This window comes from Bartonella sp. AC158YNML, from assembly GCF_042196725.1.
GTDB lineage: Bacteria > Pseudomonadota > Alphaproteobacteria > Rhizobiales > Rhizobiaceae > Bartonella.
In genome coordinates this window covers 1-57,671 of the sequence record NZ_JBHIQU010000003.1, presented here as the reverse complement: position 1 = coordinate 57,671, position 57,671 = coordinate 1, and the positions used below count along the sequence as shown (strand labels likewise).

The window sequence follows — 57,671 nt, the reverse complement described above, 5'->3', positions numbered from 1 at the left end:
CCCGTACCCCCCTTATTATTTCTGGTCCTCTAGAAGATCGGACTGACTTCTATAACCTTATTGATACATTTATTCCTGCCTTAACTCCAGAAGACTATGAAATAGACGAAAAACAAAAAACAACGACCTTTACCGAAGTTGGTACTGAAAAAATTGAAAAAATGCTCGAACAAGCTGGGCATCTTAAAGGTGAGAGTCTTTATGACATAGAAAATGTCGCTATCGTTCATCATGTCAATAATGCTCTAAAAGCTCATAAACTGTTTGCTCGCGATAAAGATTATATTGTTCGCAATGATGAGATCGTTATTATTGACGAATTTACAGGGCGAATGATGCCTGGGCGGCGTTATTCTGAAGGACTTCATCAAGCTTTAGAAGCTAAAGAGCATGTTGCTATTCAACCAGAAAACCAGACACTTGCTTCCATCACTTTCCAAAATTACTTCCGTATGTATAGAAAATTATCTGGCATGACTGGAACTGCAACAACAGAAGCCGAAGAATTCAGAAATATTTATGGTCTTGACGTTGTCGAAGTTCCTACAAATTTGCCAATACAACGTATTGATGAAGATGATGAGATTTATCGAACAGCAGAAGAGAAATATCGGGCAATTGTGCGTGATATCCGTCAAGCACACGAAAAAGAACAGCCTATTCTTGTTGGAACAACCTCTATTGAAAAATCAGAACAATTGGCAGAACGTTTGCGAAAAGAAGGCATTACCGATTTTAGAGTCTTAAATGCTCGCTATCACGAACAAGAAGCATATATCATTGCGCAAGCAGGAGTTCCTAGAGCTCTCACCATTGCAACCAACATGGCAGGACGCGGTACGGATATACAACTTGGTGGTAATGTTGAAATGCGCATTCGACAAGAGTTACAGGATATCCCCGAAGGTCCAGAGCGGACAGCTAAAATTGAAGAAATAAAAAAAGATGTCAAGCAACTTAAAGAAAAAGCTTTAGCGGCTGGAGGGCTTTACGTTATCGCTACTGAACGTCATGAAAGCCGTCGTATTGATAACCAGCTTCGTGGACGTTCTGGTCGCCAAGGCGATCCTGGTCGCTCAAAATTCTTTCTCTCTCTTCAAGATGATCTTATGCGTATCTTTGGCTCCAACCGTATGGATGGTATGCTACAAAAACTTGGATTGAAAGAAAATGAAGCTATTATCCATCCATGGATTAATAAAGCCCTTGAAAAAGCACAAAAAAAGGTCGAAGCACGAAACTTTGAAATTCGTAAAAATCTACTAAAATATGATGATGTCATGAATGATCAACGCAAAGTTATTTTTGAACAGCGTATGGAGGTCATGAATGCAGATGATTTATCAGAAATGATCCTTGAAATGCGTAATGAAGTCGTAGAGGATCTCGTAGAGGCTTATATTCCATCAGGGACATATTCTGAAAAATGGGATGCAAAAACTCTCGAAGAAGAGCTTCAACAACTCTTTAATCTTGAGCTTCCAGTGGAAGAATGGGCAAAAGAAGATGGAATTGCCGAGGAGCAAATTCTAGAGCGTGTATCAGATGCTGTTACAAAACTTGAAAATGATCGTACTGAACGATATTCTCCAGAAGTTATGGCTTATTTTCACAAAGCAGTGTTGCTCGAAACTATTGACACGTTATGGCGTGAACATCTGGTAAGTTTAGACCATTTGCGTTCTGTTGTTGGGTTTCGTGGTTATGCGCAGCGGGATCCACTCAATGAATATAAGACAGAATCATTTGAACTCTTTCAAAATATGTTGAAAAATTTGCGCAGAATTGTCACTTCTAAACTTATGCGCTTTGAAATTATTCAACAACCCACAGAACCAACCATGCCTGAGCAAACGGATGCTGTTTCATCCGTCTTTAATGATCAAAGTCAAGAAAATGCTCCAACCTTATGGGCACGATCACAAGAAAATAGATTTGTTAATCCACAAGATCGTGACCCTAACGATATAACCACATGGGGAAAAGTTGGACGTAATGAGCGTTGTCCTTGCGGTTCAGAGAAAAAATACAAACACTGTCATGGAGCCTTTGTTTGAAAAGTAAACTATGCAAATGAATAAAAAGCGAAATTATGAGCAAGAATTGCGCACAGCTGGTTTAAGAGTAACACGTCAACGACGTGTTATTCTTGATATTTTGACGGATACAAATGATCATCCCAATGCATTTGAAATTTTTCAGCGTGCAAACAAAATAGATTCGAATATTTCACTCTCAACGGTTTATCGAACCATGAAAATATTAGAAGGAAATGGAACAATTCATCGCCATAGCTTTAGTGGTGGTCCATCTCGTTTTGAGCAAGCAGATGGGCAACATCATGATCATCTTATTGATATAGAAACAGGACAAGTTATCGAGTTTCATTCTGATGTTATTGAAAAGCTGCAAGAGGAAATTGCAAAATCCCTTGGCTATGATATTATTCATCATCGCCTTGAACTTTACGGAAAAAAAAACTCTTAAAAAAATGATTATATATCATTAGATAAAATACCTCAGGCAAATCAAATTTTATAAAAATTTACCTTTAAAATATAATAGTTTTCATTGGCAAAAAAAAAGAATTGCTTTATTACCTCTTTTTGTATGATGCTATACGGTAATTCATTGCCGATATTATCACAAAAAATCATTGCAAAAAAATATTATAAAAATTGTATTATGAAAAATTAGGCCAATATTATCATGGTTTCTTTGCCACAAGATCGTATGAAACAGCTTGAAAAGCGCTTTGAAATAATTGAAAGCCAAATGACAACAAATCCAAATGCTGAAACATATGTCAAATTAGCTTCTGAATATGCAGAACTACAACCCGTTATTACCTCTATACGCGCATTAAATGCTCTTTACGAAGAGATTACAGAATTAGAAGCGATTATCAACGATAAACAAACAGATATAGAGATGCGTAACCTTGCCCAGGAAGAGCTACCATCGTTATATAAAAAAGGAGAGCAATTTGAAAAAGAACTCCAGATTCTGCTTTTGCCTAAAGATGTTGCTGATGAAAAAAGCGCTATTATTGAAATTCGAGCAGGAACGGGTGGATCAGAAGCAGCACTTTTTTCCGGTGATCTTTTTCGCATGTATGAACGTTATGCCCATGCTCACCATTGGAAAGTAGAAGTTATTTCACTCAGTGAGGGGGAAGTTGGCGGATATAAAGAGATTATTGCTAGCATTTCAGGAAAAGGTGTCTTTTCTAAATTGAAATATGAATCAGGTGTCCATCGTGTGCAACGCATCCCTGAAACAGAGACAGGTGGACGTATTCATACATCTGCTGCTACCGTTGCTGTACTTCCAGAGGCTGAAGATATTGATATTGATATTCGTCCTGAAGATATTCGTATCGACACAATGCGTGCATCTGGAGCAGGAGGACAGCATGTTAATACAACGGATTCAGCTGTTCGTATCACGCATATTCCAACAGGAATTATGGTCGTACAAGCAGAAAAATCACAACATCAAAACCGAGCACGAGCCCTTCAAATTTTACGGGCACGCTTATTCGATATCGAACGACAAAAAGCGGAAAATGAACGTTCAGCTTCCCGTAAGAGCCAAGTTGGTTCTGGTGATCGTTCAGAACGTATTCGTACCTATAATTTTCCACAAGGACGCATCACGGATCACCGTATTAATCTGACCCTGTATAAGCTTGATCGCATATTGGAAGGAGATCTTGATGAGCTTATTCATGCACTCATCTCAGATCACCAAACAGCACTCCTGATGGAAATGGACGATAATTGAACAAATATTCTTTCAAAAATGTCATCCAACAAACTCAAAAAAAATTGCGCATGAAAGGAATTTCTGAAGCCAATCTCGATGCGAAAATACTCATTGAATGGATAACAGGAATAAATGCTGCTGAAAGAATTTCTCAACCAGATATACCTCTATCTTCTGAGCACATTACACAAATAAAACAGGCTGTCCAACGGCGGATTGCAGGCGAACCCGTCTACCGTATTATAGGAGAACGAGAATTTTATGGCATATCCTTCGCTTTGTCTCAAGAGACGTTAGAACCCCGTCCTGATACAGAAACGTTGATAGATCTTGTTCTCCCTTTCCTCAAAAAATATGTCGAAAATTCGAGAAAAATAACACTCCTTGATATGGGGACAGGAAGTGGCGCCATTGCCATTGCCATTCTTAAACACATTCCACAATCCTATGCAGTCGCTGTCGATATTTCTGAAGATGCCCTTAAAACAGCGACAAAAAATGCAAAAAATGCTGAAGTAATACATCGCTTCACACCTCTTCTTAGCGATTGGTTTAATTCTGTCACTGGTCGCTTTGATTTCATTGTTTCCAATCCACCTTATATCCCCGCAAAAGATATCAAAAAACTTGCAAAAGAAGTGCGCTTACATGATCCATTACGCGCTCTTATCGGTGGAAAAGATGGTCTTGATTTTTATCGTAAGCTCGCCCATGAAGCAGCCAACTACTTAAAAGAAAACGGCACTATCGCTGTTGAAATTGGTTACTCTCAAGAAAAAGAAGTTTGCAATTTGTTTGAAACAAATGGCTTTCAATGTTTAGAAATGCGCAAAGACCTCAGTGGAATACCCCGCGCACTTCTATTTGCATGCAAACATTAAAATTCCCAATCATCATCCGTGGTAGCAACCGCCTTGCCAATGACATAAGAAGAACCAGCCCCTGAAAAAAAGTCATGATTTTCGTCAGAGTTTGGTGATAAAGCTGCCAAAATAGCGGGATTAACACGACAAACCTCAGGGGGGAAAAGAGCTTCAAAACCTAAATTCATTAAAGCCTTGTTAGCATTATAATGAAGAAAAATTTTAACATCTTCCGTCAATCCAAGTGCATCATAAAGATCTTCAGTATATTTGCACTCGATGTTATAAAGGTCAAAGAGCAGGTTAAAAGCAAAATCTTTAATTTCTTGTCTTTTGGCTTCATCAAGCTTTGCAAAGCCCAATTGGAATTTATAACCTATATAATAACCGTGAACCGCTTCATCACGAATGATCAGTCGAATGAGATCTGCTGTATTGGTTAACTTAGCGCGACTGGCCCAATACATGGGCAAATAAAAACCAGAATAAAATAAAAAGCTTTCCAGTAAAGTAGAAGCAATTTTTTTCTTGAGTGGATCATTTGCTTCATAACGTTCAAGTACTAATCTAGCCTTTTTCTGCAAATGAATATTTTCTTCCGACCATCTAAATGCATCATCAACTTCTACGGTCGAGCAAAGGGTTGAAAAAATAGAGGAATAAGAACGTGCATGAACCGCTTCCATAAACGCAATATTCGTCAAAACCGCCTCCTCATGCTCTGTTATCGCATCAGCCAGAAGCGAAATGGCTCCTACAGTGTTTTGAATTGTATCTAAAAGCGTTAGTCCTGTAAAAACACGAATCGTTAATTTACGTTCTTCATCCGTTAAGCTTGACCATGAGGGAATGTCATTGGAAAGTGGAACCTTCTCAGGTAACCAAAAATTCCCAGTTAAGCGGTTCCATACTTCAAGATCTTTCTCATCATGTAATCTATTCCAATTAACAGCACACACAACAGGATTTTTGGTTGTAATCTTTGTCATATGATGATCTCCTATAAACTGCACGAAACACAGCCATCTACTTCTGTTCCACTTAATGCTACTTGCCGTAATCGTACATAATAAATACTCTTGATACCCTTTTTCCAAGCATAAATTTGTGCGCGGTTAATATCACGTGTGGTCGCTGTATCGGGAAAAAATAATGTTAATGAAAGACCTTGATCAACATGCTGTGTTGCAACAGCATAGGTATCTATAATTTTTTCAGGCCCAATCTCATAAGCATCTTGGTAAAAATTCAAATTCGTATTATCCATATAAGGAGCGGGATAATAAACGCGCCCAATTTTTCCCTCTTTGCGAATTTCAATTTTTGAAGCAATTGGATGAATAGAAGAAGTGGCATGATTAATATAGGAAATAGATCCCGTGGGTGGAACAGCCTGTAGATTGCGATTATACAACCCATACTCAACAACTAAATCTTTGAGTTCCTGCCAATCATTTTGACTTGGAATAACAATATTGTTCCGTGCAAAAAGCTCTTGTACAAGCGCAAATTGCGGTTTCCATTCTTTTTCAATATATTTTTCGAAAAAACGCCCATCTGCATAAGCTGATTTTTCAAACCCTGCAAATATTTCTTGACGTTCGCGCGCAATTAAATTGGAAGCACGTATGGCGTGATATGTCACAATATAAAAGTAGATATTGGTAAAATCAATCGCTTCTGGAGATCCATAATAAATCTGCTCACGCGCTAGAAACCCATGCAAATTCATTTGTCCCAAACCAATCGCATGACTTTCGGCATTGCCTTTCGCAATGGAAGGTACACAAGCAATATTGCTCATATCCGAAACAGCAGTCAGAGCACGAACAGCAGATTCTACGGTCTGTCCAAAATCAGGACTTTCCATTGCTTTGGCAATATTCATGGATCCAAGATTACAGGATATGTCACTTCCAATCGTGCGATACGTTAAATCTGTCTCCAGTTCACTCGCCTCACTCACCTGCAAAATTTCTGAACATAAATTGCTCATACTTATGCGCCCAGCTATCGGATTCGATCGATTAGCAGTATCCTCAAATAAAATATAGGGATAACCCGACTCGAATTGAATTTCCGCTAGTGTCTGGAAAAAAACGCGTGCACTTATTTTCTTTTTACGAATCTTTGCATTATCAACAAAGGATCGATAATGCTCCGTTAAAGAAATATCGCTAAAGGGTTTACCTGTAACACGCTCGATGTCATACGATGAGAAGAGATACATATCCTCATTATTCCGTGCAAGCTCAAAAGTAATATCAGGAATAACGACACCAAGCGAAAGCGTTTTGATTCTAACTTTTTCATCAGCATTTTCACGCTTTGTATCCAAAAACTTCATAATATCTAAATGATGAGCATGCAAATAAACAGCTCCAGCCCCCTGTCGTGCCCCAAGCTGATTGGCGTAAGAAAAAGAATCTTCCAAGAGTTTCATCACCGGTAAAACACCTGAGGACTGATTTTCTATTTGCTTAATTGGCGCTCCAGCTTCCCGCAAATTGGTCAAACAAAGCGCCACACCTCCACCACGTTTTGAAAGCTGCAAAGCCGAATTAACCGAACGACCTATCGATTCCATATTATCTTCAACACGTAGCAAAAAACACGAAACCAATTCACCACGTTGTTTTTTGCCAGCATTTAGAAATGTCGGCGTTGCTGGTTGAAAACGTCCTGTAATAATTTCATCCACAAAACTTTCCGCAAGAGCTTTATTCCCTTGTGCCAAATATAAAGCTACAAGACAGACGCGATCTTCATAACGTTCAAGATAACGTTTCCCATCAAAAGTCTTCAGTGTATAGCTGGTATAATACTTAAACGCGCCTAAAAAGGTAGGAAAACGAAATTTAAATGCATAAGCACGTTTAAAAAGCTTTTTAATAAAAGAAAAATCATAAAGCTCAAACAAAGCTTTTTCATAATAACCTTCTTCTATTAAGTAATCTATTTTTTCCTTCAGGTTATGAAAAAAAACTGTATTTTGATTAACATGCTGAAGAAAATATTGCCGCGCAGCAAGCCGATCCATATCAAATTGAATATGACCATTTTCATCATAAAGATTAAGCATTGCATTCAACGCATGATAATCAGTAACCTGATCCGATTTCTGCGATTGTCCTATACCAATTGTTTCCAAAATCTTTCCAATCCCTTTTTTACATAGATAACGTCTTCATCAGTTCCACGCAGCTCAAAACGATAAAGGCAAGGGACACAACATTTTTCAGCAATAATTTTACTTGCTAAATTATAATAGCGACCAAAATTACGATTCCCACCGCCAATAACACCACAAATTAATTTTCGGTTCTCAGATTCATTAAGAAACTGGACAACGGCCTTTGGCACGGCCCCTCTTCCTTCGCCATCTGCATATGTAGGAACAACCAATACATAAGGTTCACCAACCAATGCAGAAGGCTTTTTTTTATCAATTTTGAAGAGTCGTTGACCAAGCTGCGAGACAAAATGTTCTGTATTACCCGTTGCACTCGAATAATAAACAATAAGCCCCATTAAGCACAAAGACCACTAATCATATCTGGTCTAAAACCAGACCAATGATTTTCACCACAAACAACGACAGGAACCTGACGATACCCCAGAGATTGAACAAAACTATATGCTTGTTCATCACAGGAAATATCAACAACACGATAATGAATGCCTTTTGCATCAAAAGCGCGGCGTGTAGCATCACATTGGACACAAGATGGTTTACTATAAATAGTGATCGACATTTTCTTCAACTTTCACAATTCCAAATAATCAACCCTGAAAGGTCAATCTAATAATTTTATAGGTACTCAAGAATAACAAAAAACAGAAATTGTAAGCAAAACATGTGGTTATTTTCAAATAATACACAGCTTCTTAAACATAACAGAATTCCTCATCAAATAACTTCAAAAACTATGATGAGAATAAGCGATTATTCTACAACTTAAATGGCAAAGCCCCCTAGTTATAAAACAATCTTTTGCTTGCATTACAATTCCCTCCTGCTGTCTAAAAAACTAACGTTCTAAACCACCGTTTTTCAAGAGCTCTGTTTACTCTTTTACGGCAAAAATCAATTACAAAAACGAAAGGGAATCCTTCCAAAAGAGACTCTTCAGTAAAAATACTGCTATACCTTTGGCCAATAAACTCTTTACAATAATGGAAATAACTTAGATACCAAACGAAACACACTAACACCCTCTCTTGTGCTTATTTAGAATCACCAATCATTTTGATACTATATATAGTATATACTCTCTCTCTTTCGTCAAGGTGAATTCAATTATTATTTTTAATTTTCCACGATCTTCCCACTAAAATTTTCAGTACTCAAAACTATGTAATAATATAACATTTTGTTGACAAACGTTATATTATTACATAGTTTCCAAAATAATAAGCAACGATGGTAAAAAATATGGATCTGCACTTCAATAAGACAACATTAGGCTATAGGAATAGAATAGCAATAAAGAACTTTTCAGCAAAGTTAAAAGCTGGTTCATTGGTTGCAATAACAGGTGATAATGGCGCTGGAAAATCGACACTGCTAAAAGCCATCGCCGGATTGATTAAACCCCTTAAAGGAAAAATTACAAAACCAAAAAAAAGCCGCATTGCTTATCTTGCTCAGCAATGTCATGTAGATCAAACATTTCCAATTGATGTGAAAACGCTTATCAAAACAGGGTTATGGTCCTTTTGTGGATTATGGAAAAACCAACGCCCTTATGATTCTAAGATTCAGAATGCGCTTGAAATGGTTGGACTCTCAGCACTTGCCACCCGTTCTCTTGAAACATTATCAGGTGGGCAATTACAACGCGCTCTTTTTGCACGTATCATTGTACAAGATGCCAATATTATTTTGCTTGATGAACCTTTCAATGGTGTAGATCATAATACCCAAAAAGACCTTCTTGCACTGATCACATACTGGCAACAGCAAGGACGCACAATTCTCACAGCACTCCATAACCCTCTCATCGTGCAAGAATTTTTTCCCCAAATGATTCAAATTGATCAACAAAACGCCTTTTATGGAGAAACAACACAGTTTTTAAACAACACCCTTCATCACGTTATGCCACCTCTCACATCCAATTCTTTCCCTATTAGCGCACAACAAAAACAAAATCTTCTCATTAATGATCCTCTCTTTCTTAGGTTATAAGACGTGTATGCATTTTTTCTTGCCCCCTTTGTTGATTTCCAATTTATGCAAAACGCTCTTATCGGCTCTATTCTCCTCTCTATTAGTGCTTGTCCTGTTGGTGTGTTTTTGATGCTCCGTGGAATGAGTTTGACAGGAGATGCTATCTCTCATGCCATTCTTCCTGGTGTTGCAACTGCTTTTCTCATTTGCGGCTTCTCCCTTATATCTATGACACTTGGTGGTATTTTTGCTGGCATTATTGTTGCTTTAGCAACCATTTTGATTTCACGAAACAGCTTTCAGAAAGAAGATGCATCCATGACCGTCTTTTATCTTATTGCACTCGCGGCAGGTGTTATTATTATCTCACTGAAAGACTCAACTATTGAGCTGCTTCATCTCTTATTCGGATCGGTTCTTGCACTTGATGCACAAGCCCTTTGGTTAATCACTACTATAATGCTGATTACACTATGCAGCCTTTGTATTTTTTGGCGTGCACTCGTTTTAGAAAGCTTTGACCCCCTCTTTTTTAAATCACTCTCTCCATTGAGTAAATATATTCATATTTCATTGCTTGGACTTGTGGTGCTGAATCTAGTTGGAGGCTTTCAATCACTAGGAACATTACTTTCCGTTGGCATTATGATGATTCCAGCCATTACAGCCCGTTTTTGGTTTTCACGGCTAGGCCCTATTTGCGCGCTTTCCACTCTTTTTGGAATCATTTCTAGCGTAGGTGGTCTCCTGCTTTCTTTTCATCTTTCACTTCCATCCGGCCCTGCTATCATCATTACCGCAGGATTTATTTATCTTGTTTCCTGTTTGATAAGTCCACGTGGCTTTATTGTAGCATGGTTTCCCCACCTCTTTTATACCTCCTCACTTTAAGGAAAAAAACGTGCCTAAATTTGCTCAAAAATTTGTTCTTCTTGGAGCTTTATTGCTTGCCCTTTCTCCATTTTCTGCTTCTGCACACAATAAAATCAAAGTTGTTGCGAGCTTTTCCATTCTTGCAGATCTCATAAAAAATGTAGGAGACAACCATATCTCTATGACCACTTTTGTAGGTCCCAATGCGAATACCCACACTTATGAACCTACCCCTCATGATGCTCAAGCTCTTAGAAATGCTCAAATTATTTTCATCAACGGACTTCATTTAGAGGGGTTCATTGACCGCCTTATCACAGCAAGCGGTACAAAAGCACTTCTTGTCAAAGTTAGTGATAATATACCCCCTCTCGAAATGAAAAAACAAGAACATAATGCCCATCATCACAGCGTTATTGACCCACACGCTTGGCAAACAATTCCCAATGTTGAAATCTATGTGAAGAATATTGCTGCTGCTTTTTGTAAAATTGATCCACAATCCTGCACCAGCTACAAAAAAAATGCCGAAACCTACATCCAAAAACTTAAAATAGCACAAGATACCCTGAAAACAAAAATTGCTACCATTCCTAAAGATAAACGTATCATTATCACATCTCATGATGCCTTTGGCTATTTTGCCAAGGAATATGGTTTTACTATCCTTGCTCCTCAAAGTGCTTCAACAGAAACTGAAGCAACCGCAGCCGATGTAGCCAAGCTTATTAAACAAATTAAAGCGAATAAAGCAACGGCCCTATTCGTTGAAAATATCTCTAATCCTCGTCTCATAAAACAGATTGCAAAAGAAACAGGTCTAACAATTGGTGGAACACTTTATTCTGATGCATTGTCAAACAAAAATGGCCCTGCAGCAACTTATCTCGATATGATGGAACATAATGTGAATACCATCATTGATGCTATCACAAAACATTAAGATCTTCTATAAAAGAGATAAAAAAGAGTTCATAAAATCGTAAGTCTATGGTTATGTTACTAATGATGCCCCAACAGCTATAATTGATAACATTGATATGAAATAAAGTTACTTTTACAGAGAAATTTATACTCTATAGATTCTAAGATAGATAAAGTAAGTAGATTTATTGCCTCATGGTGCCCAAACTGTTAGCAGTAGCATTCTATTTTTCAATGCTTCTTTTACAATAACTCTCGACACTTGAAAGATTCATAAGAAGAATTTGGTGTCTCTTTCTTAAAGTATTTTTATCTATCCAACTTCATTTATAACATGTAAGTAGAATTGTGTATGAATAAAAACCACTTGAAGAAAAAATGCCTCTTATGAAGAGTCTCAACACAATAATTGTTGCAATGTTGGAGACTGAAAGAGAGTATGATGATGGCCAAAGCTTGTATTTTTATACGCATAAAGATGGCAATACACAATGGATTTATGTTATACTATTTATAAACGACTGCGTGAAAAAATAGTTTGAACAACCTAGCAAGATATTTTTTTAAAAAAGTGCGTAAATTGGCAACCCAACAGCCTTCTGTTTAGGTATTCTTTTTGTATGAGAGATGCAATTTTATTCAACGAACGTAAAAAAAATGTGTTCGGCAATGCTTAATCGCCATTATGTAAGAGACATTGGCTTAGATGTTTTTGAAAATCGCAATACTAAATTAAAAGATGAGGCTAAAGATAAAATCTATTTTTTATTTGATGCTTTCATATTCTGCCTAAATTAAGCTGTCTCCTCATTTTAGAAATTACACAAAGCAGATAAGCTTATTCTACTTTAGCATATAAAACTGAATACAGCACTGAACCGTCTTCATATTTGTCTCAAACATACTGCTGTATAAAGTTTAGGTTGATTTATAAGCAACAAAAAAGCACGCGCTTTATAAGAAAATAATATCATAAAACCATTAATAGACTGGCAATATATTGAAAAAATATACCAGCTTTTATAAAATGCTTTGCAAAACAATAATATAACTGCCTTTGTCCCTACTGATTCTTATAGGTGTTCGCACCAATCCCTTATGTTATATTCATAAAGATCTGTTTTAGGATGATCTATAGGCAATTTTTAACTCAAGAATATAGAAAGATCGATGAGATGTTACAGATGTGTTTCATCTGCTTTTATCGCTAAAAGTAATGAAAATTCTAAAATAAGCACACCTTCTATCTCTCAGTGATTTTTTGCAACTTATCAGATACCCTTGCTGAGAATTACATAGTGATTTACATGAGAAAAAATAAACTTGCAGCATGCGCGCATAGGTTTCTCTCTAATTTATGTGATTGGTAAAAAAACAAATGCTTCTTATAGGAGCTCTGAAACTATTTTAGATCATATGGCCAGCAGTAAAATAGAATGCGCCTATTCTCGTAGAGACTATTTAGAACAGCGTCGTATTTTATGGATCAAATGGACTTTTTATGTTAGGGATCAAAGCTCAGATATGGGGCGCATCCTCCCTTATCTATGACTCATTTTTTCTCTCTATTTCTCTCATTTACTTTTATAATACACATAAATTATTACATCAATAAACATATGATAATATGTTGTTTTTTATAACAAAGTTATAAATGAGTAAAAATTGGTTAATAAAGATTTATTCTATATTGATATTTTTTTATAATGAAAATGATGTTTGAAAATTATATTCTTCTTATAGACCATGAAAATGTAAAATTTCTTCATATAAATGTTTTGACATTCTCAGCGCCACGGAACAATGGATCATTACCAAAACTGTTAAAATTTTGTTTTTAATCCCATCGGTTACAACCTGAGTTTGTAAATGTAATTGAGCAAGTCAAAACACACCATTATCATGACGCAACATAAAAGAGAGTCGTATCACATCAATTAATGCTTACTTATTATTTGTGCGCTTTCCTGTGTTTTTATTAAAAGTATGAAAATTCTGATGAGCAACTGTGAAACTTAGTTTTTGACCATAGTCGTGTGTCAAGCGTTCTTTTATTTCAATCGTAAAGATGATACCATTCCAACGCGTTAAAACATGGCAACCTGTTCCAATAGGCTTGATAAGCTCAATTTTTGTGTGAAAGACAGGCCCTTTATCTGGATGTTCGCCCAATAAGATGATCTCAGGTCTGAAGGCTAAAAGATCAGTTTCTTCGCCATAAGAAAATGAATGCCCTAAATGTTGTTCTAAGACATGGCGATCAAAAAAATTCATAGGAGGAGAACCAATGAAATCAGCAACAAATGTTGTTGCTGGAGTATCGTAAATTTCCATTGGTGTTCCAATTTGCTCGATAGCTCCTTTATTCAAAACCACTATTCTATCAGCTAATGTCATAGCTTCTAGTTGATCATGGGTAACATAGAGGCTCGTTGTTCCTAATGAACGCTGTAGTGTTTTTATTTCAATACACATTTGCGCCCGTAATTTTGCATCAAGATTTGAAAGAGGTTCATCAAAGAGAAAAACACGGGGTTGACGTACAATCACACGCCCCATTGCAACACGCTGACGTTGTCCTCCTGATAATTGTCGTGGTTTACGATCAAGAAATGGTTCTATCTCCAAAAGCTTTGCAGCATGTGCGATACGTTTTTTAATTTCTTCTTTAGGAGTTTTACGATTTTTAAGACCATATTCTAAGTTTCCACGAACTGTCATATGGGGATAAAGGGCATAATTTTGAAAAACCATAGCAATATCACGATCAGCTGGTTCACGATCATTGATACGTTCGTTATCAATGCATAATTCACCTGAGGTGACTTGTTCAAGTCCTGCTATAATACGTAATAAGGTTGATTTTCCACACCCTGAAGGACCGACAAGAACAAGAAGCTCTTTATCTGCAATAGTTAAGTTTAAATCATCAATGACCAGAATGCCGTTGTCATACTGTTTTTTTATATTTGATAACTGGATTATGGCCACAATTACTTCTCCGTTTCAATAAGGCCTTTGATAAAAAGCCGCTGCATGAAGATAACAACAAGAACAGGGGGAACCATGGCAACAACCGATACTGCCATGAGTATATTCCATTGAGGATCATGTTGAAGTGATTCGACAATAAGCTGTTTTAAAATAATAAGGATCGTTTGATGATTTTGATCCGTTGTGATGATAAGAGGCCAGAGATATTGTATCCATCCATAAATGAACATAATGATAAATAAAGCAGCGATATTACTTTTACTAAGAGGAAGAAGAATATCCTTAAAAAATTTAACTGGACCTGCACCATCAACACGTGCCGCCTCTAAGAGTTCATCTGGAACAGTCAAAAAAAACTGGCGAAATAAAAATGTAGCGGTTGCAGATGCAATAAGTGGAATAATCATTCCACTATAGGTATTAACCATCCCCAATTTTGCAACAATCTCATAGGTTGGAAGAATACGAACTTCGACAGGGAGCATCAATGTAACAAAAATAAGAACAAAAGCAGTTTTTCGGAAGGGAAAGCGCATGTAAATAATTGCATAAGCAGACAAAAGTGAAATAATAATTTTTCCAATACTAATCCCAAGAGCCATAATGAATGAATTCATTAAAAGTGGCCAGAGGTTGGGCAAACCCAGCTGTGCAAGGCCATCACCAAAGATTGTTTTATAATTTTCCAGAGCATATTTCCCAGGCAAAAGAGGAAGTGTTCCTGAGGTAAATGCTGCTGAACTATGAGTTGATGCAATGATAGCAACATAAACTGGAAAGCAAATAATGATAATACCAACAATGAGCGTTATATGGGTTATAACTTTCAAAACAGGGCGATTTTCAACCATAATTTGTTTCCTAATATTGTACACGGCGCTCAATCCAGCGAAACTGGATAAACGTTAAGACAATAACCATCAACATCAATAGTGTTGATTGTGCTGCCGATGCACCGATTATTTGATTTCTAAAGCCATCATCATATACTTTATAGACGAGGATGCTCGTTGCACGCGCAGGACCTCCAGAAGTTGTATTATCAATAATACCAAAAGTATCAAACATAACATAATTGACATTGACAATAAGAAGGAAAAACGTCGTTGGTGAAATTTGTGGGAAGATCACAGTCCAAAATCGTTTAAAGGGACCAGCACCATCAATGGCGGCTGCTTCTATTTGAGAACGCGGAACAGACTGAAGACCTGTAAGAAAAAAGAGAAAATTGTAAGAAATCTGTTTCCAGCTAGCCGCAATGACAATAAGAAGCATCGCTTGAGTGCCATTAATACGATAATTCCATAAAACCCCTATTTTTTCGAGAAGAAAAGGGATAATCCCAATAGTGGGATGAAAGATAAACAACCATAATATACCGGCCAATACTGGAGCAACAGCATAGGGCCAGAGCAAAAGCATTGTATAAGCCTTTTTTGCACGGATGACACGATCAACACAGACAGCTAAGAGAAGTGATATTGTCATTGAAGCGACAGTAACTGAGATGGAAAATACTGCGGTTGTAAGAAGCGATTGCCGATAAGTAGGATCAGAAAGAACGGTTATATAATTTTCAAGACCAATAAAAGTTGTTGTAAAGCCAAAAGGATCTTCGCGTTCAAAGGATGATTTTATTGCCTGAGCAGCAGGCCAAAAGAAAAACAAAAAAGTCACAAGGAGCTGAGGAAAAAGCAACCCGTAAGAAAGGAGACTATTTTTAAAATATGCATGCTTTTCTTGCATTCGTAGGGCTCTTTAAATGTAGAGACTTTAAAAAGATAAACAAAAAGGACTCAACGATTTTTGTTAAGTCTTTAATGTTTAACAATAAAACGAAATTAATGATTGGATTTTTCAAATTCACGCAAGAGTTTATTTCCACGTTTAACGGTTTCATCTAAACCATCTTTCGGTGTTTTTGAACCACGAAGAACAGCTTCCAACTCTTGATCAAGAATAGTACGGATTTGTGGTAAATTACCAAATCTTATACCTTTCGAATTAACTGTTGGAGGATTAAGATTGATCTGTTTAATAGCTATATCAGCACCTGGCGTTTTTTCATAGAAATGTTGTTTTTTGCTTAATTCATAAGTCGCTTTTGTGGTTGGAAGATAACCTGTTTCTTGATGCCACCTTGCTTGATTTTCTGTTTTTGAAAGAAATTTAAGAAAAGCGGCTGCCCCTGCATATTCCTTTGGAGTATGTCCCTTAAACGCCCAAATAGAAGCTCCCCCAATAACTGAATTTTGCGGCGCTCCTTCTGCATCCTTATAGTATGGTAGCATACCAACCCCCACATTAAACTGAGCTTCAGAAACAATTCCAGCATATGATCCTGAAGATTGCATTAAAATTGCACAATTTTGTGCCATAAACATTGGTGTTGAATCTAATGCGCCAGCAGGACCACCATAGCGGAAAATACCTTGATCAGACCACTTTTTCAAGTCAGCCCACATACGCACTTGTAAAGGTCCATTAAATGTAAGTTCTGAATCAAATCCTTTAAAGCCATTTTCCTTCGTTCCAAAAGGAACATTATGCAACGCTGAAAAGTTTTCTATACCAATCCATTGAGCTGCATAAGTCATTGTAAAACCACACGTTGCCGCTTTAGTCTCAAGAATTTTTTTGGAAAAATCTTCTATATCTTGCCACGTTTTAGGAGGCTGTTCTGGATCAAGCCCTGCTTTTTTAAAGATATCTTTGTTATAATAAAGGATTGGTGTTGAAATATTGAATGGCATAGAAACCATACGCCCCTGTTCATCGGAGTAATAGCCACTAATAGCAGGAAAATAATCTGTAGGATCGAACTCTTGTTTTGTATCAGCCATAAGTTGATAAAATGGATAGATTGCGCCTTTTGCTGCCATCATAGTTCCAGTACCAACGTCATAAATTTGAGCGAGCACCGGCTGTTTCTTTCCACGAAATGCTGCAATGAGTGAAATCAAACCCTCTTCATACTCACCGCGATATGAAGGAATAACTTTATATTCAGATTGACTCGCATTAAAATCGTTAATGAGACTTTCAGTTTCCTTTCCTAGTTCACCACTCATAGAATGCCAAAAGCTAATTTTTGTCTGCGCGAAACCTTCTGTTATTCCCGCTGTTGTTATTATGATAGCAACCGTGGCTACTATGGAAAGATAAAAACGACTCATGATTCACCCTTTCTGAAGTGATGGAATACAAACTACCCCTAAATTTATAGTATCACACATGAACATGCCATGCCGATTTTATTATAAAAATATGCTGGCTCATTTAAACAGGAACCACCAAAAGGTCAAATGAATTTGTTTAGATTTATTCGTTTTCTTTTATAAGCTTTCTTATGTATTCATGAGTCATTCGATTGTAAATATTAAAAAAAATGAGAAGGTTTAAATAAACAAGGAAATAGGTAAAAAGATATAGATCGTAAATGTTATTCAATGACTATTGTAATATTTGAACTTACTTTTTAAAAAAAGAGTTGTTTATTATTTTGTTATTTGTCTTATAACTTTCGATTTATGCCTTAAAACGGTGTTGATACTACATTGAACAAAGAGATAAATAGACTTTTTCTTAAAATGAAGAAAATTATTTTAAAGTATTTAATGGCCTCCTTCCCTGATAATGGGGTCATGCCCTTCATGCAAAACAAAACGGCTTTGTCTTACAAAATTTTCATGCTGTTAAAAAATCTTTCAATACATCTATATCTCATGATAGCTTCTATAAAATGGAATATTAAAGTCCCTCCACTAAAGTGTATAAAACTTTTTGCACGCCATCATTCTTATGCTTCAAAAAGTGAAAAACAGCACCACTCTATGAACCCTCATGCTTCAACAAGTCTTGCATTTGAGAATGTTTAAATGAAAATTTTTATTCTTTTCTCACGAGATATTTATCCACACACCAAGCCTACTTGTAATGTGCAAGTGAATGATTTTGATTGATCCATTGTAAAAAGATTTGAAATGAAAAAACCTTATATGTTAAGAATTCTCATTCAACATGAAAAACTATTAATTATCATTATAAATTAATGTGTTATTGTTACGTGTAAAAAAATATTTCTTGTTTTCTTCCATTAAGCTCGCTTTATGAAGGTACAAGGATTTCTTTTATAAGGTATATATTTTTTACCTTTGTGCTCGCAATGTCAATGCAAGATCAGGTTGATCTGTCGTAATATAATGTACAGGCATATCAAGCCAATGTGATAACCGAGCTTTTCCATTAATTGTCCATACCCCTACAATAAAATCAGCCTCAAGAGCTGATTCAATAAAATCCTGTGTAACAATAGAGCCATTTAAACTTAGATCAGTATACCCCAATTGTTTCCATTCAGAAAAATGACGGTGCATATCACCTTCAAAATTATCAACACATGGACCAGATGGTATTCCTGCCTCAATAAAAGGACGAAGAACTAAAGGATCAAAACTAATTGCAGAAACCCGTTCTGTTAAATTGCGGCTTTTTATGAGCGCAAGCGCTTTTTGAGATAATATTGTTTCACGCTCCACTTCACCACATGTTTTGATTTCAATATGTAACGCAACATTCGTTGGTGCTAGAAGATCAAGCACCTCTTCTAATAAAGGAGGTGCTTCTCGGCTACCTTTCACGCAGAGTTGTTTGCGTGTTTCATTATCAATGTCGTGAATATATCCCTTTTTGCCAACCAATTGGTCTAGATGAAAATCGTGAAAGACAACCACCTCACCGCTTTTTAGCAAATGAACGTCGCATTCAACTTCATCAACACCTAACGCTATAGCATTATTAAATGCCGAAAGGGTATTTTCAGGATAAAGATGAGCTCCTCCACGGTGTGCAACAATTTTTTTCTCAGACATGCAAAATTTCATACTTCTCACTTTTCAATATATTGACGTACAGATTTTCAGATAAAGACTTATATCAACATGAAAATGCACAATAATTTTTAAATATTTTTTCTACATTTTTCTGAATATCAAACCCTCAGTCATATTTTATTCTGAAAAAGGCTTATCCTTCATTTCAATTATTCCCATTCAATGGTACCAGGAGGCTTTGAGGTTACATCATACACAACACGATTAATTCCTCTAACTTCATTAATAATACGTGCTGCTGTCTTACTTAAAAATGCCATATCATAGGGATAAAAATCAGCGGTCATTCCATCTACAGATGTGACAGCGCGAAGAGCACAAACAAATTCATAAGTGCGATCATCCCCCATAACACCAACAGTTTGAACTGGAAGAAGAACAGCAAAAGCTTGCCAAATTTCATCATAAAGTCCGGCCTTACGGATTTCCTCAAGATAAATAGCATCTGCTTCGCGTAAAATTTCTAATTTTTCACGTGTTACAGCACCTGGACACCGAATTGCAAGGCCGGGACCTGGAAAAGGATGGCGACCAATAAACTGCTCCGGTAGCCCTAACTCTCGCCCTAGCGAGCGAACTTCATCCTTAAAGAGCTCACGCAACGGTTCTACAAGTTTCATCTTCATCTGTTCTGGTAGTCCACCCACATTATGATGGCTTTTAATGGTTACCGTTTCACCAATAGCAGACACACTCTCAATGACATCTGGATAAAGTGTTCCTTGTGCTAAAAACTCTGCACCTCCTATTTTTTTCGTTTCTTCTTCAAAAACTTCAATAAAAAGGCGACCAATTGTTTTGCGTTTTTTTTCTGGATCTGTCTCACCTTTTAAAGCATTAAGAAACACATCAGCAGCATTAACGTGAATAAGCTCTATATTATAGTGATCACGAAAGAGCGTGAGAACTTCTTCAGCTTCATTCTTGCGCATCAGCCCATGGTCTACCAAAATACATGTCAGTTGATCTCCTATGGCTTCATGAAGGAGTACCGCTACAACAGATGAATCCACTCCCCCTGAAAGACCACAAATCACACGACTTTTCCCAACTGTTTGTCGTATTGTCGCAATTGCCTGCTCACGATAAGAAGCCATTGACCAATTACCTTTAATAGCAGAGATCTTATGAACAAAATTTTGCAAAAGTTTTGTACCATCTGGTGTATGGATAACTTCAGGATGAAACTGTACCGCATAAAAATGCCTTTTCTCATCAGCAATAGCCGCATAGGGAGCACCTTTTGAGGTTCCTATGACACGAAAACCTTCTGGTAAAGCTGCCACACGGTCACCATGGCTCATCCATACTTGATAACGAGAACCTTTTTCCCACACTCCACCAAAAAGGGCACTCTCTTCTTGAACTTCCAAAAAAGCGCGCCCAAATTCACGCTCATGTCCAGCTTCAACCTTTCCTCCAAGCTGAATACACATGACTTGTTCACCATAGCAAATACCCAGAATCGGAACACCCGCCTCAAAAATTTCCATTGGAGCACGCGGAGAGCCCTCATCAATAACGGAATAAGGACTCCCTGATAAAATAATAGCTTTAGGATTTATGCGGCGCACAGCTTCTAAAGCCAATTGAAAAGGAGTAATTTCACAATACACTCCCATTGCTCGTACCCTTCGTGCAATAAGTTGTGTAACTTGTGAACCAAAGTCAATAATAAGAACAGTGTCTGGATGTGATATGCTCATAGAAAACCAATCAACAATTGTAAAAGAAAACTCATGAGAGTTATGATTCAATCTTTCTCTTTTCACAAGCCTGTTTTCTTAAGAAAAAGATTATTCTCGTAAAGTTTATGATAAAAAGTGTAAAAATATGGATCAATGTTTTTTTTGCAACACAGATAAAAAGAACCCATCTGTTTGTGTTGTGGCCGGCGACAAAGTAAGTCCATAATTTGAAAAAACTGGTTGCACAGGAGAAAAACTAAAATGTTTCTGCCAAAGCGCTGGCATATCTATTGGAGAAAAATGAGAATGTTGTTGAAGGAAATGGGAAATTTGTTCCTCATTTTCATCTGTAAAAAGAGAACAGGTAATATAGATTAGGCGCCCATTTGGCTTAAGATAAGCTATCGCTTCATTCAAAATATCCCTCTGTTCTGTTTGGCGTTGTTTCACCTGTTCTAATGTTAAACGCCATTTCGCATCTGGACGACGACGCCATGTTCCTGTCCCACTACATGGTGCATCTAGTAGAACTCTATCCATCTGGCCTATTAATGGCTTCAATTCTTCTTTTTGTGCTCGTACTTGGACATTACGAACACCAGCGCGTCGAAGACGATCAAAAATAGGAGCTAGGCGTGCTTTATCAGAATCATAAGCATAAATTTGCCCACGATTGTTCATATCAGAAGCTAAAGCTAATGTCTTTCCACCAGCACCTGCACAATAATCTAATACCTGTATGCTCTCTTGCGCTTCTACAAGATGAGCAACAATTTGAGATCCTAAATCCTGTATTTCAAAGTATCCTTTTTGAAAAGCTGGTTCCACTTGAACATTGGGATGACGATTAAACTTTTCAATCGGTGCAATTCTTAAAGCTTGCCCAAACCATGGAAAAGATTTAAGTTTGGTTTTTGCTAATTCTTTCAGCACCTTTTCTGGTGTTGCCTTTAGGTTATTTACCCGTAGGTCTAAAGAAGGACGCGTTGCTAACGCAGCCGCTTCAGTGATCCAATTATCACCAAATAAAGGACGCAGATGCGCTTGACACCATTGCGGAATATCACCACGAATATAGTCTGGAGCATCCACTAATTGCTGACTTTGCCACGATTTACGCTGTTTAGCCCCTAATAACTGCGGTGCAAACCGATCTTCTGCCAACTCACCGTCAATTTGCTCCAGCGTCATTTTTCCAGAATCTAATAAGGCACCAAAAACGATATCTCGGATATCATCACTCTCCATACGCCATTGTAAAGAATAACGTCGTCTTAAAACATCATAAACGATTGTACCAATGGCTGCACGATCACCTGCTCCAGCAAAGCGATGAGAAAGACCCCAATCCTTTAAAGCTTCTCCTACTGGGCGATGCTTCATTTCTATCTCTTTGAGAATATCTATTGCTGCTTGCAAACGCCCACCTAATCGCATTCATTTCTCCCATTAAAATAATAAAATTTTAAATCATCTAAAAAAATAATATTATCTTCTTCTTGCCAATGAAACCTTCTCAAAGCCATAAAAATTTACATTCAATATTAAAATTATCTGATCAAACTTTTTATAAAACCCAATTTAGAGTATCTATATTTGTTCTTTCATCTTCTACCCATTCGCTTTATTATCTCCTTCTACCTCTTATACTAAAAGATACGTAGCCATCCATAAAGAACTTATTTCCGCCATGTATTATGCAAAAAACAACCTCTCTATCATTGTGTAAAATAAAATTTACGAAGATTATCTGAATAACAGAAAAAGCAAATATCTCCCATCTTTTGATGGCTATCCTTCTGAAAAAATAGAAAAAATATTTTCATAAAATTAAACAAGTTCATCTGACGCTCATCAAAAAATTAACTTTTTAGAAAATGCTTGGAACCACTATTTGGCATGACCGTTTTTACTCTACTGGCAACTGCCAGGAAATTTAAAAGGAGAAAATAATGACTTATAATAATGGAAAAACAACTTCATCTAAAAGTCGTCAGAACACAATGCCCTCAAACAATGGAAAGAAATCCGTTCAAAGTGATCAGACGAACACTCGCCAACGTGCGTCAAAGACAGGGCGGAAGACAACAAAAAGTTAATTCTAATTTTATATAACTTATTTCACATAGTCTAGAAGAAAGAATTAGAGTTTTAGTCTCTAATTCTTTCCTTTTAGGATTTTATTCCAAATCACAAACAGAAAGAAGAACAGCCTCTCTTTTTTATTCTCGGAAGATTTTATATTTATGCAATATGATGCTAGACTCTTATTTCTTCAAACAGGCCCACGATAGTTTGGACTCTCCCGAGTGATAGAAACATCATGCGTATGACTTTCATGGAGTCCCGCATTTGTAATACGAACAAACTTTGCTTTTTCACGAAACTCTACGAGATCTTTTGCACCCACATAGCCCATCGAAGCACGTAGTCCACCAGCAAGCTGGTGTAGAACTGATGCTATAGGACCTTTATAGGCCACTTGCCCCTCCACACCTTCAGGAACCAACTTAAGTTCATCATGAACGTCATCTTGAAAATAGCGATCTGCCGATCCTCGTGCCATAGCACCAACAGATCCCATACCGCGATAGGCTTTAAAAGATCGACCTTGATAAAGATAAACTTCACCAGGACTTTCTTCTGTACCCGCCAAAAGAGAACCAATCATCGCTGCACAAGCCCCACCCGCTAAAGCTTTAGCAAAATCACCCGATGCTTTGATCCCACCATCTGCAATTATGGGAATGCCTGCTTTTTCAGCAACTTCTGCAGCATTCATAATGGCTGCAAGTTGAGGTACACCAACACCAGCAACAATACGCGTTGTGCAAATAGAGCCAGGACCAATACCAACTTTTACCGCATCTGCACCACTGTCAATCAATGCCTGCGTTGCTTGAGCAGTTGCGACATTCCCAGCAATAATAGCTGGAGAGGAAGCCATCTTTTTAATTCGTTCAACAGTTTCTAGTACACGTTGAGAATGTCCATGCGCTGTATCAATGACCAAAACATCAACACCTGCGTCAATGAGACGTTCAGCACGCTCAATCCCATTATTTCCAACACTACTAGCCGCTGCAGCACGCAAGCGCCCTTGAGAATCTTTAGCAGCATTTGGATTTAATTTTGCTTTTTCAATATCCTTAACTGTTATCAGTCCGACACAACGATTCTGTTCATCCACAACTAATAATTTTTCAATACGATGATGATGTAAAAGATACTTCGCTTCATTGAGTTGAACATTTTCACGCACTGTGATTAAATTTTCATGCGTCATTAATTCATAAATTTTTTGTTTGGGATCCGATGCAAAACGTACATCTCTATTGGTTAAAATGCCAACAAGTCGCCCCGCTGTCTCACCTTTAACACTATTTTCAACAACCGGAATACCGGAAATACCATGAGAGCGCATTAAAGCTTTTGCTTCTTCAAGTGTTGCATCTGGTCCAATTGTAACTGGATTAACAACCATACCAGATTCAAACTTTTTTACTTGGCGGACTTCTTCTGCCTGCTCTGCAGGAGACATATTACGATGAATAACCCCAAGACCACCAGCTTGAGCCATAGCAATTGCCAAACGCGATTCCGTTACCGTATCCATTGCAGCGGAAAGCAATGGCAAATTGAGCTTAATATCAGCTGCAATGCGCGTACTGAGGTCCACTTGACTAGGCATAACAAGAGAATGACCGGGTTGTAAAAGTACATCATCAAAAGTCAGTGCTAATGCACCTGTCCCCGTTTCAACAATCTTTGCCATAGCAAAATTCCTTTTATAATAAAAATTATAATAAAACACCGCAAGGAGCTTTAAAATACAACTGCGGTTCTCATACATGGTAGATTGGCAAAAAATTATGCCATGCTACAAACAAAATGAAAAGAAAAATAAATATCTTTTCATGGTTTATAAAAATTTACAATTGTGATTCGATGGGTAGCCAACTTATTATTTTTGCAAATGCGCGACGCCAGAAATTGCTTTCTGGTTCATAATCAATGCTATACTGTTTTTTATTTTCAATAAAATCCCAATAAATACGATTATTATCACCAAGACGAAGATGATAACTCATTTCCCTCGTCGTTTCTTCAGAAAATAACAAATCTAACCTCGCTGTAATGGGCGCACATTCAAAAAGAATGCCCATTTCTGTATTTAACGCCGCTGATCTAGGATCAAAGTTTAAAGATCCAATAAAAGCTGTTTTATGATCAACTAAAAAAGCTTTGGCATGTAAACTTGCCTTACTGGATCGAAACAATCGTAATCCATGGGAAGTGCCTTCCGCTTTTAATTCATAAAGCTTAACACCACTTTTCAACAGTGCCTTACGATACGGGACATAACCACCATGCACTAATGCTACATCAGTCGCTGCTAAGGAATTTGTCAGAATTTTGACATCAACACCTTTTGAAACCAAATTACTAAAATTCTGCGTACCGACTTTGCCAGGAACAAAATAAGGTGACGTAATCTGAACCGTTTTTTGAGCATTTCCAATAACCTTTGAGAGTGCCTTCATAAGCCAATTACTTGCTTTTTTACGCAATGCTTTTTCTGGAGGATCAGAAAGAACAACAACTTTATCTGCTAAAAATAACCGCTTTCCTGTTTGGATAAAACAACTAAAGTTAATGTGTTCTTTGACATAATCTAAATAAACCTTTGCAACCTTGGAATCCCGAAATTTTCGTAATTTATCTCTCCAATAGCTAAGATCACTTGCGCTTTTAGGAACAACCAAAGTATGAATTGGTAAAACAACAGCACTATTCCAAAAATCATCAAAGATACTTTCCACCTTTTTAACAGAGGGACCAATTAACATCAAATCTAAATCTCGAAAATGAGATTCTTTACCAGCATCAAAATAAGAATCTGCAAGATTACGCCCTCCGACAAAAGCAACCCTACCATCAACGATAAAAGCTTTATTATGCATTCTACGTGTTACAGTAATTGCCCGTAATATAATTTCTAAACCACGCCGTAAACCACCTTTACGCGATCGCCCTGGATTAAACATTCTCACCTCAATATGAGGATGTTTATCTAGCGCAATATAAGCTGGATCACGTGCCTGAGCATTAATATCATCCAAAAGAAGCCGTACCCGAACACCCCGATCAGCGGCCTCAACTATTTCACTTAATAATAGGCGCCCCGTTAAATCATCGTCCCAAATATAATACATCAGATCAAGGCTACGCCCAGCTTCTGCAGCCCCTATTGCACGAACACAAAACGCATCCAAATTGCTGATGATGAGGGAAAGGGCATCTTTATCAACCCCCAATCCATTTTCTTCCTCACCTAATTGACTGACGATACGATCAAGCTTGGTTTCACCTCTCTTAATAGGCAACGCATACGAACATTGTCCCTTAGCACTTTTCACAAAACGCCCATATGTATAGATTGCCAACATAGACGCAACAAAAAAAAAGAGAATAAAACCAATAACAATCTGTAAAAGAGTCAAAGAGGATAAACTTTCTATTTTCAAGCTAGCGCATTACCAATGATACAAACAACAATCCTAATACTAATCATTTTATCTTAATCGTGTAGCAGATAAAATGCCACTTTTTGCTTAAGAGAGTATAAATTTAATATTCATGATGTAAAAATTTTAGCTTTAATCTCTCAACACTTAAAAAATGCCTCTCAGCTTTAATAAATGCAAACTTAACTAAAATTGTATAAATTGAAACAAAAGATAAAATGTCAAATAAAATTTATACTTGCTTTAAATCTATAAAACCATCCTCACTACATAAACTTTACAATAAATGATCATTTTCTTAAGTCTCCCTACGGACTTTATCAAAAGCCACTTCATCTTTTTTGAAAATCATGTTTATTATGAATTTCACTTCCGTTCTTGATTTCTTATTGCTCTCAATTCTTCCATTTTTCTATAAAGTGTAGAGCGACCAATATGAAGGCGGCGCGCTATTTCGCTCATATGTCCTTTATAGTGTTTAACCGCTTTCTCGATAATATCATGTTCCATTTCTGCAAAAGTACGCACATGGCCATCAGTATTCAAAAATTGGATCGATTCTTGTTCATTATCTTCATCTTCTTGTATATTACCTTCAATGATATTGGGAACATTCATTAACGAATTTCCCATTAATTGAGGAAAATCTCGAACCGTTAATAAAGGTCCTTCACTGAGTAAAATCGCACGAAATAAAAATTTTTCAAGTTCATTTCTATTACCAGGCCAATCATACTGCATAAGCAAGGAAAGAGCCGATCCTGCTAAACCATGAACATGTGATCGCCCTGTTTCTACGATAATACGATCAATCAAATGTTGTGTGATCTCTGGAAAATCATCCCTTAATTCTCGTAAAGCAGGAACGCTAATAGACAAATGAGAAAATTGTTCAAACAAACTATGCAAAAGAAAATTCTCTTTAACCAAGTCCTTTAAACGCGATGTTGAAATAGCAATGATCCGAAAAGGAAAAAGTTCTCCTTTTGTATTCTTTTCCCTTTCTTTAAGATAATGCGCAAACCGTTTTTGCTGTATGGGCTCAAGTCTATCAATATCACAAAGGCAAAGTGTCCCTTTTTCAAGCGAAGAAACCAACGGTAGGAATTCTTTAAACCATTGCTGATTTTCTTCCTCTGGATCAACAATGGCGGAACATTGAAAGCGAATAAAAACGCCTTCTGAGAATAAACCCTCATGATGAATAATCCGAGCTAATGTCTCACGTCCTGTTCCAACTTCACCCTCTATCAAAAGATTTTGCAAAGAATTCGCTGCTTTTCTCGATTGTTCTAAAACTATCTGCATAGCTTTACTTTTCATACAAAGGTCAGAAAATCGTAAATGATTCTCTTTTTTTCGTTGAATATCTCGAACCTCATGCTTCAAGGCAGAAATAAGAGCAAGAATATCCAACGTAACTCTTACGCGTAATAATGTTACTGGATGAATCCAATAATCAATCGCTCCAGCTGCTAGAGCTCTCTGGAGTAAATCCTGATTTTCTTGCTGTGCTATAACAATAATAGGAATAGAAACACCAGCAACTCTAATCATTTTAATCAAATCGCTCACACTCAAATCACTCATAACGACATCAAGGAGTGCAAGCACAATGTTTTTACGCCTGTGTAAAAGATCAATCGTACGGAGACCATTTTCTGCTTCAATGACACGGTAGCCAAAACCTCGGAGCATAGCAGAAAGCTCTATACGTCTTCCATAATCTTCACTCGCAACAAGAATGGGACCAACCATAATGTCAATAATCTCCTTTGAGACCACTCAGCAGCTTAATGTAAAAATTATTGTAAACCATAAGAAATATTTCACCTTTTGTGTTTCACTTACGAACTTCATTAAGCTGTTAATTAAATACAACATTAAGGCATTTTTTTCTATTTTTTTGCTTTTTCATTGATTTTCATCAAATTTTTCATATTGACTCATGGGATAATTTAATAATGTTATAGAAACTAGAGAGCAAAATAATCTAAATAGAGTGCAATAAATGAAACATACCTATCATATTTTATGTCTTACAATCACCACTTTCCTATTAAGTGCTTGTAGCTTTTCGCAGTATTATAACCCAAATATGCCAACAGGAATTGATGGAAAATGGGTTGACGAGAATGGTATTATTTCTTCTTTTCATAATGGTGTTTTTGAAACACATGCAGCAGATACAGAAGAAAAGCTATCAGAAGGAGCATATAATTATCTCAATGCTCAAAATATAGAAATTGAAATACGCTCTATTCTTCGTGGAACAATCTCTAGAGTCAATTGTACAATGTCATATGACTCCACACAACTTCTCTGCACCTCACATACAGGAGCACAATTTTTTCTTAAACGAAAATCTTAGACAAAATATAAAGTAAAGCTTTTCTTATAAGATAGACAAAATACATACATTAAGCAGGAGGTGTTCCTTTCTCCTCCTGACAGGAAATTTTCTCTCAAATACGTAAAGAAACTGATACAATCTCTATCCGTAGAATTTTCTAAACATTATGAAATGCGTAAAACACTCATTTTCTTCCACAAAACATCAGCAAAACCGTATCACAATAAAACTGTGACTTTGTATCATTCAATCTATTTTAAGCTAAAATAACATTTTATTTGGTAGGGAACTTTAATCTAAGCAGCACCAATACGCAAAAGATCATGAAAATGGACAATTCCTATCGGTTTTTTATCTTCAACCACGAAAAATGCACCAATCTGATGATCATTAATAAAAGCTGTTGCTGCACCAACAAGTGTATTTGGCTTTACAACTTTAGGAGCTTTGGTCATCACCTCGTCAACATTAAATTTTGATAAATTAAAATGAATGTTACGTGCAAGATCGCCATCAGTTACAATTCCGATTAGTTCACCTTCTTGATTCACAACACCAACACAACCAAAATGTTTTTCCACCAAAACATTCATCGCTTCAGTCATAGCTGTTCCCTGCATAACCAGAGGAATACTATCACCCTCATGCATAATATCACACACGTATTTAAGGCTTGCACCAAGAGAACCACCAGGATGATATATTTTGAAATCCGTTGCGGTAAAACCACGCATTTCTAAAAGAGAAACCGCTAATGCATCTCCCATTGCCAATTGCATAATTGTTGAAGTTGTAGGGGCTAAACCATGGGGGCAAGCCTCTTCTATCTTTGGTAATAATAGCACAATATCAGCTTGTCGTCCTAACACAGAATGCTCATTTGATGTCATTGCAATAAGAGGGATACGAAAACGTGCAGCATAGCTCATAATACCACTTAACTCTTGAGTTTCACCAGACCATGATAAAGCAAGAATAACATCATCAGATCCAATCATACCAAGATCACCATGATTGGCTTCTGCAGCGTGCACAAAAAAGGCAGGTGTTCCAGTTGAGGCTAAGGTTGCTGCAATTTTTGTGCCTATATGACCACTTTTTCCAAGACCAGTAATGACCACATGTCCACGCGCATTTCTAATAGTTTGAACAACCGCTTCAAAAGAAGAAGAAAGACTTTCCAGAAGAGCTTTTTCAAGAGCTTCAAGCCCCTGCTTTTCACTCGCAAGTGTTTTAAGCGCTGATGCTACTGCACCTTGCAAAGCCATATGAGGAGACGGTATTGTCATAATCAAATTCGATCAATAAAATTAAGTGAGAGATCTATATCACTTTTCAACATTAATGGTTTCTAGTAAATTTTTCAATGAAGCAGAAACGTGGCTGTGCATATCAGCGCGTGCTAAAGAAAATGCAACGTTGGCTTCAATAAAACCAGCTTTAGAACCGCAATCAAAAGTGCGCCCTTTTACTTGCAACCCCCAAAAATCTTGCTCATTTGAAAGCCGTATCATAGCATCTGTTAATTGAATTTCATTTCCTGCTCCTCGTTCTTGAGTGGAAAGAATATTAAAAATTTCTGGCTGCAAAATATAACGTCCATTGATGTACAAATTTGATGGTGCCGTTCCTTGTGCTGGTTTCTCTACCATTTTTGTGATTTCAAAACCATTTGCAATCTGTTTGCCTTTCCCAACAATACCATATTTATGTGTTTCTCTAGGATCGCATTCCTGAACGGCTATAATATTTCCCCCACCTGTTTTTTCATAAAGGCTCATCATTTCAGAAAGACAGCCCTTTTTCGCCTGTATCAACATATCGGGTAATAATAAAGCAAAAGGTTCCCCTGCAACTAATTCACGCGCACACCAAAGAGCATGCCCTAATCCCAAAGGTTGCTGTTGCCGAGTGAAAGAAGTTGACCCTGGTAATGGCTGTAAACGGTATAAGTTTGCAAGATCTTCTTTCTTTCCACATTCAGCAAGTGTCGTGTATAATTCAACTTGCGCATCAAAATAATCCTCAATGACTGCTTTGTTGCGTCCAGTCACAAAAATAAAATGCTCAATACCAGCTTCCCTCGCCTCATCCACAACATATTGAATAACAGGTTTATCAACAACTGTTAGCATTTCTTTAGGAATCGTTTTTGTCGCAGGAAGGAAACGCGTACCAAGACCTGCTACTGGGAATACTGCTTTCCGGATTTTACGCACACTCACCCTCCTCAATGAATTCATATAACTTTTTTGTTTTATTTATCATATGTTTTTACGAAATGGTAAAAAAGATATCTTATTGTTTTGATTATCATTATAATAGGCAATCAAAAATGTAAAAAGAATCTGAGAATTTATTGAAGGAATTAAAACGAATTATTTATTTCAGTTTTTTCCTATTCTTGATCATATTATCGATTAAACTAAATACAAAATAAAGTTATTGCACATCTAATGAATTGAATATTAATGGGGATTTCAAAATGCAAAAAACAGAATTGAAGAGTTTCTCTTTTTTTTTAGAGAAGTCAATAGCTTGGAGACCCCTTGTCACTGGCTCTGCCATTCTTTTGTCTGCTTTTTTAATGTTTTTTGCATCATTTTCACATGCGGATAGCGGATTTAAACACTGGATTAAAGAGTTTAAAAAAATAGCTATTGCTCACAATATTAGCCCTTCTACGTTTCATATGGCATTTAAAGACATTAATGCCATTGATCCAGAAGTTTTAAAAAGCGCCGCATACCAACCGGAATTTATTGCTCCTTCATGGAACTATTTCGATAATCGTGTCCATGATATTGCTATTATAGAAGGACGGCGCCAAGCAAAAAAATGGAATAAATGGCTTCTTCAAATTGAAGAACGTTTTGGTGTTGACCGTAATATTCTGCTTGCTATTTGGTCAATGGAAAGCAATTATGGGAAAATTTTAGCCAATAAAAGTGTCATGCATGATACCATTCGCTCGCTTGCAACCCTAGCCTATGCCGATAAAAAACGCGAAAAATACGCACATACACAACTTATTTCTGCTATGAAAATTCTACAAAGTGGTGAAATTAAACGCTCTCAACTCACTGGATCTTGGGCCGGAGCATTGGGACATACACAATTTATTCCAAGCAGTTATCTCGCCTATGCTGTTGATATAAATCAAGATGGACGGCGTGATATCTGGAACTTTGTTCCAGATGCTCTGGCTACTGCTGCTAATCTTCTTCACAAAAATGGCTGGCAACCTAATCTTATTTGGGGAGTAGAGGTAAAAGTGCCGCAGGGAAAAAAACTTCCTGAAGGCTGGTATTCCTTTGAACAATGGAAAAAATTAGGTGTAAAATACGCTAATGGGCATCCTCTTCCTACATTAGCTGAACAAGCAATGTTAAAATATCCAGATGGAGAAAAAGGACCTATATTTTTAGTCACAAAAAATTTCTTTGTTCTAAAACGTTATAATAATGCAGATCGTTATGCTCTTGCCGTTGCCCTTCTTGCTGATCGCATTGCTGGACGGCCTGGATTAGTGCATGATTGGCAAAGACCTTTTCAGCCTATTACCTTCCAAGAATGTAAAGAACTGCAATCTCGCTTAAGTGCATTGGGATATTATAAAGGAGATATTGATGGACAAATCGGAACAGCCTCTCGCAAAGCAATCAAAGCTTTTCAGCTGCATTACGGTCTAAAAGAAAATGGATATCCATCATCTCAAGTGCTTTTTCTCCTTCGCCAACAATAATGGAGAATAAGGTCTTGTCTCTTTTGCGTCTGATATACTTGATATTCTTACTGTTTTCATTTTCTATTGTGGGGATCATACAACCATCCCCAAGTAAAGCAACGAACTTCTTCAAATGGTTGTCACAACATAACAAACAGACGCAACAACCACCGCAAATTATAGAACAAAAAATAAACAAGCCGCAAAAAAAGATCGTAACACAAAAAAACATACAAAAGCTAAAAAATGAGAACGCAAAGCGCATTCTTGTCATAGGAGATTTTACAGCTTCTGCTGTTGCCGATGCACTTAAGAAGTTTTTTATAGATAATAGTGATATCGTTATTATGAACAACACAATGCCAGCTTCCGGATTAGTTCGAACTGATTATTATTCTTGGCAAAGCAATATTTCTAAACTCATTAATCAAAATAACCCCGATGTCATTATCATGATGATCGGGGCCAATGATAATCAACCCATCATAGACTCTCATCGCACGATTAACACAGATCAATCAGAATGGATGCACATCTACAAACAAAGAATTATCGAAATTGCTGAAAGTCTTCATGCCTCTGGAAAATCGTGGATATGGATAGGTCAACCTTCTTTTGGAAATAACCTTTTGACACAAAAAATGAAAATTTTTAATGCGCTCTACAAACAAGTAACAGAAACAGCAGGAGGATATTTTCTTGATATCTGGAGTGGCTTTAGTGATGAAGAAGGAAACTTTTCTTTTTCAGGCTATGATATTAATGGAAAAATGACCAAATTGCGCACCAATAATGGCATGCATTTCACTTCTGAAGGAAAGAAAAAACTTGCTGCTTATTTAGAAAAGCCATTGAAAAATATTTTAAATTTTCATGCCTTTTCTCATGAAAATTCTTACTCAACCGATCAAGTTATTAAAAAACTTATACAAGAATCAGAGAATCAAGAGCGGAGTAAAATTATGCGTCAGCCTCCAATGAGCCTTAATGATATGGTACAACAAAACACCCACCTCATAGGCAGAAAAAAATCAAGTTTTATAGAAAAATCATGGTTTCCACCAAATGGACATCAAAAAGATCGAGCTGATAATTTTTCTTTCCCATAATGTCTATTTAAAATACAAAATCTATTTTCCCCTATAAACAAAAAGCGAATAAGATAAAAACACTGTTTACATAGCTATAATGAAGAGAAAATTTGCATAAATTGCAACTACATCTTTGCGAAGAATATGAAAACGGCATGGTTAGCACCATGCCGTTATATCTTACAATCCACGTTTGTTAATCATTGCCTCTGGTAAAGGCATCCGTCCCCGAAAAGCTTTATAAAGCTCCTCTGGATCACGACTTCCCCCAGCAGAGTAAATAAAACGTTTCAACTTATTAGCAAGCTCTGAATTAAAAACATCTCCCGTTTCTTCAAAAGCCTGAAAAGCATCAGCATCAAGCACTTCTGACCACATATAAGAATAGTAACCAGCGGCATAACCATCCCCTGCAAATACATGCATAAAATGTGGAGGACGATGGCGCATAATAATTGTATCAGGCATTTGCAGCTTGTCTAATTCTTGGCGTTCAAACACTTTTGGATCAGTTACTGTTTCTCCTTGGTGAAAAGCCATATCCACGAGAGCTGATGAGATAAATTCAACCGCAGAAAATCCAGCATTAAATGTCTGTGCTGCTAAAACTTTATCTATCAACTCTTGTGGCATAGGAAGCCCTGTTTTTGCATGTATAGCATAAGATTTTAATATTTCTGGTACAGTTAACCAATGTTCATAAAGTTGAGAAGGCAGCTCAACAAAATCACGCGCAACCGATGTTCCCGATACAGATGGCCATACAACATCAGAAAGCAAACCATGCAATGCATGCCCAAACTCGTGAAAAAGCGTACGTGCATCATCAAGAGATAAAAGAGCAACCTCCCCTTTGGATGGTTTAGCAAAATTACAAACATTGTAGATAATGGGCTTTTGTCCGCCTTCCAATTTATGTTGTGATTGCAAACTACTCATCCACGCACCAGACCGTTTTGAAGAACGTGCAAAATAATCACCAATGAAAAGCCCAAGTAAGCTTCCATCAGATTTCTTTACTTCCCATAAACGTGCATCAGGATGCCAAAGTGCAACAGCATTTTTTTCTTCAAATGTAATGCCAAAGAGTTTTTCTGCTACTCCAAAAGCCGCTTTAATCATATGATCAAGTTGAAAATAATATTTAATTTCAGCGCCATCAAAAGAAAATTTTTCAGTGCGAAGTTTTTCAGCATAATAACGCCAATCCGAAGCTGTTAAAGATTCATTGCTTCCCTGATTATTGGCAAAATTTTGTAATCCAATTTGCTCAGTAGAAGCCTTCGCTTTTGCTCGCTCCCATACAGGCATAAGCAAATTCATAACAGAATCAACACTTTTAGCCATGGTATTATCGAGTTTTAAATCCGCAAAAGATTTATATCCCAATAATTTAGCTTGCTCATCTCGAAGCGCAACAACCTCTAAAATAATGGTTCGATTGTCATTCTTGTTATTATTTTCACCACGTTTAGCCCAAGCTTGGAATGCAACTTTACGCAAATCACGACGATCAGAGAATTTTAAAAAAGGTTCAACAATTGAGCGTGCTAGTGTTAATGCATAGGCTTCTTCACTGCCTCTTTCGTACGCAATTTCTTTCATTGAGGCAATAAGATCTTCCGGTAAACCAGATAAGTCTGTTTGTTTTAAAAATAGAATCCATTCAGCTTCATCGTTTAAGACATTTTGCCCAAAAGTAGCATTTAAAAAAGCGAGTCTTTCATTAATTTCTACAAGCCGTTTTTTCGCTTTTTCATCTAATTTTGCACCATGACAAACAAACTTTTTCCACCATAATTCAAGAACACGTGTTGTTTCACTCTCAAATGTCCCCTGTTGCGACTGTTTATAAAGCACATCTATTTTCGCAAATATCCGTGCATCCATCATCATTTTTGAAGAATAACGAGAAAGTTTTACAACGAACTCTTGTTCAAGCTGTTGAATCAACGCATTCGTATGAGCACTGGTACGCAAGAAAAATATTGAACAGATACGATTAAGCGCTTTGCCACAAAGCTCAAAAGGTTGCAAAAAGTTCTCAAGTGTTGGTGGTTCTTGCACCATCGCAATCGCTTCTAGTTCTTCTTCGGCTTCTTGAAGTGCCTGTTCAAAAGCGGGTTTAAAATCTTCATCATTTATAGAAAAAAAATCAGGAAGACCTGAAAATCCCTTCCAATTCAGCACGGCTTCTTTTGTCATAATACTTTATGTCTCCATTATAAATTTAGGCTGTAATCATTATCTTTACGACACAAATTGATAATATACTAAAACTATTTTGTGAGTTTCAAAACTACCTGTCAAAGCTCTATTGAAGTAAAAAACCTTAAGATCGTAAGATTCTCTCATTTCAGACCTGTTTATGTTGAATCAATCAAAATCACTTGCTTGTACATCACAAGCGGAGCTGGCGTGTGGGTAAAAGCCGTAATAAGAAAGGAATAAAAATAGCTCTTATGAACCGTCTTAAATGCTAAGAACACCTACAAGCTAGCAAAGTGTTGTGATGGTACTGGTTTGATCCTTCATAAGCATAAAGATGGAAGTGTTCAATGCATTTACCTTTATACCCTTCACAAGCGCCGTCGTGAAATGGGCTTGAATGCTCTTTGAGAGATATTTCTTAAAATAAGCGCGTGAAACTGCAATACAATGGCGTTCTGTTTTACGTGAAGGGACGGTTGCCCCATTACAAGAACGGAGGTTCCTACCAGTCTCTGGACTGTCAACAGTCCAGCTTATCTCGGCGGATTCTACCTGCTAACCACTCATGCAGTTTACTTCATAAGCGCAACAGATAAGCCCCTGCCCTGAATACGGATTGCGATATCTAAAAACACTTAATATGTAAAGCTTTTCATGCCTTATATCACCGCTCTAAACAACGGTGTTTGACGGCATAATAAGGTAAAAATGGGAACTGATTTTTACATTTACGCCTTCATATTATCCTCCAATCAAGCTGTATTCTCGTTTCAGCAATTCAGAAACTTGTTCATAACTGATAATTTATCCTTGACTTTAACTTAAAATATTAACAATTGAAAATATAGTCGGGGAGGTTTTTTTCAAATCTTCCATAAATTTTTGTTTTTATCTCATCTATTATTTAGATTTACAACTCCCCAACTCTTCAGGAGGTACTTTATCATGACTGAAATTAAAACGGCCTTCGACTTCAAAAATTTTTCTCCTGAAGCTCTCGCTGAAAAATTAAAAAATCAGCATTTTGCAGACTCTATTGATATCATCAATGATCTCGATATCATGGAACGAGTTACTATTCTTAGTCTTCTACCTCTTGATTATGTTATCGAACTTTTTGATAAACCAGAGCTTGAGCAACCTGCTGCTATTTTAGAACTTCTCCCTATAAATCGTGCGGTTGAAATTCTTGATGGCATGTCTGCAGATGCTGCTGCAGACGTCTTTCAAGAAATAAATAAAGAAACCCGTACACGGCTTTATGCCTTGCTTAAACCCTTAACACGTGCGGAACTTAAAAAACTTACCAGTTATCCTGATCATACAGCAGGGGCACTCATGACAACAGAGTTTATAGCAGTTCCTTCAAACTGGACCATACAAAAAACTTTGGATCATATTCGTGAGGTCGAGCGAACACGTGAAACAGTTTATACCAGCTATGTGATTGACCCTAAAACAGGGATTCTTCTCAAAGCTGTTTCACTGCGTAACCTTATTCTTGCCTCACCTGATGAACAAATCCTTAATGTCCCTACCCATGACTCACCCATTACAATATCGCCCTTCACACATCATGAGGATATCGCGCGCCTTTTCCAGCGCCATGATCTTCTGTCGGTGCCCGTCGTTGATGAAAATAACCATGTCATTGGCATTGTAACCGTGGACGATGTGCTTGATACTATGGTCGATGAAATGAATGAAGATGCCTATAAATTTGGGGGTATGGAAGCGCTTAATAAGCCCTATATGCAAATCAAGTTTCCTGAAATGATGAAAAAACGCGGAGGCTGGCTCGCTTTACTCTTTATCGGTGAAATGCTAACAGCAAGCGCTATGCAACATTTTGAAACTGAACTTGAAAAAGCGATTATTCTTACACTGTTTATTCCTCTCATTATGAGCTCAGGAGGGAATTCCGGCTCACAGGCTACATCCCTTATTATCCGTGCATTGGCTTTACGTGAACTCACATTAAAAGACTGGTGGAAAGTTATTATTCGTGAAATTCCAACAGGATTATCCCTTGGTCTCTTACTCGGAATTATTGGCATTGCGCGCATTGCTCTTTGGCAAAAACTCGGTATCTACGATTATGGCCAACATTGGATTGCTATTTCAACAACAGTAGGTACAGCTTTAATCGGCATCGTTACCTTTGGTTCTCTCTCTGGATCGATGCTACCTTTTATCCTTAAAGGTTTAAAATTTGATCCAGCAAGTGCTTCTGCTCCTTTTGTGGCAACTTTAGTCGATGTAATGGGCATTATAATCTATTTTTCTGTAGCTTCCCTCATTTTGTCAGGAACTCTCCTTTAAATATATGAAGGAAAAACGCACCGTTATGGAAAGATCTTGTCATATCATTTAAGATCTTTCCCTAAAAAACAAACTCCCGTATTTGTTTTCTTTCGCCCTACTTCATAGATAATACACTTTTTTATAATGATAATGTATCGTTTTTTTAGATTGAATAATAACTCCAAATACTGCAAGATTATCTTATCATAAACCTTCTCATCTTGAATCAATTAAAGTCATCTTTTTGCATACCACAAGTAGAATTGGTGCGTGGCTAAAATTATTCAAGAAAAGAGTAAACTACTTCTTATGCCCCCTCTCTAGTACTAAAAACTGTTGCAATATTGACAGCTAAAATAGAGTAATAATAATGATAATCCATGGGCTTTATACTCTTCATAAAGGTGTTTATATTATACCATTTATGGGAACTATCGTAGAATGGATAAGGTATACATTAAGAAATCCCTCTTTAAGACAAATACATGGATATGCAATAACAAGTGTAATTCTGTTTGAAACGTTCTAGTTTTCAGGCAAAATATTGATTTATATATACAGTGCACTGTTTTGCATATTGAATGAGAGTCCCGAATAACGTAAGATTCTCTCATTTCAAATCTGTGCATATTGAATCAATCAAAACCATTCGCTTGCACGTCACAAGCGGGGGTGGCATGTGGGTAAAAACTGTATAAGAAAGGATTTAAAAATGGCTCTTATGAAGAGTCTCAAGTTCCAAAGGCTATAGCAACACCCACGAACTGGCAAATTGTGTGATGATGCTGACTTGTTACTTCATAAGCGTAAAGATGGGGGTGCTCAATGGATTTACCTTTATACTATTCTTACAGACATTTATATCAATTTCTCGTGTCACGTTCATAAAGATCAAATTGATGATGATTTATGGACAAGTCTTAGCTTGAGAATAAAACTTACCGGTACTATAAAAGTTTTTTTATGAAACTCCAGCAATTGATACTCAAGAAAGCATTAAAAACTTGAGTGAATACTCTTACCATAAAAATATTACCTCCATCTTCCAAAATTATAAAAAAACATGTAAAAGATTTTTTGATAGTCAGGTAAAGAATGTAAATACTTTGCCTCAAATGGGATTTCATTAAACGAAAAGAAGAAAATTTATGCAATTGCGTAACATTGCCATCATTGCCCACGTTGACCATGGGAAAACAACGCTTGTGGACGGACTTCTCAAGCAATCAGGAAACTTCCGTGATAATCAGCGCACAAGCGAACGTATGATGGATTCAAATGATATTGAAAAAGAACGTGGAATTACAATTCTAGCGAAAGTGACATCTGTTGTTTGGAAAGATACTCGAATTAATATTGTTGATACACCAGGACATGCCGATTTTGGTGGAGAAGTTGAGCGCATTCTAAACATGGTTGATGGAGCCATCGTCCTTGTTGATGCAGCTGAAGGACCAATGCCACAAACAAAATTTGTCGTTGGCAAAGCATTGAAAGTAGGTTTGCGCCCTATTGTTGCTATTAATAAAATTGACCGACCTGATGCACGCGTTGATGAAGTTATTAATGAGGTTTTTGACCTTTTCGCTGCTCTTGACGCAACTGATGAACAGCTTGATTTTCCCATTCTTTATGGTTCAGGACGCGATGGATGGATGGCTGAAGCCCCCGAGGGACCAAAAGATCAAGGATTAGGTCCTTTATTTGATCTTGTAACGCGGCATGTTCCTTCCCCTAGCGTCGCAGAAGGCCCGTTCCGCATGATTGGAACTATTCTTGAAGCGGATCCGTTTTTGGGACGAATTATTACAGGTCGTATTCATTCTGGCTCTCTAAAACCCAATCAAAATGTCAAGGTTCTGGGACAAGATGGAAAACTTTTAGAAACTGGGCGGATTTCAAAAATTCTAGCATTTCGTGGTCTAGAACGGCAACCTATTGAAGAAGGAAGTGCTGGTGATATTGTTGCGATTGCAGGTCTGCAAAAAGGTACCGTCGCTGATACTTTCTGTGATCCTACGGTTAATGAACCCCTTACTGCCCAACCAATTGATCCTCCTACTGTGACGATGAGTTTTCTCGTCAACGATAGCCCCCTTGCAGGAACTGAAGGCGATAAAGTAACAAGTCGTGTCATTCGTGACCGATTGTTAAAAGAAGCAGAAGGCAATGTCGCTCTTAAAATTGAAGAATCAGCCGATAAAGATTCTTTCTACGTTTCAGGACGAGGAGAATTACAGCTTGCAGTTCTTATTGAAAATATGCGCCGTGAAGGATTTGAGCTTAGTGTTTCACGTCCACGCGTTGTTATGCAAAAAGATGAAAATGGAACAATTCTTGAGCCAATCGAAGAAGTTGTTATCGATGTCGATGAAGAATATTCCGGTACTGTTGTACAAAAAATGTCTGAACGTAAGGGTGAAATGGTGGAATTACGTCCTTCTGGAGGTCATCGTGTCCGCCTTGTCTTTTACGCCCCAACTAGAGGACTTATTGGTTATCAATCTGAACTTTTAACGGACACACGTGGTACAGCAATTATGAATCGCCTTTTCCATGCTTATGAACCTTATAAAGGAGACATTGCTGGTCGCGTTAATGGTGTTATGATTTCTAATGACAACGGTGAATCTGTTGCTTATGCTCTTTTTAATCTTGAAGATCGTGGACCTATGATCATTGATGCAGGTGTGAAAGTCTATCAAGGTATGATTATTGGCATCCACTCACGCGATAATGACTTAGAAGTTAATGTGTTAAAAGGAAAAAAACTTACTAATATGCGCGCTTCCGGAAAAGATGAAGCGGTAAAGTTAACGCCTCCCATTAAAATGACATTAGAACGTGCCTTATCATGGATACAAGATGATGAACTTGTGGAGGTAACCCCTAAAAATATTCGTCTCCGCAAACTCTATCTTGATCCCAATGAACGTAAACGTTTTGAAAAAACACGTGCATCAATTTCAAGTTAATTTCATAATCTCTTTGGTAAAATATTTAATTGTATTGAGCCTCACTATATTCCAGAAAGGATGTCTCTATGAATATTAAGGAAATACCCGTAGGCAAAAATCCACCAGAAGATATTAACGTTATTGTGGAAGTCTCTCTTGGTGGTCAGCCAATAAAATATGAGATGGATAAAAAGTCGGGTGCATTATTTGTTGACCGTTTTCTTCATACATCGATGGTTTATCCTGGAAATTACGGTTTTGTCCCTCATACGCTTTCAGATGATGGTGATCCTATTGATGTCCTTATCTGTAATACCCGTCCACTTATACCTGGTTGTGTTATCAATGTTCGCCCCATCGGAGCTCTAATGATGGAAGATGATGGTGGTAAAGATGAAAAAATTATTGCCATTCCCACGACAAAATTAACAAAACGCTATATCAATATTCATGACTATACAGATCTGCCCGAGATTACACTCAAACAAATTGAACATTTCTTCAAGCATTATAAAGATCTGGAACCTGGAAAATGGGCTAAAATTGAAGGATGGCGTGATAAAAACTTTGCTCATGAATTAATTAAGCAAGCTGTTGAGCGCAATAAAAAAGTATAACGATTTTAATAAAATAAAGCCTATTTTTTATAGGCTTTATTATTTATTTCTTCTACAAAATATACTCTGTGAAGGATTGCCATATCTGTTGTAGCTCTTCTAAATGTGTTGAAAAGTAAAGTTGTTTGTAGCGAGATATTGCGCCGCTTTTCAGGAAAATAGAAGAAGATGGGATTTTCCACTGCTTCGCAAGAAATTTAATGAGAGCTTTATTCGCTTTTCCATCTTCAGGAACAGCACGAAGGCGTATAACCAGATATTGCTTTTCACCATCCCTACATTCAACCCCTATTATTTTGTCAACAGATGATTTGGGAATGAGATATACAAACAAAATCAAGTTATTTTTATCAACTTGATAAAACATGTATTCGCCTCAAGTAACATTTCTATACATACATGTTTGCGTAAACACGCCACATAAAAGTACGAATAAAATAAATAATAACGAACACTATAATAGGTGAAATATCAATTGTTCCCAAATTTGGTAAAATTTGCCGGATACGGCTTAGAACGGGATTTGTAAGACGATATAGAAAGCTTCCTATCAAAACAACAAAGCGATTGCGTGAATTTATGATATTAAAGACATAAAGCCAAGAAAAAACAACACTAGCAATTAGAATATCAATATAAATCTCAAAAATCAAATCAATCGTTCGAAGCAATGCATAAATCATGCGTCATCCCTTTCAATCAAGGAAACAGAAGAGCGTATAGAAAACCTTCATTAAAGCAGGCCTGTGTATCAAAAAATGGTTTTATATTTCAATACTCTTTTTTCTTGAATAAAAACCAGACATCTAAATTCTTCATCTCTCTATTTAATGACGATGCAGTTAGAAAACAAATATCAAAATTAAAAATAGCACATAAAATAGAAGAAACGGCAAAAAATCTGAATATCCCTTATAGGATTAATCTTAAATCTCATCGTTTTAATTATTAATTATAAAAAACAAACAAACTAAAAGCGGCCTTTAAAAGGCCGTTTTTAGTTTTAAAATTATTTTTGCAAAGCAGTCAAACGATTAAGAGCATTGCTAAAACCATTCAGCTGAACAAACAAATCATTCAAAGGCGGTTCACCTGCAGCAGCAATTGTCATCGCCAACTTTAATTGCTTTCCTGCACGTAAAGCTGCTACGTGACTTTTGTCAAAAACGACTGGCACCATGCAACCTGCTGGCACACAAGTCCTTATACCAGTTTCAATAACAGCTTTTCCTTCATCAACTTGCAAACGAACAGGTTTAGAAACCAAAATGCCAAAAGGAACGGTTAAACTACCTGATACAACACCCTCAGCATTGAGAATAAGGCTCATAGCCACAACAACACGCCCTTGCTCATTTACTTCTTGACGATGCATAAAGCAAACTTTTTTCCCTTCTTGTAACCCACAATTAATGGTCCACAAGCCATAGGTTTCAGTTAAAGAAGAAGCACCATTTGGTAATGTCTCTACTGCATCTTTTGCATCTTTTGTTGCAGAAGGCTTTGAACCTGTTGCAAATGCAACAGATGAAATACTCAAAAGAGTACAAACTATAAGTAAATTAAATAACTTTTTCATTTTATATCCCTGTTCTTTACATAAAAGAGAAACATATTTATTATTTATAAATTAATATAAAGCATCTCAATACAAAAAGCTTTCTTATAATCATATAGCTTTTATAACAACCGAAGGCTACCTCGAAATTCGCTAACAACTTTCATATAAACATGCTTTTTAAAAGAAACAACAATTAAAGGAAGGGTTTCTAGATCAACCCATTTCCATTGATCGAATTCCGCTTTATTGCCTTCTGGCGGCGGATTAATGGCAATTTCAGAAATCTCTCCCGTAAACTGAAAAGCAAACCATTTTTGCATTTGCCCACGATATTTATTGCTTAATGTGCACCCAACAAGTTCTTGTGGAAAATCATAGCAGAACCAATTTTGTGCTTCTTTAATCAACTTTACAGATCGAATACCAGTTTCTTCATAGAGTTCACGATATGCCGCATCTAATGGCTTTTCATCTTCATCAATCCCTCCTTGAGGAAGCTGCCAACGATGAGATATTTCAATATCTGCATGAACAGGCGTCATTAAACGACGCCCAACCCAAACTTTACCCTCATGATTAAAGACAACAATCCCAACACATTTGCGATAAGGAAGAGCCTTTAAATTAATACCCGCATCCATTTAATATTCCTCAAAAGTGCAAGCTATAGATATCATTTTTCACTTTAATATATCCTTATTGGGATCTGGTGGGAATGCTGCATTTGCCATTTCACCCCGTAACAGTTTATAAGCCTCATTCAATTGAATATCCTCTTTAGGGTCTTTCGGAACAAAAGCAGCTGAACCAGAGCCTTTATTACTTTCCCGTTTCCCTTTGATATGTCCTTTTAATGCAGACTCACCAACTTTTACATCATAACCCTTATATTTTTCGGGGAGTGGCTGCTCTACAATAATATCAGGCGTGATCCCTGTTCCTTGAATAGAAGTGCCAGATGGCGTGTAATAAAGTGCTGTTGTTAAGCGTAAAGCCCCATTTTCACCCAAAGGAATAATTGTTTGAACAGATCCTTTACCAAAAGACTGCGTCCCTAAAATTGTTGCACGACGATGATCTTGCAATGCACCCGCAACGATTTCAGAAGCACTTGCCGAACCACCATTAATGAGGACAATGAGCGGCTTTCCATTGGTGACATCACCTGGCTTCGCATCAAATCTCGTCACATCACTCTTTTTGCGCCCACGAGTCGACACAATCTCACCTTTATCGAGAAAAGCACTCGAAACATTAACAGCTTGATCTAAAAGCCCACCAGGATTAAGCCGTAAATCAAGGACATAACCTTTTAATTTATCTTCAGGAATTTGAGATTGGATATCTTTAATTGCCGCTAGAAGATTACCCAATGTCTGCTCAGAAAACTGAATAATTCTCAAATATCCAATGTCACCCTCAACGCGATATTTCACCGCTTTCACTTTAATGATATCACGAACAATCTTAACTTCAAATGGCTTATCAACGCCAGAACGAATAATTGTCAAGGTAATTGGCGTTCCAGGAGCCCCTCGCATTTTATTAACAGCTTCATTCAATGTTTGACCATTCGTTTGTACGTCATCAATTTTTGAAATAAGGTCTCCTGATAAAATACCTGCTTTTGAAGCAGGTGTATCATCCATTGGAGAGACAACTTTAATTAAGTTTTTCTCCATAGTGACCTCAATACCAAGACCGCCAAATTCTCCTTTCGTAGAATCCCGCATGTCCTTGGCTTCTTCAGCATTCATATAAGATGAATGGGGATCAAGCGATGTAAGCATACCATTGATAGCATTTTCGATAAGCTTTTTATCATCTGGAACCGTCACGTACTGCATACGAACACGTTCAAAAATATCGCCAAATATAGCCAACTGCTTATACGCATTACCTTCATTGTTTGCAGCAACAGACTGCACCATAATCATTGAACTGGCGCCGAGCAATACCCCAGCGACCAAAAGAATAACTTTACGAATCATTTTGGCTCCTTCTCGTTTTTTCAGTCTGCCACCAAGGAGTTGGATTTATAGGTTTTCCCTGCTTTCTAAACTCAATGTAAAGCATTGGAGCAGTTTTGCCTATATCCAATGCAACACTATTCGCAATAAATTGCATCTCCATCATACCCAAAGGTTCCCCTGAAAGAACAAACTGCCCTTGTTTTACATTAATTTTCGACATTCCGGTAAGAATGATATGATAACCATTTCCAACATTGAGAATAATTAACTGTCCGTAAGAACGAAATGGCCCAGCAAAAGCAATAAAAGCATCCACAGGTGATATAACAACAGCACCTGACTCTGTTTCAATCGTTTCACCAAAGCGCGTAATCTGCGAATTATTATGAGAAAATCGAATTCTTTTTCCTGAAACAGGGAAAAGTAAAGAACCTTTTCGGCTTTCAAAATTCGACTGCTCTAACAATTGTAAATTTTTCCGTACCTGTATTGATGAATCAGAGCTAAATTTTGACTGACGATCAAGCTCTAAAATCAATTCTTCCAAAGACTGCGCTTTTTTAGCAAGAGAAATATTTTTTTGTTGCTGTTCTGTAAGTTCTTTTTCTGATTTTTCTTGTAGCTTGTTTTTTTTGTCTAATAAAAGCTCTAGACGTTTTCGCTGCTCTGCTTGATTTTGCAGTTTTGTCTTTAATACCGTATATTCCATGGTAATGGAATTGCTTAAATTGGTCAACTCCTTGAGTTTCTCTGTTAAATCTCGTGTTTTCTCTTGCATTTGAGGAATAACAGCGCCTAATAAAACAGAACTACGCATAGAAACCAACACATCCTCTGGCTGTATCATAAGAGCAGGAGGGGGATTCAATCCCATACGTTCCAAAATTGCAAGAACTTCCGCAAATTCAGCACGACGACTTTTTAAACTTTGATAGACTTGTACCCGCTGTTCTATCATTTTCTTAAGCTTTTCTTCCCTTTTAGCAATATCATCTGCTACTGTACGTTCTTCTTTAGCCGCTTTTATAAGTGCATCACTCAAAACACGTTGATCTTTTTTTAAATGCTCAACTTGACGCGTAAGAATAGTAACACGCTCACGCGAAAGTGAAATATTTTGGCGAATTTCTCCCAATGCTTTATGTGCCGCCGTACTACTCATTGTATCTTCCGCATGCGATGCAGAAAAGCAAAAAAACATACTCAAGAGTAGTACCACAAATATCACGCATTCCCCATATAAATATTGCATCTTTTTATGAAGAATCTTTTTCATTTGCACAACCATTACAGCTCATCGTATACATTAAAGATGCTTTAAATGGTGTCGGCTAAAACAATATTAATAAATAGATAAATAAGTACTAAAAATTGCACAAAAATATTAAAAACGATGATACGGATGATGATTTGCAATTGTTACAGCACGATAAAGTTGTTCTGCAAGAAGAATGCGCGCAATTTGATGTGGCCACGTCATAAAACCAAAAGATAAAAGAAAATCAGCACGATTTCTTATCTGTTCATTATGCCCATCTGGCCCCCCCAAAGCCATGATGACATCTCGAATGCCTTCATCACGATAAAACCCTAATTTTTCAGCAAAAGCAGCTGAAGAAATCGACTCTCCGCGCCCATCTAACACAATTAATTGATATTTTTCAGGCAAAAATTCAATGAGTCTCTTCCCCTCTTCCTCCATACGCTGACGCGCTGTTTGAGCACGACTTTCTGATATCTCGTGTAACTTTTTTAAATGAAATCCTACAGCACCAGAACTTTTAGAAAAACGATCCAAATAATGTTGAACCAATGTTTGCTCTGCCCCACTTTTCATACGACCAACCGCAAAAATAGAAATTTGCATTTTAATGATCTCCGAAAAGAACTGATGTTGTATCATTTAAATCCGGCGTCATCCATATTTTTTCTAAATTATAAAAAAGACGAATTTCTGGACGAAAAAGATGAATGATAATATCACCTGTATCAATCAATACCCAGTCACCTCCAGCAAGCCCTTCTACACGCGCAAGCCCCTGCCCACTATCTTTCCAAGTATGTAATAAATGATCAGCAACAGAAGATACATGACGCTGCGAATTTGCTGAAGCTATGACCATATAATCAGCCAAAGATGACTTCCCTCGAATATCAATAGCAACAATATCTTCTGCTTTTGTATCTTCTAAACTCTTGAGAATAACTTCAAGACTCTCACTAACAGAAAAAACTTTTTTTTCTTTTGAAGGCATAATATCATAAGAGTGTTTGTGTGCAACGTTTTTCAGATCAATATCCTTTCTTGTCGTTGTGTAATGTCAAAAAGAGACTTCTTTAGAAAGAAGCAGAATCTTATGAAATGTTCAAGAAAAATCATTCTTCTCCAAACGAAGGTTTGTTGAAGATTGAAAAGATAAAGGTCCATGCAAATAAGTCCAAACTGGCGGTTTTATAAAAGGTAAGCGCCCACTTTCTCTCTCATCCAAACGAAATCGGCGATAAATCTGTGCCATAGGAGAAAAGAGTGCCGACCTACTGCCTAAAGGACGATCAATAATCGCAATAGGAAGCATAGAGACAATATCACGCCATCGATACCAATGATGTATCGTTGTAAAACTATCCGCTCCCATAATCCATACAAAATTTACACCACTGTAATGGGTAAGAATATGGAAAATTGTATCTACCGATACTTTGCTCCCTATAGCTTTTTCAAAACCTGTCAAGCGAATTTTCGGATGGTCAATAAGTTTAAAACTTAATCGCATTCTCTCCTCTAAAGGGAGTAACTGTGTACAATCCTTTAAAGGATTGCCTGGACTAACCATCCACCATAACTGATCAAGATGTAAACGCCGAATGGCAATTTTTGCAACGAGAAGGTGCCCCGCATGCGGCGGATTAAAGGAACCACCAAAAAGACCTACAACATTAGATCTTTCAACATGTGGCATACAATTTTTCCATGGAAAAAATAGGCTTTTCAAACTCTAACCTGACCATTTCCTTTAACATGATATTGAAATGATGTTAGCTGTTCAACACCTATGGGACCACGTGCATGCATTTTTCCTGTTGCGATACCAATTTCCATTCCAAAACCAAATTCACCTCCATCAGCAAACTGTGTCGATGCATTGTGTAATAAAATAGCTGAATCTAAATGATTAAAAAAGATCTTCACCACTTCCAAATCCTCAGCAATAACCGATTCCGTATGTCCTGATGAATAACGCTTGATATGAGCAATAGCTCCCTCAACCCCCTCAACCGTTTTAACAGAAAGAATAGCATCAAGATATTCATGTGACCAATCTTCTTCAGAGGCTAATTTTACATCTGGCATAAGAAAAACAATATCTTCTGTGGCGCGAATTTCACATCCCTTCTCCTGTAAAGCAGTTAAAACAGGAAGAAACTTTTTTAATGCTTGGCTGTCAATGAGAACTGTCTCAACAGCACCGCATATCCCTGTTCGCCGCAGCTTTGCATTTAAAACAATATTGCGTGCCATATCTAAATCTGCCGATTTATCAATATAAATATGACAAAGTCCCTCCAAATGAGCAAAAATTGGAACACGTGCATCAGACTGAACGCGGGCAACAAGGCTCTTTCCACCACGTGGTACGATCACATCAATCGCTCCATCCAATCCTTTGAGCATTTCCCCAACGGCAGCACGATCTGTCGTTCCAACCATTTGGATAGCATCTTTGGATAAACCAGAGCGCTCTAATCCTTGTACCAACGCACAATGAAGTGCATGAGAAGAATGAAAGCTATCCGAACCACCGCGCAAAATCGCAGCATTGCCCGCTTTTAAACACAAAGCACTCGCATCAATTGTAACATTTGGGCGACTCTCATAAATAATGCCAATTACACCAAGAGGTGTTCTTACACGACTTATATGAAGCCCATTGGGGCGTGTCCACGCGCTTATGACCTGCCCAACAGGATCAGATAAATGAGCAACTTGACGAACACTATCTATCATTGCACCCAAACGCAATTCATCTAATCTAAGCCGATCAATCATTGCTGCTTTCAAATTATTCTGAGCAGCCTTCTCTAAATCCAAACAATTCGCCTGTAAAATTTCATCTGAGTAAGCCTCTAGGCTTAAAGCGATCATTTCCAATGCATTGTTCTTTTGCTCAGAAGAAGCAACAGCCAATGCTGCAGCGGCATAGCGTGCTTTTTGTCCCATATCTTTCATTTTTTCTTCTAAAGTCATCGTATCATCCACTCTGCCAAAATAATAAAAACAAAAGTAACTTTTTTAAACAGAATTGATCAAGCAACGTACAATCATATCATTACGATGCACCATAGCAGAGCGCGCCTCATACCCAAGAATAGCTTCAATTTCTTCACTTTTATGTCCTATAATGCGTACAGCCTCATCTTTGTCATAGCTTACAAGTCCACGCGCAATCTCAACTCCATCTGTACCAACAATTGCAACCGTATCCCCACGCTGGAAATTTCCCTCAACGCCAATAACCCCTGCTGCTAATAATGATTTTCCTGTTTCAAGAGCCCTAATGGCTCCTTGATCAATCGTCAAAACACCAGATGGATCTAAATGACCAGAAATCCATGTTTTCCAAGCATTGACAGATTTCTTACTTGCTGCAAAAAAACTCTTGCGTTCACCTTTGTCAATTGCAGCAAGGGGATTCATACGTTTGCCTGAAGTGATAATCATCGCCGTTCCAGCAGCATTAGCTATTTTTCCGGCATCAAGCTTAGTCTTCATTCCTCCCCGCGAAAACTCTGAAGCAGCAACATCTGCCATTTTTTCGATATCATGCGTAATGGATGCAACAAAAGGTATAAATTCAGCCGTAGGATCTCTATGGGGAGACTTTGTATAAAGACCATCAATATCAGATAAAAGTATTAAAAGATCTGCCCTCACCATTGTTGCCACACGTGCAGCTAAACGGTCATTATCACCATAACGAATTTCAGTTGTCGCAACAGTATCATTCTCATTAATAACAGGCACAGCCCCCAAATATAAAAGCATCTCAATCGTTGCACGTGCATTGAGATAACGTCTTCGCTCCTCCGTATCAAATAAAGTAAGCAAAATTTGGCCTGTTTTGAGCCCATGTTGAGCAAGTGCATCACCATAGGTTTTCGCTAACTCAATTTGCCCCAAAGCAGCACATGCCTGACTTTCTTCCAATTTCAAAGCCCCCTTAGGAAGCTGTAGCAATGTCCTTCCTAAAGCAATAGCCCCTGAAGACACCAATAATATCTCTACACCTTTTTTGTGTAATCCAACAACATCACTGATCAAACTTTTAAGCCATTCAACCCGTAACCCTGTCTGAGGATCAACCAAAAGTGCAGATCCAATTTTGACCACGATACGTTTATAGTGTGTGAGTTTTTGCAATCCAACAGCCATCTCAATCAATCCTGCTATCCCCACCGTTCTCCTCTTTACGTGAAATTTCAATAATACGTGCACCAGCACGCAGCACATTTTCTAAACCTTCGCGACTAACCGCAGAAAACATCATAACAGGTTGATCCGTTACTCTTTGTAAAGCTTCCTGTTTCGTTTTACGCTCGTCAACCGTGAGCGTATCTATTTGGCTTAAAGCGACAATTTCAGTCTTATTACTTAGATTGTTTCCATAAGACTCAAGTTCATGACGCACAATTTGATATGCTTTTGCAACATCTTCTTCTTGAGCAGAAATCAAATGAAGGAGGACACGACAACGTTCCACATGTCCTAAAAAACGGTCTCCAATTCCCACCCCTTCATGGGCTCCTTCGATTAACCCCGGAATATCAGCCAAAACAAATTCACGACCATCAATTCGTACAACACCAAGATGAGGATGTAGAGTGGTAAAAGGATAATCTGCAACTTTTGGTTTTGCAGCCGTCACAGAAGCTAAAAAAGTCGATTTCCCAGCATTTGGTAAACCAACAAGTCCCGCATCAGCAATTAACTTCAAACGAAGCCATATTGCACGCTCTTCTCCAGACAAACCTGGATTTGCACGACGCGGTGCCCGATTTGTCGATGTTGTAAAGTGAAGATTGCCAAAACCGCCATTCCCGCCTTTTGCAAGGCGATAGCGCTGTCCCACTTCCGTTAAATCACAGATTAACGTTGTATTATCTTCTTCAAAAATTTGCGTCCCAACCGGAACTTTAAGGATGACATCATCACCCTTCTCACCCGTCATATTACGCCCCTTGCCATGTCCCCCTGTTTTTGCTTTGAAATGTTGTTGGTATCGATAATCAATCAGCGTGTTAAGCCCATCAACAACAAGCGCCCAGACATCACCTCCCCGCCCCCCATTCCCCCCATCAGGCCCCCCAAATTCTATGAATTTTTCACGACGAAATGATACTGCTCCAGAACCTCCATTACCAGAACGAATATAAACTTTAGCTTGATCAAGAAATTTCATTGGAAGCGCTCACTGAGGAATCAATCTTTCTACCTCTATAGGCAATATATTAATTTTACCAGTTTTTCATCATTGTTAACAGAGAAACTCTAAATATCTCTGAATAACTATTTGAAAAAATCATCATACTTAAATACATGCGTAAAGTTAAGCTTTTTCAAATACGTAAGTAAAGTTAAGCCTTCTTAAAAGAAGGTGCTATTCTTGTATTTTTGTTTTTCCCTTAAATTCAAGCGCTAAAAGATAAAGCTCCACTGATTCTGATCGACTTGCGGGTGGTTTAACATGATAGACTTTTTTAAAATGCTGTTTTAGTATTGTGAGAAGAGTGTTTTCTGCTCCACCTTGAAAAGCCTTTGCCAAAAAATGCCCACCAGGTTTTAGAACAGAAAGAGCAAAATCAGCAGCAACTTCACATAAATAAATCGTTCTTAAATGATCTGTTTGACGATGTCCTGTTGTTGGTGCAGCCATATCAGAAAGCACAACATCCGGCTTTGTTCCTAAAGCATCAATTAATTTCTGCGGTGCATCTGCATGTAAAAAATCCATTTCCAGCATTACAACCCCAGGCAACGGATCAACATGCAAATAATCAATACCAACCACGCTAGGCTTTTCATCACTTGACCCTACTATATGCCCAGCCACCTGACACCATCCCCCAGGTGCTGCTCCTAGATCAATAACCTTTTGTCCTTTTTTCAAAAAACTATAACGTTCATTAATTTCAATGAGTTTATAAGCCGCACGTGAACGATAACCATCTACTTTTGACTGATGAACATAAGGATCATTCAGATGCCTCTCTAACCATCGCCGTGATGAAGCTTTAATGGTTCCTGCTTTCTTTTTTACGCGCTGATATAATTCATGTGACCCTGAACCTCCATAGCCACCCTTGGGTGTTTTTGTTATTTTTTTCATCGTTATTCATTGTCTCCATATTTAGTTCTCTAACGCTTGAAATCTCTGCTCTTTCTATGACGACACCATACACCATCGCGTAACATCAGCTCTATTAAAATTCCTTCCCTTAATCCACGATCAGCAACCCTTAAACGCTGACTTGGCCAAACTTCTCGAATAACATCTAAAATTGCACAACCAGCTAAAACTAAATCTGCTCTCTCTCGCCCAATAAAAGGACTTATTACGCGTTTTTCTATATCCCATGACAATAGGCGTTTTGTCATAAGAGTAATGTCTGCATCATTCATCCAAATGCCATCCACTTTTCTTCTATCATAACGCTCTAAATTAAGATACATTCCTGCTAAAGTCGTAACTGTACCAGAGGTTCCCAAAAGATGAAACTTCGGACCTTGCGCTAACTCTCCTAATTTATGACGATCTGAAAAATTATTTAACAACCTTCGCACATAGCTTTTCATTTTTTCAAAATCGTCTAAACTAATATTATTTCCTCCAAAACGTTCAGCAAGTGTAACAACACCAACAGGAAGAGAAGTCCAAGCGATAATCTGTCCAGATAAACGAAAAGAACGTTTTTGAGAAACATCAAGGAGAACAATTTCTGATGATCCTCCTCCAATATCAAAAAGCACAATTGCATCAATATTTGGCTCAACAAGCGTACTGCACCCTGTAACCGCAAAACGCGCTTCTGTTTGCCGATCAACAATTTCCAATTCAAGACCTGTTTCATCCAAAACACGCTGAATAAAATGCCTACCATTTTCCGCTGAACGGCAAGCTTCCGTTGCAATCAAACGATAACACTTAATATGCCTTTGTTTTAATTTTAAATGACAAATCTTTAATGCTTCAATCGCACGATCCATAGCTTGCGTATTAAGAAAACCGTTATTTATTAAACCTTCTCCCAATCGTACAATACGAGAAAAAGCATCAACAACACGAAAATATCCAGGTTTACTGGGAGATGCGATAAGAAGACGACAATTATTCGTTCCCAGATCAAGCGCCGCATAAAGAGGTGGGGATTTTACTTGAGAAAACCGTCGAAGAAAAGGAACTTTGAGTTTTTTTGTTTTTTGAGCTCCTATCATTGTCTGACCATGAAACTCAAAAGCTGTTTCCGATTGAATAAAAACCTGTTTCTGTTTACAATATTTTTTTCTCTGTTGTCCCTTTATATCAACAAATATGGAGTGTGCCTCTGTTCGTGACAATGCAGAAAGATTGTTTTTATTACTACCACACGGATCATAGAACTGATCTGCTTCAGTATCGCATGTTTCTCCTCGCTCTGACTCTTTTGAACCATAATTTAACGGGGTCATTTCTCTCATCCTTTGAGCGTTTCCCCCAATAAATAAACGCAAAAACTCTTCTACTCACTCCTAAATAAAGCAACAATGCAGCATCAAATGATAAAAGAAACCATTCCTTCTTTTTCTATCATCAAAATTTTCTACGCTAGCATTATTCAGATTTTGGTATAATCTTTTGGTTGTTTTCATGAAATCATTCTTCTCTTTATGAATTGAAAACTATAAATTAATCGTTTACGTTCACATTAATTTTTATAAATTATGCTCTTTTCTTTATACCATTTACCGGAGCACACCTCTATTGTAACAAACCAGCACTATCATATTATCTGCTGACTCCTAATGTTACAAAAACCTATATATTGGAATAGTTTATAAGAAGAATTTTTACTTTTTTCTTCAATAGCTTTCTCCACACACTAGCCTCGTTTGACGAAACAGCTTTGATTATATTGGAATAAAAGTTCCGTAGTACTACAAAATGCAACTACAATAGCTGTTATCTCGTGAATACAAAGAAAAACTATCGTTCAAAAAATTCTCTAGGATTATAAATTTATCTATTATTACAACACTTCAATTGAAAAATATTAATGCTTAATCAGATGACTCTAAAAATCCATATGAAGTTAAAAAATTTAGCCTACTCATTATTGTAAGGAAAACGTATTTTCATTTATTTAAAATTGAGTATTTCTAACAAATAATGCAATCACTCTCTAAGCTTTATGAAAAACTCTAACTTGATTTTCTATTACACATAAATCACTTATTGTGACTTTATATTCATAAAATTCCTACTCTTTTGAAGAAATCACCTCTATAGCATATTACATAAAACTTTTTACTTATCTTATCCTATAATTCACATTAAAAAATATAACACAACGAGTTATGAAAAATGACCCTTGTTAAAATCACTCGATGTTTCTAAGGACGCAAAGAATTAAGTGCTGCATTTAATCCTTTAAATGGTACAGTAAAAGAAAATACCTTTCCCTCTTTAAGCTTATAAGAAATACGTACTTTATTGTTCTGCTCTATTTGTTTAGCAAAAACTGGCCCTACAGGTGATTGTGCCAAACAAACCGTTTCATTACATTGCGTATAATGAATAAGAATAGGTTTTTTATAACCTTTCACAAACATTTGAATCGGAACATTTATATCAGAATTTGGCAATGTTCGAAAAAGCATCACTGCTTGACCATTTGTCGTAGAAACAAGAGACCAACTAAAAATAGTATTTCCTTCCTGATCATGAACAGTCTGTGTTACATTACATATACCTTGCTTGAGCTTTTGTTTTTCATCACAAATCAAAGTCCAGTCATAAAACTGCATAATAATTCGGCGTGTTTCACCAGGTTCACCCTTAGGTATCGATAAGTGCGGTGGATGCACTGTATAAATATTATCATTCTCATTAGCAAAGCTTTCGCCCTTGCCTATTAAGACAAGAGCAAACAAAACATTCACTAACATACTTCTCTTTTTTATAATAATAGTCATTTTCTCTATTATCATCTCAACCTCAGAGTAATCCCAGCGCCTATGCCCCAATGACCTCCAGCACTCGTAATAGATACATTCGAGCGGATATTTCCATCTTCAGATGTATAACCAGCACCAATAGCAAATGCCGATTGACTCCGCCACAAACCACTACCAAATGAGACACTTAAGGATCCTGGTATATCATAGTAACGTAAATTAGACACAGCCAAACCAATAGCAGCGGCTTGCCTTGCCTCCTTGCGAACATCTTCAATGGCATAATTTAACGTCTCAAACTTCATATCTGTATAAGATTTCGACTCGTTAAGACTATCATTGACAAGACTACTAACTTTATCATCCGTATATTTCTTCGCATCGTCAAGAACTATCTTCATCTGCTTTTCTGTATAATCATGCAACTGACCACCATTAACAGCTTCCTTAGAACCTGTCTCAATCTTACCATCCCCGACATTGTCTATCAACACAGGTTCACTGTCATTCCCACCCACCAATGTGATGCTATTGCTCTTCTTACCTTCCGCATCTTTGTCATAGTTAACAGCTCCATCTATAACCGCAGTTTCAATATCTTTAACATGTTGGTCTAGCTTATCTACCTTATGATCAACCTCGTTGACCTTCTCATTCGTCTCCCATAGCTGACCTCCATTCACTACTTCTTGCGAACCTTTTTCAACCTTGCCACCCAAAACATTCGTAATCTTACTCGAAACCCCCTTATAACGCGCATCATACGACCCAGCGTCTTCATTCCAATGCAAACTATTCGTATCTATATTGCTAGAAACCTCTTTAATTCGGTCGTTGATAAGTGTCATACTCTCACTAACACCTTCAAAGGCACCTGCAACATCATTATAGTTCTTCTTATCTGATAAACTACCATCTGCATTGAAGCGCGCAACCTTGAACTCTGGAGCATGCCATGCGCCACCTTCATAGCGCGCTCCTCCACCTAAATACATCGATAGTGTCTTATTCAAAGAATAAAGCTGGTTACCCGTAATCGCCTCACTAGACCCTTCAGAAATATCTCCATCTAAAAGTAACTTCAGTTTGCTCTTGCTTCTTTTGTCACCTTGCTCATGAAGCGCTACAAACGCACTATCTTCATCACTCCACAACAATGCATTCTGCTTAATATTATCATTATCTGTAATATCATTGTGAAGCTTCGTGAATGAACTGCTTACACCTGCAAACGCTTCTGCAATATTGGCATAGCTATGTTCTTCAGCATTTCCAGATTCATTAAAGGTCGTAACTTTGAAAGTAGGCGCCGTCCATGCACCATTTTCATAGCTCGCACCTCCACCAAAATATGTCGCTAGTGTCTTATTCAAGGAATAAAGCTGGGAACCATTTACTGCTTCTGTTGAATCTTCAGAGAGAGTTGCCGCTTTCACGCCAAAAATACTACGTGTATCACCATTACTGTTTGCAATTGTGATTGTTCTGCCCTCTGTTTCAGCCCCAATCTTGATTACTTTCGTTTCAGAATCCTGCTTAACAAGACTGTCTCCTACAACTTTATTAATCTCATTCTTAAGCTCATTATGAATATTCGTGAATGAATCCCCTACACCTGTAAAAGCTGCAGCTACAGTACTATAATTTTTATCTTCTGTTTGACCATCAGAGTTGACGTTCTTAACCGTGAATACAGGAGCGGTCCATTGACCTTCTTCATATTTAGCGCCACCACCTAAAGACTTCGCAACATTATCACCTAACGCATGAAGCTGATTACCCGTCACTGCATCCGTCGAACCAGATTGAATGGCCCCATCTAATAGAGACGTAAGCTTACTATTTGTTTTACTACCTTCTTTGCCATGCGTTGCTACAAAGGCTTTAGCCGTTTCACTCCACAACAAGGAATCGCTTTTTGCATCGGCAATGTCTTTGCCTATTTCATTCTTAATATTCGTGAT

The 57,671-nt window shown here is 37.4% G+C and carries 47 protein-coding genes (1 of these 47 running past the window's edge); 14 read left to right on the top strand and 33 right to left on the bottom strand.

Annotated features, from left to right (window positions below):
• The 4 genes from secA to prmC form a co-directional block, all read left to right on the top strand.
• Window positions 1-2,057, top strand: partial view of a preprotein translocase subunit SecA gene (gene secA / locus ACFIM1_RS02545; RefSeq protein WP_375606772.1) — the 3' portion only. 661 nt of this gene lie to the left of the window's left edge; 2,057 of the gene's 2,718 nt are visible here — the last part of the coding sequence; the start codon falls outside the window, past its left edge; its stop codon occupies window positions 2,055-2,057.
• A 10-nt stretch (window positions 2,058-2,067) separates the two neighbouring features.
• Window positions 2,068-2,487, top strand: a complete 420-nt coding sequence (locus tag ACFIM1_RS02540) for a Fur family transcriptional regulator (RefSeq protein ID WP_375606771.1) — start codon at window positions 2,068-2,070, stop codon at window positions 2,485-2,487.
• Window positions 2,488-2,709: 222 nt separating this feature from the next.
• Window positions 2,710-3,786: a peptide chain release factor 1 gene (gene prfA, locus ACFIM1_RS02535; RefSeq protein ID WP_375687473.1), complete on the top strand. Its 1,077-nt coding sequence runs from the start codon at window positions 2,710-2,712 to the stop codon at window positions 3,784-3,786.
• Window positions 3,783-4,649 (top strand): peptide chain release factor N(5)-glutamine methyltransferase, encoded by an 867-nt coding sequence (prmC, locus tag ACFIM1_RS02530; protein WP_375687471.1) that lies wholly within the window; start codon window positions 3,783-3,785, stop codon window positions 4,647-4,649. Before prfA ends, prmC begins: the two co-directional genes overlap by 4 nt.
• Here the strand turns inward: prmC and nrdF are convergent.
• The 4 genes from nrdF to nrdH are packed head-to-tail and all read right to left on the bottom strand — an operon-like array spanning window position 4,646 to window position 8,386.
• Window positions 4,646-5,620 carry a class 1b ribonucleoside-diphosphate reductase subunit beta gene (nrdF, locus tag ACFIM1_RS02525; protein ID WP_273722534.1) on the bottom strand — a complete coding sequence of 325 codons (975 nt, stop codon included), beginning with the start codon at window positions 5,618-5,620 and terminating at the stop codon, window positions 4,646-4,648. The genes prmC and nrdF overlap by 4 nt on opposite strands.
• 11 nt (window positions 5,621-5,631) lie before the next feature.
• A complete protein-coding gene (gene nrdE, locus ACFIM1_RS02520; protein ID WP_375606768.1) occupies window positions 5,632-7,782 on the bottom strand; it encodes a class 1b ribonucleoside-diphosphate reductase subunit alpha in 2,151 nt (716 codons plus the stop codon).
• The gene (gene nrdI / locus ACFIM1_RS02515; protein ID WP_375606767.1) at window positions 7,764-8,162 is read right to left on the bottom strand and encodes a class Ib ribonucleoside-diphosphate reductase assembly flavoprotein NrdI; all 399 of its coding nucleotides are present in this window, start codon (window positions 8,160-8,162) and stop codon (window positions 7,764-7,766) included. The genes nrdE and nrdI overlap by 19 nt, the downstream gene beginning before the upstream one ends.
• Window positions 8,162-8,386 (bottom strand): glutaredoxin-like protein NrdH, encoded by a 225-nt coding sequence (gene nrdH / locus ACFIM1_RS02510; protein WP_005774163.1) that lies wholly within the window; start codon window positions 8,384-8,386, stop codon window positions 8,162-8,164. The genes nrdI and nrdH overlap by 1 nt, the downstream gene beginning before the upstream one ends.
• A gap of 680 nt (window positions 8,387-9,066) precedes the next feature.
• On the opposite strand from nrdH, the gene ACFIM1_RS02505 reads away from it, so the two are divergent.
• Genes ACFIM1_RS02505 through ACFIM1_RS02495 form a run of 3 tightly spaced genes read left to right on the top strand, consistent with a single transcriptional unit; the run spans window position 9,067 to window position 11,620 of the window.
• Window positions 9,067-9,822, top strand: a complete 756-nt coding sequence (locus ACFIM1_RS02505) for an ABC transporter ATP-binding protein (RefSeq protein WP_375606766.1) — start codon at window positions 9,067-9,069, stop codon at window positions 9,820-9,822.
• A 3-nt stretch (window positions 9,823-9,825) separates the two neighbouring features.
• Window positions 9,826-10,695: a metal ABC transporter permease gene (locus ACFIM1_RS02500; protein WP_375606765.1), complete on the top strand. Its 870-nt coding sequence runs from the start codon at window positions 9,826-9,828 to the stop codon at window positions 10,693-10,695.
• Window positions 10,696-10,705: 10 nt separating this feature from the next.
• Window positions 10,706-11,620 (top strand): metal ABC transporter solute-binding protein, Zn/Mn family, encoded by a 915-nt coding sequence (locus ACFIM1_RS02495; RefSeq protein WP_375606764.1) that lies wholly within the window; start codon window positions 10,706-10,708, stop codon window positions 11,618-11,620.
• A 1,925-nt stretch (window positions 11,621-13,545) separates the two neighbouring features.
• Here ACFIM1_RS02495 and ACFIM1_RS02490 read toward each other — a convergent pair.
• The 7 genes from ACFIM1_RS02490 to ACFIM1_RS02460 all read right to left on the bottom strand — a co-directional run bounded on the left by ACFIM1_RS02490 (window position 13,546) and on the right by ACFIM1_RS02460 (window position 22,612).
• Window positions 13,546-14,592, bottom strand: a complete 1,047-nt coding sequence (locus ACFIM1_RS02490; RefSeq protein ID WP_375609176.1) for a sn-glycerol-3-phosphate import ATP-binding protein UgpC — start codon at window positions 14,590-14,592, stop codon at window positions 13,546-13,548.
• Window positions 14,593-14,594: 2 nt separating this feature from the next.
• On the bottom strand, window positions 14,595-15,446 hold the full coding sequence (gene ugpE, locus ACFIM1_RS02485; protein ID WP_375606762.1) for a sn-glycerol-3-phosphate ABC transporter permease UgpE: 852 nt from the start codon (window positions 15,444-15,446) through the stop codon (window positions 14,595-14,597).
• Window positions 15,447-15,456: 10 nt separating this feature from the next.
• Window positions 15,457-16,341: a sn-glycerol-3-phosphate ABC transporter permease UgpA gene (gene ugpA, locus ACFIM1_RS02480; RefSeq protein WP_375606761.1), complete on the bottom strand. Its 885-nt coding sequence runs from the start codon at window positions 16,339-16,341 to the stop codon at window positions 15,457-15,459.
• A 95-nt stretch (window positions 16,342-16,436) separates the two neighbouring features.
• Window positions 16,437-17,771, bottom strand: a complete 1,335-nt coding sequence (gene ugpB, locus ACFIM1_RS02475) for a sn-glycerol-3-phosphate ABC transporter substrate-binding protein UgpB (protein WP_375606760.1) — start codon at window positions 17,769-17,771, stop codon at window positions 16,437-16,439.
• 972 nt (window positions 17,772-18,743) lie between these two features.
• Window positions 18,744-19,466, bottom strand: a complete 723-nt coding sequence (locus ACFIM1_RS02470) for a glycerophosphodiester phosphodiesterase (protein WP_375606759.1) — start codon at window positions 19,464-19,466, stop codon at window positions 18,744-18,746.
• A 170-nt stretch (window positions 19,467-19,636) separates the two neighbouring features.
• The gene (guaA, locus tag ACFIM1_RS02465; RefSeq protein ID WP_375608103.1) at window positions 19,637-21,193 is read right to left on the bottom strand and encodes a glutamine-hydrolyzing GMP synthase; all 1,557 of its coding nucleotides are present in this window, start codon (window positions 21,191-21,193) and stop codon (window positions 19,637-19,639) included.
• A gap of 132 nt (window positions 21,194-21,325) precedes the next feature.
• Window positions 21,326-22,612, bottom strand: a complete 1,287-nt coding sequence (locus ACFIM1_RS02460; protein WP_375608016.1) for an RsmB/NOP family class I SAM-dependent RNA methyltransferase — start codon at window positions 22,610-22,612, stop codon at window positions 21,326-21,328.
• A 515-nt stretch (window positions 22,613-23,127) separates the two neighbouring features.
• On the opposite strand from ACFIM1_RS02460, the gene ACFIM1_RS02455 reads away from it, so the two are divergent.
• Window positions 23,128-23,274: a hypothetical protein gene (locus ACFIM1_RS02455; RefSeq protein ID WP_375608015.1), complete on the top strand. Its 147-nt coding sequence runs from the start codon at window positions 23,128-23,130 to the stop codon at window positions 23,272-23,274.
• Window positions 23,275-23,450: 176 nt separating this feature from the next.
• Here ACFIM1_RS02455 and guaB read toward each other — a convergent pair whose 3' ends face one another.
• From guaB to ACFIM1_RS02440, 3 genes are all read right to left on the bottom strand, one after another.
• Complete coding sequence (gene guaB, locus ACFIM1_RS02450) at window positions 23,451-24,950, bottom strand: IMP dehydrogenase (RefSeq protein ID WP_375608014.1); 1,500 nt, start codon at window positions 24,948-24,950, stop codon at window positions 23,451-23,453.
• 157 nt (window positions 24,951-25,107) lie between these two features.
• Complete coding sequence (locus ACFIM1_RS02445) at window positions 25,108-26,679, bottom strand: phospholipase D family protein (RefSeq protein ID WP_375608102.1); 1,572 nt, start codon at window positions 26,677-26,679, stop codon at window positions 25,108-25,110.
• A gap of 390 nt (window positions 26,680-27,069) precedes the next feature.
• Entirely contained in the window at window positions 27,070-28,461 is a 1,392-nt protein-coding gene (locus ACFIM1_RS02440; protein WP_375608013.1) for a sigma-54-dependent transcriptional regulator, read from the bottom strand.
• Window positions 28,462-28,714: 253 nt separating this feature from the next.
• Between ACFIM1_RS02440 and ACFIM1_RS02435 the strand changes: the two genes are divergently transcribed.
• Window positions 28,715-29,074: a hypothetical protein gene (locus ACFIM1_RS02435; RefSeq protein WP_375608012.1), complete on the top strand. Its 360-nt coding sequence runs from the start codon at window positions 28,715-28,717 to the stop codon at window positions 29,072-29,074.
• A 278-nt stretch (window positions 29,075-29,352) separates the two neighbouring features.
• Here ACFIM1_RS02435 and ACFIM1_RS02430 read toward each other — a convergent pair whose 3' ends face one another.
• Window positions 29,353-30,345, bottom strand: a complete 993-nt coding sequence (locus tag ACFIM1_RS02430; RefSeq protein WP_375608011.1) for an SIS domain-containing protein — start codon at window positions 30,343-30,345, stop codon at window positions 29,353-29,355.
• Window positions 30,346-30,384: 39 nt separating this feature from the next.
• Window positions 30,385-31,275, bottom strand: coding sequence for a UTP--glucose-1-phosphate uridylyltransferase (locus ACFIM1_RS02425; RefSeq protein ID WP_375608010.1), 891 nt, complete (start codon window positions 31,273-31,275; stop codon window positions 30,385-30,387).
• A gap of 266 nt (window positions 31,276-31,541) precedes the next feature.
• On the opposite strand from ACFIM1_RS02425, the gene ACFIM1_RS02420 reads away from it, so the two are divergent.
• Both ACFIM1_RS02420 and ACFIM1_RS02415 read left to right on the top strand, forming a co-directional pair.
• Entirely contained in the window at window positions 31,542-32,801 is a 1,260-nt protein-coding gene (locus tag ACFIM1_RS02420) for a lytic murein transglycosylase (protein WP_375608009.1), read from the top strand.
• A 14-nt stretch (window positions 32,802-32,815) separates the two neighbouring features.
• Window positions 32,816-33,892 (top strand): SGNH family hydrolase, encoded by a 1,077-nt coding sequence (locus ACFIM1_RS02415; protein ID WP_375609175.1) that lies wholly within the window; start codon window positions 32,816-32,818, stop codon window positions 33,890-33,892.
• A gap of 162 nt (window positions 33,893-34,054) precedes the next feature.
• Here ACFIM1_RS02415 and ACFIM1_RS02410 read toward each other — a convergent pair whose 3' ends face one another.
• Complete coding sequence (locus tag ACFIM1_RS02410) at window positions 34,055-36,079, bottom strand: M3 family metallopeptidase (RefSeq protein ID WP_375609174.1); 2,025 nt, start codon at window positions 36,077-36,079, stop codon at window positions 34,055-34,057.
• 951 nt (window positions 36,080-37,030) lie between these two features.
• Here ACFIM1_RS02410 and mgtE point away from each other — a divergent pair.
• From mgtE to ppa, 3 genes are all read left to right on the top strand, one after another.
• Complete coding sequence (gene mgtE / locus ACFIM1_RS02405; RefSeq protein ID WP_375609173.1) at window positions 37,031-38,407, top strand: magnesium transporter; 1,377 nt, start codon at window positions 37,031-37,033, stop codon at window positions 38,405-38,407.
• 1,130 nt (window positions 38,408-39,537) lie between these two features.
• On the top strand, window positions 39,538-41,364 hold the full coding sequence (typA, locus tag ACFIM1_RS02400) for a translational GTPase TypA (protein ID WP_375606747.1): 1,827 nt from the start codon (window positions 39,538-39,540) through the stop codon (window positions 41,362-41,364).
• A gap of 68 nt (window positions 41,365-41,432) precedes the next feature.
• Window positions 41,433-41,963 carry an inorganic diphosphatase gene (gene ppa, locus ACFIM1_RS02395; protein WP_375606746.1) on the top strand — a complete coding sequence of 177 codons (531 nt, stop codon included), beginning with the start codon at window positions 41,433-41,435 and terminating at the stop codon, window positions 41,961-41,963.
• A 52-nt stretch (window positions 41,964-42,015) separates the two neighbouring features.
• Here the strand turns inward: ppa and ACFIM1_RS02390 are convergent, their stop codons facing one another.
• From ACFIM1_RS02390 to ACFIM1_RS02315, 16 genes are all read right to left on the bottom strand, one after another.
• On the bottom strand, window positions 42,016-42,330 hold the full coding sequence (locus ACFIM1_RS02390) for a DUF167 domain-containing protein (protein WP_375609172.1): 315 nt from the start codon (window positions 42,328-42,330) through the stop codon (window positions 42,016-42,018).
• 22 nt (window positions 42,331-42,352) lie between these two features.
• Entirely contained in the window at window positions 42,353-42,646 is a 294-nt protein-coding gene (locus ACFIM1_RS02385) for a YggT family protein (protein WP_375608003.1), read from the bottom strand.
• Window positions 42,647-42,972: 326 nt separating this feature from the next.
• Window positions 42,973-43,542: an invasion associated locus B family protein gene (locus tag ACFIM1_RS02380; protein WP_375608002.1), complete on the bottom strand. Its 570-nt coding sequence runs from the start codon at window positions 43,540-43,542 to the stop codon at window positions 42,973-42,975.
• A 101-nt stretch (window positions 43,543-43,643) separates the two neighbouring features.
• Window positions 43,644-44,165 carry an RNA pyrophosphohydrolase gene (locus ACFIM1_RS02375; RefSeq protein WP_375609171.1) on the bottom strand — a complete coding sequence of 174 codons (522 nt, stop codon included), beginning with the start codon at window positions 44,163-44,165 and terminating at the stop codon, window positions 43,644-43,646.
• A 39-nt stretch (window positions 44,166-44,204) separates the two neighbouring features.
• Window positions 44,205-45,515 (bottom strand): S41 family peptidase, encoded by a 1,311-nt coding sequence (locus tag ACFIM1_RS02370; RefSeq protein ID WP_375609170.1) that lies wholly within the window; start codon window positions 45,513-45,515, stop codon window positions 44,205-44,207.
• The gene (locus tag ACFIM1_RS02365; RefSeq protein ID WP_375607999.1) at window positions 45,505-46,785 is read right to left on the bottom strand and encodes a murein hydrolase activator EnvC family protein; all 1,281 of its coding nucleotides are present in this window, start codon (window positions 46,783-46,785) and stop codon (window positions 45,505-45,507) included. The genes ACFIM1_RS02370 and ACFIM1_RS02365 overlap by 11 nt, the downstream gene beginning before the upstream one ends.
• Window positions 46,786-46,881: 96 nt before the next feature.
• Complete coding sequence (rlmH, locus tag ACFIM1_RS02360) at window positions 46,882-47,364, bottom strand: 23S rRNA (pseudouridine(1915)-N(3))-methyltransferase RlmH (protein WP_375609169.1); 483 nt, start codon at window positions 47,362-47,364, stop codon at window positions 46,882-46,884.
• Between the two features lies 1 nt (window position 47,365).
• On the bottom strand, window positions 47,366-47,752 hold the full coding sequence (gene rsfS / locus ACFIM1_RS02355; protein ID WP_375607997.1) for a ribosome silencing factor: 387 nt from the start codon (window positions 47,750-47,752) through the stop codon (window positions 47,366-47,368).
• A 111-nt stretch (window positions 47,753-47,863) separates the two neighbouring features.
• Window positions 47,864-48,457, bottom strand: coding sequence for a nicotinate-nucleotide adenylyltransferase (locus tag ACFIM1_RS02350; protein WP_375609168.1), 594 nt, complete (start codon window positions 48,455-48,457; stop codon window positions 47,864-47,866).
• 29 nt (window positions 48,458-48,486) lie between these two features.
• Window positions 48,487-49,743 (bottom strand): glutamate-5-semialdehyde dehydrogenase, encoded by a 1,257-nt coding sequence (locus tag ACFIM1_RS02345; RefSeq protein WP_375609167.1) that lies wholly within the window; start codon window positions 49,741-49,743, stop codon window positions 48,487-48,489.
• A gap of 45 nt (window positions 49,744-49,788) precedes the next feature.
• Entirely contained in the window at window positions 49,789-50,928 is a 1,140-nt protein-coding gene (gene proB / locus ACFIM1_RS02340) for a glutamate 5-kinase (RefSeq protein WP_375606818.1), read from the bottom strand.
• Between the two features lies 1 nt (window position 50,929).
• Window positions 50,930-51,955 carry a GTPase ObgE gene (gene obgE / locus ACFIM1_RS02335; protein WP_375606736.1) on the bottom strand — a complete coding sequence of 342 codons (1,026 nt, stop codon included), beginning with the start codon at window positions 51,953-51,955 and terminating at the stop codon, window positions 50,930-50,932.
• 198 nt (window positions 51,956-52,153) lie between these two features.
• Window positions 52,154-52,882, bottom strand: coding sequence for an RlmE family RNA methyltransferase (locus tag ACFIM1_RS02330; protein ID WP_375609166.1), 729 nt, complete (start codon window positions 52,880-52,882; stop codon window positions 52,154-52,156).
• A gap of 29 nt (window positions 52,883-52,911) precedes the next feature.
• Window positions 52,912-54,222, bottom strand: coding sequence for a Ppx/GppA phosphatase family protein (locus tag ACFIM1_RS02325; protein WP_375609165.1), 1,311 nt, complete (start codon window positions 54,220-54,222; stop codon window positions 52,912-52,914).
• Window positions 54,223-55,143: 921 nt separating this feature from the next.
• Entirely contained in the window at window positions 55,144-55,740 is a 597-nt protein-coding gene (locus ACFIM1_RS02320; RefSeq protein WP_375609164.1) for an invasion associated locus B family protein, read from the bottom strand.
• On the bottom strand, window positions 55,737-57,671 hold a 1,935-nt coding region (locus ACFIM1_RS02315), incomplete at its 5' end, for a Vomp family autotransporter (RefSeq protein ID WP_375694477.1). The genes ACFIM1_RS02320 and ACFIM1_RS02315, both read right to left, overlap by 4 nt.

What these genes read in the sequence shown, in the direction of transcription:
- ACFIM1_RS02350 (WP_375609168.1), bottom strand. Translation starts at nt 48,457, where the DNA reads ATGCCACATGTTGAAAGATCTAATGTTGTAGGTCTTTTTGGTGGTTCC.
- rsfS (WP_375607997.1), bottom strand. Translation starts at nt 47,752, where the DNA reads ATGCCTTCAAAAGAAAAAAAAGTTTTTTCTGTTAGTGAGAGTCTTGAA.
- ACFIM1_RS02330 (WP_375609166.1), bottom strand. Translation starts at nt 52,882, where the DNA reads ATGAAAAAAATAACAAAAACACCCAAGGGTGGCTATGGAGGTTCAGGG.
- rlmH (WP_375609169.1), bottom strand. Translation starts at nt 47,364, where the DNA reads ATGCAAATTTCTATTTTTGCGGTTGGTCGTATGAAAAGTGGGGCAGAG.
- ACFIM1_RS02345 (WP_375609167.1), bottom strand. Translation starts at nt 49,743, where the DNA reads ATGACTTTAGAAGAAAAAATGAAAGATATGGGACAAAAAGCACGCTAT.
- ACFIM1_RS02370 (WP_375609170.1), bottom strand. Translation starts at nt 45,515, where the DNA reads ATGATTCGTAAAGTTATTCTTTTGGTCGCTGGGGTATTGCTCGGCGCC.
- ACFIM1_RS02380 (WP_375608002.1), bottom strand. Translation starts at nt 43,542, where the DNA reads ATGAAAAAGTTATTTAATTTACTTATAGTTTGTACTCTTTTGAGTATT.
- ACFIM1_RS02320 (WP_375609164.1), bottom strand. Translation starts at nt 55,740, where the DNA reads ATGATAATAGAGAAAATGACTATTATTATAAAAAAGAGAAGTATGTTA.
- prfA (WP_375687473.1), top strand. Translation starts at nt 2,710, where the DNA reads ATGGTTTCTTTGCCACAAGATCGTATGAAACAGCTTGAAAAGCGCTTT.
- ACFIM1_RS02430 (WP_375608011.1), bottom strand. Translation starts at nt 30,345, where the DNA reads ATGACAATACCGTCTCCTCATATGGCTTTGCAAGGTGCAGTAGCATCA.
- guaA (WP_375608103.1), bottom strand. Translation starts at nt 21,193, where the DNA reads ATGAGCATATCACATCCAGACACTGTTCTTATTATTGACTTTGGTTCA.
- typA (WP_375606747.1), top strand. Translation starts at nt 39,538, where the DNA reads ATGCAATTGCGTAACATTGCCATCATTGCCCACGTTGACCATGGGAAA.
- ACFIM1_RS02420 (WP_375608009.1), top strand. Translation starts at nt 31,542, where the DNA reads ATGCAAAAAACAGAATTGAAGAGTTTCTCTTTTTTTTTAGAGAAGTCA.
- ugpE (WP_375606762.1), bottom strand. Translation starts at nt 15,446, where the DNA reads ATGGTTGAAAATCGCCCTGTTTTGAAAGTTATAACCCATATAACGCTC.
- ACFIM1_RS02410 (WP_375609174.1), bottom strand. Translation starts at nt 36,079, where the DNA reads ATGACAAAAGAAGCCGTGCTGAATTGGAAGGGATTTTCAGGTCTTCCT.
- obgE (WP_375606736.1), bottom strand. Translation starts at nt 51,955, where the DNA reads ATGAAATTTCTTGATCAAGCTAAAGTTTATATTCGTTCTGGTAATGGA.
- ugpB (WP_375606760.1), bottom strand. Translation starts at nt 17,771, where the DNA reads ATGAGTCGTTTTTATCTTTCCATAGTAGCCACGGTTGCTATCATAATA.
- ACFIM1_RS02365 (WP_375607999.1), bottom strand. Translation starts at nt 46,785, where the DNA reads ATGGTTGTGCAAATGAAAAAGATTCTTCATAAAAAGATGCAATATTTA.
- ACFIM1_RS02505 (WP_375606766.1), top strand. Translation starts at nt 9,067, where the DNA reads ATGGATCTGCACTTCAATAAGACAACATTAGGCTATAGGAATAGAATA.
- guaB (WP_375608014.1), bottom strand. Translation starts at nt 24,950, where the DNA reads ATGGCAAAGATTGTTGAAACGGGGACAGGTGCATTAGCACTGACTTTT.
- ACFIM1_RS02455 (WP_375608015.1), top strand. Translation starts at nt 23,128, where the DNA reads ATGACTTATAATAATGGAAAAACAACTTCATCTAAAAGTCGTCAGAAC.
- ACFIM1_RS02390 (WP_375609172.1), bottom strand. Translation starts at nt 42,330, where the DNA reads ATGTTTTATCAAGTTGATAAAAATAACTTGATTTTGTTTGTATATCTC.
- ACFIM1_RS02440 (WP_375608013.1), bottom strand. Translation starts at nt 28,461, where the DNA reads ATGGTTGGTCCCATTCTTGTTGCGAGTGAAGATTATGGAAGACGTATA.
- ACFIM1_RS02385 (WP_375608003.1), bottom strand. Translation starts at nt 42,646, where the DNA reads ATGATTTATGCATTGCTTCGAACGATTGATTTGATTTTTGAGATTTAT.
- ACFIM1_RS02375 (WP_375609171.1), bottom strand. Translation starts at nt 44,165, where the DNA reads ATGGATGCGGGTATTAATTTAAAGGCTCTTCCTTATCGCAAATGTGTT.
- nrdF (WP_273722534.1), bottom strand. Translation starts at nt 5,620, where the DNA reads ATGACAAAGATTACAACCAAAAATCCTGTTGTGTGTGCTGTTAATTGG.
- ugpA (WP_375606761.1), bottom strand. Translation starts at nt 16,341, where the DNA reads ATGCAAGAAAAGCATGCATATTTTAAAAATAGTCTCCTTTCTTACGGG.
- ACFIM1_RS02540 (WP_375606771.1), top strand. Translation starts at nt 2,068, where the DNA reads ATGCAAATGAATAAAAAGCGAAATTATGAGCAAGAATTGCGCACAGCT.
- ACFIM1_RS02460 (WP_375608016.1), bottom strand. Translation starts at nt 22,612, where the DNA reads ATGCGATTAGGTGGGCGTTTGCAAGCAGCAATAGATATTCTCAAAGAG.
- ACFIM1_RS02435 (WP_375608012.1), top strand. Translation starts at nt 28,715, where the DNA reads ATGAAACATACCTATCATATTTTATGTCTTACAATCACCACTTTCCTA.
- proB (WP_375606818.1), bottom strand. Translation starts at nt 50,928, where the DNA reads ATGGCTGTTGGATTGCAAAAACTCACACACTATAAACGTATCGTGGTC.
- ACFIM1_RS02325 (WP_375609165.1), bottom strand. Translation starts at nt 54,222, where the DNA reads ATGACCCCGTTAAATTATGGTTCAAAAGAGTCAGAGCGAGGAGAAACA.
- ppa (WP_375606746.1), top strand. Translation starts at nt 41,433, where the DNA reads ATGAATATTAAGGAAATACCCGTAGGCAAAAATCCACCAGAAGATATT.
- ACFIM1_RS02470 (WP_375606759.1), bottom strand. Translation starts at nt 19,466, where the DNA reads ATGTCTGAGAAAAAAATTGTTGCACACCGTGGAGGAGCTCATCTTTAT.
- nrdI (WP_375606767.1), bottom strand. Translation starts at nt 8,162, where the DNA reads ATGGGGCTTATTGTTTATTATTCGAGTGCAACGGGTAATACAGAACAT.
- nrdH (WP_005774163.1), bottom strand. Translation starts at nt 8,386, where the DNA reads ATGTCGATCACTATTTATAGTAAACCATCTTGTGTCCAATGTGATGCT.
- mgtE (WP_375609173.1), top strand. Translation starts at nt 37,031, where the DNA reads ATGACTGAAATTAAAACGGCCTTCGACTTCAAAAATTTTTCTCCTGAA.